We start from the raw sequence: 54,993 nt of genomic DNA, 5'->3' as shown, positions 1-54,993 counted from the left end.
CGCTGGTGCCAACCGGCTTCATCTTCGAGATCCCCGAGGGGTTCGAGGGCCAGGTGCGGCCGCGCTCCGGCCTTGCCTTCAAACACGGCATCACCTGCCTGAATTCGCCGGGCACCGTCGATAGCGACTATCGCGGCGAAGTGAAGGTACTGCTCGCCAATCTCGGCGACGAACCGTTCATTATCGAGCGCGGCATGCGCATCGCCCAGATGGTGATCGCGCCGGTGACCCAGGCGCGGGTGGCCGAGAGTGCCGCGGCAAGCGAGACAATGCGCGGCGCCGGCGGCTTCGGCTCTACCGGCGTGTGATGAATAAGCCCCCCGACAGCGCGGGCCTCACCTTCCGGCAGGATTACTTCGGCGACCCGGCCGGCTGGGCGGCCTTGGTCTGCCTGCTAGATGATATTTTCGGCATCGATATCGGCCCGCTGCTGCAACTCGGCGGACCCGATCCCACCAGCATGCCGTTCGGCTGGTTCGATGCCGAGGGCACACTTGCGGCCAATATCTCAGCCTTTGCGCTGCCCTTCGTCCTCAACGGCAGGATCGTCCATGCTGCCGGGCTGCAATCGGGTGCGGTGCGGCCACCATGGCGCGGCCGCGGGCTCTACCGCGACGTGACGGTGAAGGCGCTCGACTGGTGCGAGCGGCAGGGTTTTGAAGCCGTCATTCTCTACACCGACAAACCGTCGCTCTACCAAGCCTACGGTTTCCGCGCGATACCGCAGCATCGATATGAGGGAGCGGCACCAGACCCCTCGATTTTCGCCGGATCCTCCCGGCTGCTTGCGCCGAGCAATGCCGACGATCTCGCCCTGCTGCAATCGCTGCTGAAAGCACGAAGCCCGGTTTCGACGTCGCTCTCGGTGACCGTCAATGCGGCGATGTTTCTCATCAATACGCAGCTCGATGCCGATGTCCGCGTCAGCTTGCTGGAAGACCAGCAGGCTGCGATCGCCTGGAAGATGGATGCGGCGGGCCGCTTCAACCTTCTCGATGTCGTGGCGACGGAGATCCCGACGCTTGCCGCGATCCTCGGCGGGCTCGACATCGCCTCCGCCGCCGTCGAGGTGTTTTTCCGTCCCGACAAGCTCGGTTGGGCGGGTGCGCCGCAGCCGGTGGAAAGCGGCACAGTGCTGATGCTGCGTGGGCTCGGCGATGAGGCCCTGCACTTTCCGGCGATGCTGTCGCCGATGGCGGATTTCTAAAGCTCTTTGTTTTGATGCATGTCGTTATCCCGGAACCGCTGCACACTTCCGGGCGACATGCACTCGTTCGCCGACTTTACTTTTTCCGTGACAGCGGCGGCAGGCGGCGCTTGACGGGCGAGGCCTTGATCATCGCGGTGTTGGTTTCCGCCCGTTCGGCGACCCTGTCCAGCAGGCCGTCGAGCTCCGCCATCGAGCGGATGACCAGGCGAGCGACAAAACAATCCTCCCCGGTCACCTTGTCGCATTCGACGATTTCGGGAATTTCCTGGATGATGCGCTCGACGATGTGCAGCTGTCCCGGCAGCGGGCGCACGCGGACGATCGCCTGCAGGGGATAACCGACGGCGGCGGGGTCGAGATCGATGGTGAAGGCCTTGATGACGCCGCGCTCCTCCAGCCGCCGCAGACGCTCGGCAGCACTCGGCGAGGAGAGCCCCACCTGTTGCGCCAGTTCCTTCAGCGAAATACGTGCATTGCCGGCCAAGGCTTCGAGCATGGCCTGATCGGTATCGTCGAGCGATTGCGCATCATTAGCCATGGTGTCATCTTTTCCTATCATGATTAGGCAATAGCGATCATCTTCCTTCTTATCATTATATAATATTGCCGGCCACTTCAATATTCTGATGCCAACAATGGAGGCAATCATGAGCAGCGACATCAGAAGAGGCACGGCGGAAATGACGGCAGCGATGCTGATCTCGGGGACGATCGGCTGGTTCGTCGTGATGTCGGGCCAGCCGGTCAGCGGCGTGGTCTTCTGGCGCTGCCTGTTCGGCGCGCTCACTCTGCTCGTCATCTGCGGCGCCCTCGGGCTGCTGCGGCCCGGCATCCTCACGTTGCACACCTTCGGCATCGCCGTCTTCGGCGGCGTCGCCATCGTCTTGAACTGGCTGCTGCTGTTTGCCTCCTACTCGCATGCGACGATCTCGGTCGCCACGACCGTCTACAACACCCAGCCCTTCATGCTGCTGGTGCTCGGCGCGCTGTTTCTCGGCGAAAAGATCACCGCGACCAAGCTGTTCTGGCTGGTGCTCGCCTTCGCCGGCATGATAGCGATCGTTCAGGGGAAACCAGGTGGAAGCGGCGATGCGCTCGACGGCTACGGCCTCGGTATCCTGATGGCGCTGGGCGCGGCTTTCTTCTACGCGCTCGCAGCGCTTGCCGCGAAATGGCTGAAGGGCACGCCGCCGCATCTTATCGCGCTAATCCAGGTCGCGACCGGCATGCTGATGCTGGCGCCGATGACCGACTTTTCGCATCCACCCGCGGATGTGGGGACGTGGGCGATCCTTATCACCGTCGGCGTCGTTCATACCGGGCTGATGTATGTGCTGCTCTATGGCGCGATCCAGCGGCTGCCGACGCATCTCACCGGCGCCCTCTCTTTCCTCTATCCGATCGCGGCGATCCTCGTCGACCGGCTGGCCTTCGGCCACGCGCTGCAGCCGATGCAGATCGCGGGCGGCGCAATCATCCTGCTTGCCGCCGCCGGCATGAACCTCGGCTGGAGCCCAAGATGGCTGCGGCCGCGGGCGGTCCAGAGCTGAGAGCTGAGACCCAAAGCGCGTTCGCATGGAACCGCTGCACACTTCCTGATGAGATGCGTTGGCGCGCCAGCATCGATGGCCGGCACGCCGGTTTGCCGGTCTTACTTCTGGCGGCGCGTCGTTTCGAACAGGAACCAGGTACGGCGCTCACCCTCGTCGATCCAGTTCTCGATCAGGCTGGCGGTCGCGACATCATTATGCTCGTCGCAGAGACCATGCACCTCGCGTAGCAGCGAAACGAGCTGGCCATTGTCCTCGCGCAGTTCCGACAGCATGTCCTCGGCCGTGACGAAATCCGCGTCATTGTCGGTTATGCGCTGCTGGCGGGCGATCTGGCCGATGGAGCGCAGCGTCACGCCGCCGATCTTGCGGGCGCGCTCGGCAATGTCGTCGGTCATGGCGAAGATCTGCTCTGCCTGTTCGTCAAGCAGCAGGTGGTAGTCGCGGAAATGCGGGCCGGACATATGCCAGTGGAAGTTCTTGGTTTTCATATAAAGGGTGAAGACATCGGCAAGCAGCGCGGTCAGCGCCGCCGAAATATCGGTGACGGCATTGGTCGGCAGGGTGGAGGGCGTCTTGAGCGGCGAAAGTCTGCGGGTCTCGGCTGATGAAGAGGACATTCATTTTCTCCTTGGTGATGAAATCTCGACGGCGCCGCCGGTCTTTTCGGGAAGCGCAAAGGGTGCCGATGGCGCGCGTGCAGAGAGAGAACTAGCAAGGCCGGATCGCTTTCCAAGTGGCTTATCGTTCAGCAGACCTATTCCTTATGGTCATGGACCGATTAGCGCCGAAGCATTGATGACGGCGCAACACGCGCCTATAGAGAGCTCGCGCAATCCAGTGGATATCAACGATGAGCCTCGCAGCCCTGATCACCTATGCCGGAGCGCTGTTCATCGCAGCCGCCATCCCCGGACCGGGGATTACCGCGATCGTCGCCCGCGCGCTCGGCTCGAATTTCCGCGAGACCTTTTTCATGGGCCTCGGCCTGGTGCTTGGCGACATGACCTATCTCACCGCGGTCATTCTCGGCCTTGCCTTCGTGGCGCAGACCTTCACCGAAGTGTTCATCGTCATCAAGATCGGCGGCGCCTCCTATCTCGGCTACATCGCCTGGAAACTCTGGACGACGGGACTGCTGCCGCAGGACATCGCGGCGAAGAAATCCAGCAATATCGGCCTATCCTTCCTCTCCGGCCTGCTGGTGACGCTCGGCAATCCGAAGACGATGCTGTTTTATGTCGCCCTTGTGCCGACGCTGATCGATATCGGCAATATCGGGCTGCGTGACTATGCGATGCTGCTCGCAGTGACCTTCGTGGTGCTGATCACCGTGCTGGTGCCCTATATGCTGCTGGCCTCGCGGGCCCGCACGATGCTGAAGCGACCGCGCGCCCTGCAGGCGCTGAACCGGGTTGCCGCCGGCATCCTGGCAGGCACGGCAGCCTTCATCGCCACCCGGGCCGCCTGAAATAAACATTCGGCAAGAACCGGTTTTCAAAGGTTTTTTTCTCCGCGCCCTGCTCCCCCGGGGTGAACGCGGTCTGGCCTCTTCAGGTCTTTGACCCTATTCTCCTCCTCGATTTCAGAAGCAGGATTTCAAAGGGAGGCACTCATGTCGCACAAGCCCGGCCGCGGCCGCATCTATTCCTCGATCACCGAGACCATCGGCAACACGCCGCTCGTGCGCTTCGACAAGCTGGCGCGGGAAAAGGGCGTGGTGGCGAACCTGATCGGCAAGCTCGAATTCTTCAACCCGATCGCCTCGGTCAAGGACCGCATCGGCGTGGCGATGATCGAAGGCCTGGAAGCGCAGGGCAAGATCACGCCGGGGAAGACGGTGCTGATCGAACCGACCTCCGGCAACACCGGCATTGCGCTCGCCTTTGCCGCCGCCGCCAAGGGCTATCGGCTGATCCTGACCATGCCGGAAACCATGTCGGTCGAGCGCCGCAAGATGCTGGCGCTGCTCGGCGCCGAGCTGGTGCTGACCGAGGGACCGAAGGGCATGAAGGGCGCCATCGCCAAGGCGGAGGAACTGGCAGGGTCGCTTCCCGACGCGGTCATTCCGCAGCAGTTCGAAAATCCGGACAATCCCGAGATCCACCGCAAGACCACGGCCGAGGAAATCTGGAACGACACCGACGGCACGGTCGACATCCTCATCTCGGGCATCGGCACCGGCGGCACGATCACCGGCGTCGGCCAGGTGCTGAAGAGCCGCAAACCCGAGATCCAGATCATCGCCGTCGAGCCCGCCGATTCACCGATCCTCTCCGGCGGCAATCCCGGCCCGCACAAGATCCAGGGCATCGGCGCCGGCTTCGCCCCAAAAATCCTCGATACCGGCATCTATGACGAAGTGGTCACCGTCACCAACGACGAGGCCTTCGAACAGGCGCGCCTCGTCGCAAGGCTCGAAGGCGTGCCGGTCGGCATCTCCTCGGGCGCGGCGCTGGCCGCCGCCATCAAAGTCGGCAGCCGTCCGGAGAACGCCGGCAAGAACATCGTCATCATCATCCCGTCCTTCGCGGAGCGGTATCTGTCGACGGCGCTGTTTGAAGGGCTGGGTAGCTGAATAGCGAATAGCGCGAATAGCGCGAATAGCGAATAGCGAATAGCGAATAGCGAATAGCGAATAGCGAATAGCGAATAGGATGAAGGCCTGCTTGGTGACGGGCAAGGCACTTAACTATTCGCTATTCGCTACTTCCTATTCGCTTCTATCCTCACGCCGCCGCCGTCAACCTCTCCCCTGCAATGCGGTAAGAAATCGCTTCGGCGAGATGGAGGCGGCCGACCGTCGGTTTGCCGTCGAGGTCGGCGAGGGTGCGGGCGACCTTGAGGACGCGGTGGTAGCCACGGGCGGAGAATTTCATCTTTTCGGCGGCGTCGCGCAGCAGCTGCAGGCCGCCGGCATCGGGTTCGGCGAGTTTCTCGATCATTGCGGTGGAGCAGCGGGCATTGGTGCCGATGCCCTTTGCGCCGGCGGCCTCGAAGCGCTCCTGCTGGATCTCGCGGGCGCGGGCGACGCGGCGGGCGACGTCGGCGCTGGCCTCAGCGGCCATCGGCCGGATCAGATCAGCGGCGGAGACGGCCGGCACGTCGATGCGGATATCGATGCGGTCCATCAGCGGGCCGGAGATGCGGGCCTGATAATCGCTCATGCAGCGCGGGCCACGGGCGCAAGTATGGCCGGGCTCGCCGGCCATGCCGCATCGGCAGGGGTTCATCGCTGCGATCAGCTGGAATTTCGCCGGATAGGAGACGCGGTGATTGGCGCGGGCGATGACGCATTCGCCGCCTTCGAGCGGCTGGCGCAGCGCATCTAACGCCTGCGGGGTAAATTCGGGAAACTCGTCGAGGAAGAGCACACCGTGATGGGCAAGCGAGGCCTCGCCCGGCCGGGCGCGGATGCCGCCGCCGACGAGGGCGGCCATGGTGGCGGAATGGTGCGGCGTGCGAAAAGGCCGGCGGTCGGAAAGCTTGCCGCCGGAGAGCTGGCCGGCGATCGAATGGACCATCGAAACCTCGAGCAGCTCGGCGGGCGAGAGCGGCGGCAGGATCGACGGCAGTCTTGACGCCAGCATCGACTTGCCGGAACCGGGAGGGCCGACCATCAAGAGATTATGGCCGCCGGCGGCTGCTAGCTCGAGCGCCCGCTTGGCGCTTTCCTGGCCCTTGATCTCGGCAAGGTCCGGCAGGTTGGCGGCATTGGCGCGGATCGATGCCTCCGGTCGGGTGAGCACCTGCGTGCCGCGGAAATGATTGGCAAGGGCAATCAGGCTGCGGGGTGCGAGAATATTGACCTCGGCGCCGGCCCAGGCGGCTTCGGCGCCGCTTTCGGCCGGGCAGATCAGCCCCTTGCCGAGCCCATTGGCGCCGATCGCCGCCGGCAGCGCGCCCGATATGGCGGCAATCGTGCCGTCGAGGTTGAGTTCACCAACGACGACATACTCCGCCAGCGCATCGGCAGGGATGGCGCCGAGCGCCGCCATCAGCGCCAGCGCGATCGGCAGGTCGAAATGTGAGCCTTCTTTCGGCAGATCGGCCGGCGCCAGGTTGACGGTCACCCGCTTGGCCGGCAGCGCCAGGCCGGAGGCGTGAAGGGCGGCCTGCACACGTTCGCGGCTTTCGGCCACCGCCTTATCAGGCAGGCCGACGATCTGCATGCCGACTTTGCCGGGAGCGACCATGACCTGGACCTCGACCGGCACACCTTCGATGCCCTGAAATGCCACCGTACTGACACGCGCGACCATAAACCCATCCCCCTGCCCGCAAACTCTTATACCGCCCGCAACCCTTCCGGGCCAGCAGTTGCAATCTGGCATGGAAACAGGAATAAAACAAGAACACGATGGGAACATAGTCAGATGTAGACTGTGACCGGAGTTGTGCCCGGTCATAGCAGGCGCGGGTGGCTCGCGCGCCAAGCTTAGCCGCGCTTGCGCTCGATCGCATCCCAGAGCAGACTGGCGATATCGGCGCCGCCGAATTTCTTGACCTCGCGGATGCCTGTGGGCGAGGTGACGTTGATCTCGGTCATGTAATCGCCGATCACATCGATGCCAACGAGCAGGAAGCCGCGTTCTCTGAGCGCTGGGCCAATGCGGTCGCAGATTTCCTGTTCGCGCGGCGTCAGCTCAGTCGCCTCGGCGCGGCCGCCGACATGCATGTTGGAGCGGCTGTCATGTTCGGCCGGCACGCGGTTGATGGCGCCGGCAAATTCGCCGTCGACCAGGATGATGCGTTTGTCGCCCTTGCGCACGTCGGGCAGATATTGCTGGGCGATGAAGGGCTCGCGGAAAAGCTGGCCGAACATCTCAAGCAGCGACGATAGGTTGCGGTCGTCGCGGGTCGAATGGAAGACACCGGCGCCGCCATTGCCGTAGAGCGGCTTCAAGATGATGTCGCCCATCTCGTCGCGGAAGCGGCGGATTTCGGCGGCATCCTTGGTGATCAGCGTCTTCGGCATCAGGTCGGCGAATTCGGTAACGAAGATCTTCTCCGGCGAATTGCGCACCCAGGCCGGATCGTTGACGACCAGCGTCTTCGGGTGGATGCGCTCGAGCAGATGCGTCGAAGTGATATAGGCCATGTCGAAGGGCGGGTCCTGGCGCAGCAGCACGACATCCATGGTCGAAAGATCGACGCGCTCCGGCGCGCCGAGTTCAAAGTGATCGCCCTTGACATCGCGCAGCAGCATCGGCTCGACGCTGGCATAGAGCTTGCCGTCGCGAAAACTCAGGCGCTCGGGCGTATAATGGAATAGCCTGTAGCCGCGCACTTGCGCTTCCAGGCTCATGGCGAAGGTGGAGTCACCTGCAATATTGATGCCGGCGACATGGTCCATCTGGACCGCTACATTGGTGATCTTGGCCATTTCCGTCCCTCGCTGAATGCCGGACAGATGTAGGTCGGAGAGATATCAAACGCAACGGCCAATCAAGGGCTTCGCGTTTCGAGGATCCGCATCAGCCGGCCGCGATAGCTGTCGAGAATGACGGCAAGCACGATGACGGCGCCGATGACGATCGGCTTGATATTGTCGTCGGCGCCGAGAAGCTGCAATCCGGTCGACAGGACCTGCAGAATGCAGGCGCCGACCAGCGTGCCGATGATCGAGCCTTTGCCGCCCGAGAGGCTGGTGCCGCCGATGATGACGGCAGCGATGGCATTCAGCTCATAACCGATGCCGGCAACCGGGCTGCCGACATTGAGGCGGAGCAGATAGACCATGGCGGCGATGCCGGCGGTCAGCCCGGAAATGGTGAAGACCGCGATCTTGTATTTTTTCGGCTGATGTCCCGAGAGCCGAACGGCCTCTTCATTGGTGCCGATGGCGAAGACGAAACGGCCGAAGACGGTATAACGCAGCACGAACCAGCCGATGAGGACGACGACGACCGCAATCAAAAAGATCGATGGGAGTATGCCCCAGAAGATCAGGTTGCCGAAATCGACGAAAGGCTGCGGCAGGCCGGTGATAGTCGAATTGTCGCTGACGACGCGCGCCAGGCCGCTGGCGACGTTGAGCATGCCGAGCGTGACGATGAAGGAGGGAAGCTTCCACTTCTCGCAGATCCAGCCGTTGACGGCGCCAAGCACAGCGCCGGTGCCCATCGCGGCAAGACAAGCGAGAATAATCGCCTGCCATGGCGAAAACATCGGATTGATCATGATCGTTGCGCCGATCACCGTGCAAAGGGCAAGCAGCGAGCCGACCGAAAGATCGATGCCGCCGACCAGGATGACGAAGGTCATGCCCGCAGCAAGCACGGTGTTGATGGCAATCTGCACGAAGATCTTCAGGAAATTCTCCGGCGTCGCGAAATAGGGCGCGGTCGCCGAGAAAAACGCCAGGATCAGAATGAGGGCGATGGCGACGCCCGCCTCCTTCATCGAGATCCGGATAAGCTTGTCCCAGAAGCGCGCCTCTTTTGCCTCGGTCTGTTTTTCAATGTTGGCGGACACGACTGTACTCCTTGTAGGCGAGCGACAGGATCCTGCTCTCGTCAAATTGTTCGCGAGCGATTTCGCCGGATATTTTGCCGTCGGAGAAAACGATGATGCGATGGCAAATGCCGATCAGCTCCGGCAGATCCGAAGATACCACCAGCACACCTTTTCCTTCGGCGGCAAATTTCCACAACAGCTCATAAATCTCGGCCTTCGCACCGACGTCGATGCCGCGGGTCGGCTCATCGAAGATCAGCACCTTGGGGCCGCGGAACAGCCATTTGGCGATGACCACCTTTTGCTGATTGCCGCCGGAAAAGGTCCTGACGGCCTGATGGATGGAGGGCGTCTTGATCCGCAGCTCGCGCACCAGGCGCTGGGCGTGATCATCCTCCGCTTTGCCGCTGATCAGGCCGTTGCGGGAGATCTTGGCGAGATCGGTTATCGTGGAGTTTTGGGCGCAGCTCATGTCGAGCATCAGGCCCTGCATCTTGCGGTCTTCGGTTGCCAGGCACAGCCCGGCCGCAACGGCATCCTTCGGCGAATTGATTTCGACCAGCTCGCCATTCAGACGGATTTCGCCGGATGCCTTGACGTCGGCGCCGAAGAGAGCCCGAACCGCCTCGGTGCGGCCGCTGCCGACAAGGCCGGCAATGCCGACGATTTCGCCCTTGGCGACGGAAAAGGACAGTTCCGGGCTGTTGCGGTTCACCTTCAGGCCGGAAACGCCGAGCGCTTCGCCAGATACGATGCTGTCGCCTTTAAAAATGCCGTGATCGGAAAGCTTGCGCCCGACCATCAGCTCGACGATGTCAGGGATAGCCAATCCCGCCAGCGGACGGGTAATCACATGCTGGCCGTCGCGCAGCACCGTCACGTCGTCACCGACGTCGAAGATCTCCTCCAGCCGGTGTGAGATATAGAGCGTGGTGACGCCACGCCGCTTCAGGCGCTTCAGAATTTCGAAGAGGCGATCGACCTCCTTGGAGGTCAGAGTTGCCGTCGGTTCGTCGAGAACGAGAAGCTTGCTTTCGTAACAAAGCGCCTTGGCGATCTCGACCAGTTGCAGCTGCGCGACGCTGAGGCTGCCTGCCAGCGTCGTCGGGGCAACGTCGAGACCGACCTCTTCGAGGAGTTCGGCCGCCCTGGCGTTCATCGCCTTATAGTTCACCAGGCCATATCGGCGCGGCAGATGCTCAAACAAGAGATTTTCGGCAACCGTCAGGTTGGACAGCGGGTGCAGTTCTTGGTGAATGACGCGGATGCCGGCCTTGAACGCCTCCAGCGGCGAGGAGGGATGGTAAGGTTTGCCGTCAAATAGAATATGGCCGTCATCCGGCCTGAAGACGCCGCCGAGCAGATTGATCAGCGTCGACTTTCCGGCACCGTTCTCGCCCAGGAGAACGTGCCCCTTGCCGCGGCTGATCCGCATCGAGACATCCTTGAGGGCCACGACGCCGGGGAAGCGCTTGCCGATCCTTTCCAGTCTCAGGATATCGTCATCTGCTGCGTCTGACACGTCGACCTCATGCACGATTGGAGCAATTCCAGGAAAAGTGTGAAGCGGTTTTCCCAGGCAAAGCGCGAAGTGCTTTTGCCGGGAATTGCGTAAAAACAAAAAGCTAGAGCGGTTCTGCGCTTCCATCAAAAGCTGAAGCGCTCTAGGCGATCCTCCACGAAAGGCGCATCGGAGAGGCTCGAAACAAGCCTCTTCCGGAGCGATCAACGCGTCGATCGGTTGGTAGTCGTTGGCGCCGACAGCAAGCCGGCGCCTCTTTGCCTTGTCGTCGGTAATCCCGATTATTTCAGATCGGCTGCTGTGACGAGCTTGACGTCGGTCTTGACCCAGCCGGTGAATTTTTCGCCGGCAAGTTCCCGCATGCCATAGTCGATGCCCATGACCGCCATCTGCGCGCCGTACTGTTCGACGGTGGCGAGCATCTTGCCATCCTTGATCAGCGGCTGAACGGGCGGAATGTTGTCGAAGCCGACAACCTTGATCTTGCCGGCCTGGCCGGCCGCATCGAGAGCCTTGACGACGCCGAGGGCCATGGAGTCGTTGGCGGCCATGACGCCCTTGATATCCTTATATTTCGTCAGGAAATTGGTCATGACGGTGTTGGCTTCCTCCGTCTCCCAATGGGCGGTCTTGCTGTCAAGAAGCTCAAGCTTGCCGGTTTTGATGGAACCCATGAAGCCTTCCTTGCGCTCCTTGCCATTGTCGGCCTCGGGGTTGCCCTCGAGGATGACCACCTTGGCGCCGGGTCCGAGGTCCTTGGCAAGCGCATCGCCCGCAAGCTTTGCGCCTTCCTTGTTGTCTGGCCCGAAGAACGCCAGATCGATACCGGCTGCCTTCTTGGCACCGGCATCAAGCGGCACGTCGATGTTGATGACCTTGACGCCGGCCTTAACCGCCTTTGCCAGCGGCGTGGCCATTGCCTTTGAATCGGCCGGCGCCACAACGATGATATCGTATTTCTGGGTGACGAAGTTCTCGACGGCATCGACCTGCGAGGCGAAATCACGCTCGTCCTTCATGCCGACGGCCTTGAAGTCGAACTTGTCCTTGTTTTCGGCCGCATATTTGTCGGCGCCGGCCTTCATCTGCTTGAAGAACTCATTCGACAGGGATTTCATGATCAAGCCGACCTTCGGCTTCTCGGCCGCAAAGGCAGGCGACACGCTGCAGGACAGCGCCAGCACCAATGTGCCGGCGAGGCCGAGCTTCAGGGCCGCACGGCGCGGTGCATTGATCAAGACGGATTCACGCTTAGAATTGGACATTTTTTCCTCCCGAACGGCTCTGGGCTCAGCTCCATCTGAGTTGCCCGCGGCAAATGAACCGTTTCCAACACGCACTGGGTAACACGCCCCTAGGAATTGTCAAGATGACTTTGATGAGGCAAGCAGCTCAAAGAAGCGGCAATTTTCTTCCCTTTAGTGACGTGTATGATGAACCGGTTCCATTGAGTGATGCACTGCCTTCATGCTATGAGAGACGGCCATGATGAGTGACGCGCAGCCCTTTGACTGGGGCGGAAAAGACCATTAGCTGGAAGCCGCAGTCATGCGCCCTCGGGCGTCTTGCGAAGGCAAAGATGAAGGGCAACTGTTTCTGTCATGTCAAAGGTCGGGATTAGAGAGGTTGCCACGCTTGCGGGAGTTTCCACCGGCACCGTTTCGAGGGTTTTGAACGACCATCCCTCGGTGACCAAGGAGTTGCGGGCACGCGTCACCGGGATCATCAAAGACCTCGGCTATATGCCCGACCCGTCGGCGCGAAGCATGCGCAGCAAGGTCAGCCGCCTGATCGGCATCGTCATTCCGGATCTGACCAATCCGTTCTTCTCGGAACTCGTGCAATCGGCGGAACAAGCGGCGGCCAATCACGGCTACAATATCATCGTCATGACCTCCCTTGATCATGCCGCCAAGGAAGCCGATCGCATCCAGCAGCTGACGAGCCGTAAGGTCGACGGCATCATCCTCGTTCCGAGCAATGATTTCCATACGATCAAGCTGCCGAAGGGATTGCCGATCGTCGTCGTCGACCGTCTGATGCCAGGATATTCCGGCATTGCCGCCGATCACCGCAATGGCGTTCGCCTTGGCGTCGAGCATCTTGTCAAGCTTGGGCATCGCCGCATCGGCTTCATCTCAGGGCCTGGGCATTCCGTCCCCGCCAATGACCGCCTCATGGGTTATCTCGACGCATTGGAGCAGATGGACGGCGGCGCAAAAACGGCAGGGCCGCCCCTGATTGCCGAGGCGGCTTTCGACTATGAGAGCGGTCGTTCGGCGGGGAATTACCTTCTGGCCCGGGCCCGCAACGAGCGGCCGACGGCGATCTTTGCAAGTTCGGACCAGCAGGCAATCGGCTGCATGCGGGCCGCGCATGACCTGGGAATCCCGGTCCCTGCCGCCCTTTCCATCATGGGCTTCGACGGTATCCCGCTCGCCAGCATGACGACGCCGCGGCTGACGACGGTAAAGCAGCCGATTCAAGACGTGGCCGCGGCTGCGGTGGCCGTTCTTTTGAACAAGCAGACCGCGCCCGAACTCGACAATCCGATCCTGTTTGCATGCGAGGTTCTAAACGGGGAAACCACCGCCCCGCCCCAGCCGGATTAACGCACACCCGGCGGCCCTGCTCAGGCAGCGATGCCCTGGTTGCCGCTATTGCGCAGCATGTTGCGGAGGCGATAGGCGATCGCCAAGGGTTTCGGAAACGGCTTGCGCAGGAAGGCGACCTTGCGGACATAGTTGTCGATCCGCCAGCTCGCCCAGGTGCCGCCGGCAAAAAACGCGACGTCGCCGGCGCAAAGCGTTCGTTCGGTGCCGTCCTCGGCGGTGATATGGACCTCGCCTTCGAGGATCATCACGGTCTCGTCCCAACCGAAATACCAGCGGAATTCGCCGGCGGTGCAGTCCCAGATCGCCGTCAGCGAGGCCTCGTCATGGCCGCGCGAATGTTCGGCGGTGCGGGCCTGCGGATTGCCGCTGACGATCCAGTCCGGATTGATCGGCGAAGGCTTCAGCGGCAGCAGGTCGCTTGCATGCGCGACGAAAGATTTCCCCGCCGGCTTCGCCACGGCATAAGGCACCGAGCGCGCCGCCATGGCGACCGCACTTGCAAGCATCAGCTTCCAGGCCATGAACAACCCCCAATTGTTATCCCTACCGAGGGGGTAGCAGAGAGTCGTAAGAACCTGGTTCACGCGGGGACTAAAAGTTTAACGATTGGGACGGCGATCTTGAAAGGCGGGCTAAAGCCCTTTGTTTTTATGCATGTCGTTGTCCCGGAACCGCTGCACACTTCCGGGCGACATGCATTAGAAAGCGTCTTGAAAGTGCCGCGGCAGCCGGCCGGGCGTGACCGCGACGATATCATAGCGCTGGGAAAGACGGGCCTGATCCGCCTGGCGGGCGAGCCAGAGATCGCTTGCCGCTCGTATCCGTTTTTGGGCAGAGACAGAGACGGCGTCGACGGCTGCGGCTTCGCCATGGCGGGCCTTGACCTCGACGAAGACAGCGAGATCGCCTTTGCGGGCGATAATGTCGATCTCGCCGAACCGGGTGCGGTGGCGCAGCGCCAGGATGCGGTAACCCTTCAGCATCAGAAAGAGAGCGGCGACATATTCCGACATCAGCCCCCGGCGCAGCGCTTTTCTTCTTATGGCGGTGAGGTCGTTATCGCCCATCGGCGCCCTTCAGCTCCAGCAGGCGCTGGTAGAGCACCTTGCGCGGCAGGCCAGTGAGACGGGCCGCCTCGGTCGCCGCCTTGGCCGTCGGCATGGTCTTGACGAGATCGGCCAGCACGGCTTCGACATCGGCCTCCGGCGTTTCCACAGGCTCGGGCGGGCCGACGACGAGGACGATCTCGCCCTTGACGTTTTCCACCTGCTGATAATGCGCGGCAAGCTCACCAAGCGTGCCGCGGCGGAATTCCTCATAGGTCTTGGTCAGTTCACGGCAGACGGAGGCAGGCCGGGTGCTGCCCAGCACATCGGCGGCGGCCAGAAGCGTGGCGCCGATACGGTGCGGCGATTCAAAGAAGATCAGCGTTGCCGGGGCTGCGGCTAATTCGCCAAGACGATCGCGGCGGGCCTTGTCCTTGACCGGCAGGAAACCGGCAAACAAAAAGGCATCGTTCGGCAGGCCGGAGCCGACAAGGGCTGCAAGCGGTGCCGAGGCGCCGGGAATGGGGATGACGCGGTGACCTGCCGTGATCGCCTGCTGCGCCAGCCGATAGCCCGGGTCGGAGACCAGCGGCGTGCCGGCATCCGACACCAGCGCCACCGAGCGGCCGGCCTCCAGCGCCTGGATGAGCCGCGGGCCGGCCTCATCGGCATTGTATTCGTGATAGGCGAAGGGACGGTTCTGGATGCCATAGCGGTCAAGCAGAACGCGGGTGACGCGCGTATCCTCGCAGGCAAGCACATCGGCGCCGGCCAGCGTTTCCAGCGCGCGCAGGGTGATGTCGCCGAGATTGCCGATCGGCGTGGCGACCAGATAAAGCGCCGGTTCCAGCGGCCGCGCCGGCACCGCCAGATTGTGCAGGCGGAAGCTTCGCCGGTTGGCGGTCTGCTCTGTCGTTTCCTCATTCATGCCATTTGCTTTCGTCCCGCCGTCATCGCGCCTTTATGGGCGAGCGGCGCAGCTTCGGCAAGGGTTCGGATTTCTGTGCGCATTGCGCTGGAAAACCGCAAATGCAGGCGCCTGGCCCTGCATGCCTCTTGCAAACCGATGCTGAAGTCTGCCATTTTGCCCGTCCACTCCCCCGGCCCAGGCCGGGAAAGCATTCTTCGGGTGCTCGATGCGCCCGGACAGTCACGGTCGAAAGCGGTAGCATCCCATGCGTATTACTATTGAGCGGTCAAACCTGTTGAAATCGCTGAACCACGTGCACCGCGTGGTCGAACGTCGCAACACGATCCCGATCCTGTCCAACGTATTGCTGAAGGCCGATGGCCAGAACCTTGACATGAAGGCGACCGACCTCGACCTCGAGATTACCGAGGCGACGCCGGCAAGCGTCGAGCAGGCCGGCGCCACCACCGTTCCCGCCCATCTTCTCTACGATATCGTGCGCAAACTTTCCGACGGATCGGAAGTGCTGCTGGCGACCAGCGCCGACGGCGGCTCGATGACCGTGCAGTCCGGCCGCTCGAAATTCTCGCTGCAGTGCCTGCCGCAATCGGACTTCCCGGATCTGACCGCCGGCACCTTCACGCATTCCTTCAAGCTGAAGGCGGCCGATCTGAAAATGCTGATCGACCGCACGCAATTCGCGATCTCGACTGAGGAGACCCGCTATTATCTCAACGGCATTTTCTTCCATACGATCGAGAGCAAGGGCGACCTGAAGCTCAGGGCGGTCGCCACCGACGGCCACCGGCTGGCGCGCGCCGATGTCGATGCGCCCTCCGGCTCCGAAGGCATGCCCGGCATCATCATTCCGCGCAAGACGGTCGGCGAACTGCAGAAGCTGGTCGACAATCCTGAAGTGATGGTGACCGTCGAGGTCTCCGACGCCAAGATCCGCCTGACAATCGGCTCGATCGTCATGACCTCAAAACTGATCGACGGCACCTTCCCGGACTACCAGCGGGTCATCCCGACGGGCAACGACAAGGAAATGCGCGTCGACTGCACGACCTTCGCCCAGGCCGTCGACCGCGTCTCGACCATCTCGTCCGAACGCGGCCGCGCCGTGAAGCTGGCGCTTTCCGAGGGGCAGTTGACGCTGACCGTCAACAATCCGGATTCCGGCAGTGCGACCGAGGAAGTCGCCGTCGGCTACGACACGGATGCGATGGAAATCGGCTTCAATGCCAAATACCTGCTCGACATTACCGCGCAACTTTCCGGCGAAGAGGCGATCTTCCTGCTGGCCGATGCCGGCTCGCCGACGCTGATCCGCGATACGGCGGGCGACGATGCGCTCTACGTGCTGATGCCGATGCGCGTCTGACGGGAACGAAGGCCTCCCGTCTCCGTTTTTCCTCCTGTCGAAGCGGAGAATCCGATGATGACAAACACGGGAACGGTGCGCATCGGCGTATCCGGCTGGACCTATGCGCCCTGGCGCGGCCAATTCTACCCGGAGGATCTGCCGCAGAAGCAGGAGCTCTCCTACGCCGCCCGACACTTCCCGTCGATCGAGATCAACGGCACTTTCTACAGTCTGCAGCGTTCCGAAAGCTTCGGCCGCTGGCGCGATGAAACACCGGATGATTTCGTCTTCGCGGTCAAGGGGCCGCGCTTCATTACCCATATGCTGCGGCTGCGCGAGATCGAGACGGCGCTCGCCAATTTCCTTGCCTCCGGCCTGTTGCGGCTCGGCCCGAAGCTTGGGCCGATCCTCTGGCAATTTCCACCCACCATGGCCTTCGATGCCGATCTTTTCGAAAACTTCCTGGCGCTGCTGCCGCAGGACCGCGATGCGGCGACAGCACTTGCCAAGCGGCATGACGGGCATGTCAAGGGAAGGGCCTGGCTTCGAAGCGATGGCGATCAGCCGATCCGCCACGCGCTTGAAATCCGCCACGACAGCTTCCGCTCTGCCGCCTTCATCGAGATGCTTAGACGCCACAACGTCGCGCTCGTCTGCGCCGACACGGTGGAATGGCCGCTGCTGATGGATGTCACCGCCGATTTCATCTATTGCCGCCTGCATGGCTCCGAACAGCTCTATGTCAGCGGCTACGAGGACGAGGCCCTCGACCTCTGGGCAGACCGGATCCGCTCCTGGGCAACCGGCGGAGAACCGGAAAATGCGACGCGGGTGCTGGCGCCGCTTACGCCGCGCAACACGGTCCGCGACGTCTATCTCTATTTCGACAATACCGACAAGAAGCTGCGCGCGCCCATCGACGCCGATCATCTGAGCGAAAGGCTTGCCGATCTCATGCCGCGTTCGGCGCCGAAAGCCGCATGAGCTGTTGATGCCGATGTCCTTGTTGCGAAAATCCTTGTCCCGCGAGCGACAACCGGCATATTAAGGCATTCGATCAACGTGCGGATGGGTGGAGAATGCGCTTACGAGTCAAGGTGAAGGAACACCTCGGGAAGAGATTCGATGAGGAAATCCGTTTCTTCCGGGGCATGATGCAGGGGCCGAAGACGGTGGGCTCGATCGTGCCGACCTCCTCGATTACCGCCAAGCGCATGGCAAGCGTCATCGACATGCATTCCGGCCTGCCGGTGCTCGAACTCGGACCGGGCACGGGCGCCATCACCAAGGCTATCCTCGGCCGCGGTGTGAAGCCGGACAATCTGGTCGCGATCGAATATTCGACGGATTTCCACCAGCATCTGCAGCGCGCCTATCCCGGCGTACACTTCATCAACGGCGATGCCTTCGATCTTCAGGCAACGCTCGGCGAATTCGGCGACCGCACGTTCGATTGCGTCATCTCGTGCATTCCGCTTCTGAACTTCCCGATGGCGATGCGGGTGTCGCTGCTCGAAAGCCTGCTCGACCGCCTGCCTCCGGGCCGGCCGGTGGTGCAGATTTCCTATGGTGCGATCTCGCCGATCGCCGCCAATCCCGACCGCTACCATATTCAGCATTTCGACTTCGTCATGCGCAACATTCCGCCGGCGCAGCTCTGGATCTATCGGCGCGGCTGAGATGTTCGGGCTCTACATCACCCATCCGCAGGTCCGGATCGACGCCAACGTGCCGGTGCCGAAATGGGGGCTTTCCGATGTCGGCGCGGTGCGCGCCCGCAAGGCAGCGGAGAGCATCTGGGCGCGGCAGTTGCGGCGCATCGTCTCCAGCGACGAGACGAAGGCGATCGAGACAGCCGAAATTCTGGCAGAAGCCGCCGGCGTGACGATCGAGATCGTCCACGGCATGCACGAGAACGACCGTTCGGCCACCGGCTTCCTACCGCCGCCGCAATTCGAAGAGGCGGCCAACTGGTTCTTCGCCCATCCGGAAGAGAGCTTCAAAGGCTGGGAACGCGCCGTCGATGCGCAGCGCCGCATCGTCGAGGCGGTGAAGAGCGTTCTTGCCACACATGATGCGACAGCGCCGATCGCCTTCGTCGGCCATGGCGGCGTCGGCACGCTGCTCAAATGCCATCTGGCGGGCAAGCCGATCGGCCGCGACCGCGACCAGCCGGGCGGCGGTGGCAATCTCTATGCTTTCGGCCTTGCGGATCGGCTCCTATCATGCGACTGGACACCCATCGAAGACTGGCAGGGGTGACTTCAGATGGACGCACGCGAGCGGTTGATCGTCGGCCTGGATGTTCCAACGATCGACGAGGCGGAAAGACTGGTTTCAACGCTCGGCGACGACATTGTCTTCTATAAGATCGGCTATCAGCTGGTCTTTGCCGGCGGCCTCGAATTTGCCCGCGACCTTGCCGCAAGCGGCAAGAAGGTCTTTCTCGACATGAAGCTGCTCGACATCGACAACACGGTTGCGTCAGGCGTCGAGAACATCGCCAAGATGGGCATGTCGATGCTGACGCTGCACGCCTATCCGAAGGCGATGAAGGCGGCAGTCGAGGCAGCGGCCGGTTCCAGCCTCTGCCTGCTCGGCGTCACCGTGCTGACCTCGATGGATGCCGACGACCTTGCCGATGCCGGCTATAGCCAAGATCCGCACAGCCTGGTGCTGCGCCGCGCCGGACAGGCGCGAGTTGCCGGCATGGGCGGCATCGTCTGCTCAGCGGCGGAGGCGGCCGAGGTGCGCGAGATCGTCGGGCCCGACATGGCAATCGTCACCCCCGGCATTCGACCGACCGGCAGCGACCATGGCGACCAGAAGCGGGTGATGACGCCGTTCGACGCGCTGAAGGCGGGGGCGACGCATCTCGTCGTTGCCCGGCCGATCGTCAAGGCGCCCGATCCCCGGCAAGCGGCCCGCGCCGTCCTCAACGAAATGGTCGGCGCGCTCTGGCCGGCAAACCGCTGACAGAACCCAACACAAAAGGGAGAAGATCATGGCCAAGGGATACTGGATCGCCCGCGTCGATGTTCGCGATGCCGAGCGCTACATGGATTACGTGGCGGCGGCCAAGCCGGCCTTCGAAAAATACGGCGCGAATTTCCTGGCGCGCGGCGGCGCCTTCACCGAACTCGAGGGCAAGGCGCGGGTGCGCAACGTGGTGATCGAATTCCCCTCGCTGCAGCATGCGGTCGACTGCTATAATTCGCCGGAATACCAGATCGCCGCGAAAATCCGTCAGGAAGTGGCGGATGCGGAAATGGTCGTCGTCGAGGGCGTCTGACCCGGCTCGAATCCGCAAAAACTGAGGGCGCGATAGGCCTTCCCGTCGCGCCGGGATTGGGCTAAGACGGAGCCGATACAGCATCCCGCCAAGCCTTTCGAGGAGCCTGCCATGACCCTTGCCAACCTGCCGCCGCTCGTCACCGTATTCGGAGGGTCCGGCTTTGTGGGCAGGCACGTGGTCCGGGCACTCGCCAAGCGCGGTTATAATATCCGCGTCGCCGTGCGCCGTCCCGATCTCGCCAATTTCCTGCAGCCGCTCGGCAATGTCGGCCAGATCTCCTTCGTACAGGCGAACCTTCGCTATCGCAGTTCGATCGACCGCGCCGTCGACGGTGCGAGCCACGTCGTCAATTGCGTCGGCATTCTGCACGAGACCGGCCGCAACACCTTCGACGCCGTGCAGGAATTCGGCGCCCGCGCGGTTGCCGAAGCGGCGCGCGGCGCAGGCGCCACGCTGACCCATATTTCGGCGATCGGCGCCAATGTGAATTCGGATTCAGGTTATGGCCGCACCAAGGGCCGTGCCGAAACCGCCATCCTCTCCATCAAGCCGGATGCGGTGATCTTGCGTCCGTCGATCGTCTTCGGACCGGAGGACAGCTTCTTCAACAAGTTTGCCGATATGGCCCGTATGTCGCCCGTCCTGCCCTTGGTCGGCGGCGGCAAGACGAAATTCCAGCCGGTCTATGTCGAGGATATCGCCGAGGCCGTTGCCCGCGCCGTCGATGGCAAAGTCGCAGGCGGCAAGATCTATGAGCTTGGCGGGCCTGAGGTCTTGAGCTTCCGCGAATGTCTCGAGACAATGCTGAAGGTGACGTGCCGCAAGAACCCGCTGGTCTCCCTGCCCTTCAGCGTCGCTTCGCTGATCGGCAGCATCGCTTCGCTGATCCCCTTCGTGACGCCGCCGATCACCCCGGACCAGGTTCGCATGCTGAGATACGACAACATCGTCTCCGCAGCAGCCGAGGCGGAGAGCCGCACCCTGCAGGGCCTCGGCATCACGCCGACCATGGCAGCGTCGGTGCTCGACTCCTATCTCGTGCATTATCGGCCGCATGGCCAGTACACGGGCACTGGCAAGGCCGCCTGACCAATTTTTTGAACCTTCGGAACGACGCCGTTCGCGCATAACGCGGACGGCGTTTTGCTTTGCCGGCTCAAGCAAAGCTGGCACAAGTTTGAAATGGTGTTGTGCCGGCCATACCAAGTGCAGTTGCATAAAAGACGCATCGGGAATTTTGTGGAATTAACGCCAAATTTAGCAGGAACGTTTATTGCTATTTGCCATTCCACTGACTACCAAACCCGCGCGTCTTCCGACGGACTCAACGCCTGGGATCGCGTACGGCAATCACTGTGAAAGGCAATTCTCGATGGGCAAGTCAATCGCGCTCCTTTTTGCGTGTGCGGCGCTAATTATCCTGGCAGGCTCCTTTGTGGCGCCAGGTTCTGTCGCGGCGATAAAGGGTGATTGCTCGCCGGCCTACGGCGTCGATCCTTGCTCGACGGCTTCGATCAGCCATTGACGAAAAGGCCGCGCCTCGATGCCGGCCTCACAAAGACAAGCAGCGGCCGGAGCGTCTGAAGCAGGACGTTCCCAATAAACGCTCGGTCTTGCCGGCTTTAAAAGCAGCGGGCCTCTACTCTTTCAACATTGCTATCTGAAAAATCGGCTGCTTCCGGAAATCGGGGGCTTGATGGCCAAGCGCGCCGGGGCATTTGCATTCGCGCCTGGAGATCGCGCGAATGCAATGCGTTTTTAGGAATGTCTCAGGCGATCAGGCCGGTTGCCGCCATGCCAAGCAGCAAGACACCGAGAATGATGCGGTAGACGGCAAACAGCGTGAAGCGGTTGCTTCTGATATAGGCCAGCAGCCATTTGACGGCGACGAATGCGACGACCGTGGAAACAACGAAGGCGATGCCGAGCGCCGTCCAGTCCTCGTTTGCCGCGCCGCCATCCTTGAAAGTCTTCAGCAATTCATAGCCGCTCGCGGCATACATGGTGGGGATACCGACGAGAAAGGCGAATTCGGTCGCAGCGGCGCGGTTGCCGGTGCCGGCCAGCATGGCGACGAAAATCGTGGCGCCGGAGCGCGAGGTTCCCGGGAAGACGCCCGCAACGATCTGGGCGATGCCGACCAGGATGGCGACAAGCCAGGTGATCTCCTTATGGGGGGCTTTGCGCGCCGCGGCCCATTCGGCGAAGATCATCCAGATACCGCCGATGATAAGCGCCCAGGCGATCGGCGTTGCGGTCTCCGGCAGTTCAAAGCCGAGCTTCTTGACGATAAGTCCGAGAATTGCGGTGATGAGGAAGGCGGCGATCAGCTTGGCGGCGTAATCGCGGTTCTCCGGCACCCGCCAGCCCAGCAGCAGATCCAGCAGGCGACGCCAATAAATGATGGTGACGGCGAGGATAGCACCCGCCTGAATGACGATGTTGAACATGTCCGACCGGTGGCCGAGCCATTGCTCCGCAATGATGAGATGGCCGGTGCTCGAGATCGGCAGAAACTCGGTGATCCCCTCGATGACACCGAGAATGGCAGCATTGATATAGTCCATAAATTGTCTCCGGTTTAAAGGTCGGTCAGACTTGAGCCGCGCTTGAGCCTAGCTTCAGCCGATCAGGCGCGGCCGCTATCCTCATACGCAAGAAGCGTGTTTTGTCTTTCGTCAGTTGGCGTGAAAGCCGATTCGCTTGTATTGGCCGGGCCAAACTCCTATAGCTTCAACCAATGAGTCATGACTAGGGCGCTATAACCGAGCTGCCACACAGTCCTGTAACAGCAATCATAAAGCCCGAGTATCGATGCCCACGCTTTATCATCATCCCATGTCATCCGCATCCCGCTTCGTCCGGCTGATCCTGGCCGAATACGGCTATCAGGCCGATCTGATCGAGGAGCAGACATGGGAGAAGCGCCGGGATTTCCTGGCGCTCAACCCGGCCGGCACGCTGCCGGTCTATGTCGACGACAGCATGCGGGCGCTCTGCGGCGCGACCGTCATTTCCGAGTACCTGGACGAGACGCACGGCGTGTTGAAACGCGATCGGCGGCTGCTCGCCGAGGACCCGTTCCAGCGGGCGGAAATCCGCCGGCTGAGCGAATGGTTCATGCAGAAGATGGAAAACGACGTGACCAAGCCGCTCGCTCGCGAGCGTGTCTACAAGTTGCAGATGACCGCCGATCAGGGCGGCGGAGCGCCAGATTCGAAGGTTTTGCGCACGGCCCGCGCGAATATTCGCCAGCATATGCGCTATCTCACCTGGCTTGCCGGCTCGCGCCAGTGGCTGGCTGGCGAGCGGATGAGTTATGCCGACCTTGCCGCCGCGGCCTCGATTTCGATCCTCGACTATCTCGGCGAGATCGACTGGGCGGATGCGCCCCTCGTCAAGGACTGGTACCAGCGGCTGAAGTCGCGTCCCTCCTTCCGGCCGATGCTGACAGAACGGGTGCGCGGGCTGACGCCGGTTTCGCACTATGCCGACCTGGATTTCTGACGAGGGCTCTTCATGCCCGAAGCTGATAGAGATGACAAAGAGCGCCGCCGCCGCGACAATTTGACCGCGTTGGTGCGGGCGGAATCCGCCGCCAAGGGCTTCGATCTCTGTCGCATCACGCGGCCCGACGCGATCCCGCAAGCGAAGGAGCGCCTTGGCGAGTTCATCGATGCCGGGTGGCACGGGACGATGGCGTGGATGGCGGAGACGCGCGAACGGCGCGGCGATCCGCTGACACTCTGGAGCGAGGTGCGCTCCGTCGTCGTCTTCGGCCTCAATTACACCCCGGAGGAAGATCCGCGCGGCATTCTCGACAAGCCGGACAGAGCGGCGATCTCCGTCTATGCGCGCAACCGCGATTATCACGACATCATCAAGGGCCGGCTGAAGGAGATCGCCACGCGCTTTGCGGCACGCGCCGGCGCCGATGTGAAGGTGTTCGTCGATACCGCGCCTGTGATGGAAAAGCCGCTGGCGGCGGCAGCCGGCCTCGGCTGGCAGGGCAAACACACCAACCTCGTCAGCCGCATACACGGTTCGTGGCTGTTTCTCGGCACGATGTTCACCACGGCGGATCTTGCCGTCGATGCTGCGGAGACCGATCATTGCGGCTCCTGCCGCGCTTGTCTCGACGTCTGCCCGACGGCCGCCTTCCCGGCGCCTTACCAGATCGATGCGCGGCGCTGCATCTCCTATCTCACCATCGAGCACAAGGGGCCGATCGACCCCGATCTGCGGCCGCTGATCGGCAATCGCATCTATGGCTGCGACGACTGTCTGGCCGCCTGCCCCTGGAACAAGTTCGCAAGGTCCGCTTCCGAGATGAAGCTGAAGGCACGGGAAGATCTGCGCGAGCCGACGATCGCCTTTCTGCTGACGCTCGACGATGCCGGCTTCCGCATCTTCTTCAGCGGCTCGCCGGTGAAGCGGATCGGCCGCGACCGCTTTATCCGCAATGTGCTGATCGCCGCCGGCAATTCCGGCGAGACGGCGCTGGTCGGGCAATGTCGTTTACTCGCCGACGATGCCTCGCCGGTGGTGCGCGGGATGGCGGTCTGGGCGCTGTCGCGGCTGATGGAGGCTGGCGAATTTACGGGTTTTGCCACACGAAGGGCAGACGAGAGTGACGACGACGTGCTGAACGAATGGCGGCTGGCGGGAGTGAGCTGATGCATGTGATGATCTTTGGCTGCGGTTATTCCGGCACGGCGATCGCCAAGGCCTTCGCCGGCAACGGCGTGCGCATTTCCGGCACCACGCGCTCGGCCGACAAGGTGGAGGCGCTCCGGCAAAACGGCGTCGAAGCCTTCCTTTTCGATGGCGAGACCCTGGACGACCAGTTGCGCCGAGCCCTGGAGAGCGTCACCCATCTCGTGCAGTCGATCGCGCCGGGGAAGGGTGACCCGCTGCTGCGGCTGCTCGGCGAAGGCGGCGCAAGCCTGCCGCCCAGGCTCGAATGGATCGGCTATCTCTCCACGGTCGGCGTCTATGGCGATCACAAGGGCGCCTGGATCAACGAGGAAACCCCGTGTGTTCCGGTTTCCGGGCGGTCGAAGGAGCGGCTCGAGGCGGAAGAGGGCTGGCTGGCGATGGGCCGGGAGCGCGGCGTGCCGGCGGCGGTGCTCCGGCTTGCCGGCATCTATGGGCCGGGACGCAATGCCTTCTGCAATCTGGACAAGGGCACGGCCCGACGGCTGATCAAGAAGGACCAGGTGTTCAACCGTATCCGCGTCGAGGATATCGGTGCGGCGGCCCGCTTCCTGTCGGATGGTGGCCTCGGCGGCATCTATAATGTCACCGATGACCGGCCCGGCCCGCCGCAGGATGTGATCGTCGAGGCGGCGCGGCTGATGGGCGTCGAACCGCCACCGGAGCAGGCCTTCGAAACCGCCGAACTGTCACCGATGGCGCGCTCCTTCTACGGCGAGAACAAACGGGTTTCGAATGCGAAACTGAAGGCCGCCGGCTTCGAATTCTCCTTCCCGAACTATCCGATGTCGCTTGCGCAATTGTGGCAGGACGGACGTTGGCGGGGTTAGAACCGGCTGCTCGATGTGACCGACGTCATCGCCCAAAATGAGTAGGAAATTCCTACTTTCCGCATTTGGCGGGACGATTTTCGCCCTTTATTATAGTTAACGGCCTTTAAATTTGCGCAAATGTGGCAGCAAATATGGCAAAGTCGGAAAAAAATTTTTGCGATTTTTGTGAACGCCGGGATGTTAACCATTCTTCTGAAAAATTCGTTCGGATTTTAACTGATTTCATTGTGTTTTTTCTGTCGCAGTGATCGCCGCCCGTTTCCGAAATTCCCCCGTCGCGCTCACGAATGTTACAGATTGTAATATTCCGTGATCAACCGCGGCACTTTTTCGCCACTTTTTCACAGATTTAAGCCCCGCCGCCTGTTGAGGCGTTGCGTTCAATAGTTGAGGGATACTCTGTTTTGAAGAAAATACGTCGTTCTATTATCGCTGCCGTAACTATTGCAGCCTGCTCTTCCGTGCTTCCGGCGGAGAGTTTTGCTGGAGATGGTTGCGGCGGTGCTTCATGGTACGCACTTCACTCCAAAACTGCTTCCGGGGAACGTATGAACCCTGCCGTCTTGACTGCCGCACATCGTTCGCTTGCGTTCGGCACCAAGGTGAAGGTCACCAACCGCAACAATGGCCGCACCGTCGTCGTTCGCATTAACGATCGCGGTCCGTTCATCCGCGGCCGGGTGCTCGACCTGTCGCGCGCCGCCGCCCAGAATATCGGCATGGTGAGCTCCGGCACGGCGAAGGTCTGCTACCAGGTAATCAGCTAAGGCGTACTGCCGGACAACCAGCTGCGCCGTTAGCGGCGCTTGCTCTTGCCGTCAATCGCGGTTACCACGCGGTTGAGACTTGTGAACATTCCGCCCCGCGCCTGTCGCGCCCGTGCGGATCGGTCGCAGGCCATGGCAATTAGGAGACTTTGAATGCGTCTGGGCGGCCGCCTCGAAGGGGCGATTTCTGTGCTCGCGGATATCGATGCCCGCAAGCGGCCCGTCGCCGACGCGCTGAAGGACTGGGGCCTCGCGCATCGTTTCGCGGGCTCCGGCGATCGTGCCGCAATCGGCAACATCGTCTATGACGCCCTGCGCATGCGGCTTTCCCATGCCTGGCTGATGGATGACGACAGCGCTGCAGCCATTGCCCATGCCGTCATGTTCCGCCAATGGGGTTTCACACCCGACAGCCTTGCCGCCGAACTGGCGGACGACAAATTTGCGCCGGCGCCGCTGAACGCCGATGCCGCTGCGGCATTTGCCAGCCGCTCGCTCGACGATGCGCCGCCGCATATCCGCGGTGATATCCCCGAATGGGTCCAATCCTCCTTCGAACAAGCCTTCGGCGCCAGCTGGCTCGCCGAGGCACAGGCGCTTGCTGCCCGCCCGACGCTCGATCTGCGCGCCAACATCCTGAAGTCCTCCCGCGACAAGGCCGTCAAGGCGCTCGAACGAGCCGGCGCGCAGGCGGCGAAGATCGCTCGCTACGGCATCCGGATTGCCGCCGGCGAAGGCGCTTCGCGTCTACCCAACGTGACAGCCGAGCTTTCGTTCCAAAAGGGCTGGTTCGAAGTTCAGGACGAAGGATCGCAGATCGTCGCCGACCTGGTGCTCGCCCATGAGGGCGACCAGGTTCTCGACTATTGCGCCGGCGGCGGCGGCAAGACGCTCGCCATGGCGGCCGCCATGCAGAACAAGGGGCAGGTTCACGCCTATGACGCCGACCGCAAACGGCTGGCGCCGATCATCGAGCGGCTGAAGCGGGCGGGCACGCGCAATGTCCAGGTGCATGACGACGCTAGGGCGCTTTCCAGCCTTGCCGGGCGCTGCGACAAGGTGCTGGTCGACGCGCCCTGCACCGGCACCGGCACATGGCGCCGCCGCCCCGATACGAAATGGCGGCTGACGGCAAAGAACCTCGACGAACGCACCGCCCAGCAGCAGGATGCGCTGACGCAGGCAAGTGGCTTCGTCAAGCCAGGCGGCGAGCTGATCTACGTCACCTGCTCGGTGCTGCCCCAGGAAAACGAGGAACAGGTGCGCCGCTTTACGGCTGGCCATCCTGATTTCCAGATCGTCAGCGCCCTGCCCGCCTGGGATGCGCTCTTCGGGAAAGACGTCTCACGTCCGCACTCTTCCGACGGCCTGACGGTGACGCTGACGCCCGCCTCCACCGATACGGACGGCTTCTTCTTCTGCCGCATGCAGCGGAAGGGCTGAGGGCGGTTGCTGCCGCTTTTTCAAGCAGATGCGCTTGGAAGAGCGTGCCTGCGGCGGCTATCCAATCTTACAATCATTCCAAACTAGAGTGTTTGACACAAGTTTGCTTTTGGGCGAAGAGACGGAGCCCGATTACAGCGCCGCGCGTCTTATCAGACGCGCAAAGGACGCTGTAACAGTTTGAATCGGCGCATCGTGCTTTCCGAAAATCGATGCCGATTTTCGGGCCGATGCGCTAGACGGAATATCCGTCACAGGAGAGGATCATGAAGCTCAACACATTCCGCGCAGCCGTGCTAGCGATTGCCCCCGCCGCCCTGCTCGCCCTGCCCGCCCATGCCGAGACCGATGCTGCCGCCGTGGTCAAACACTATGCCGACGTCGGACATGCGAAATACGAAGACTCGCTGACGACCGCAAAGGCGCTCGATACCGCAATCGACGCTTTCCTGAAGGCGCCGACCGACGCGACGCTGAAGGGAGCCCGGGACGCCTGGATCAAGGCGCGCGTTCCCTATCAGCAGACGGAAGTCTATCGCTTCGGCAATCCGATTGTCGACGACTGGGAAGGCGAGGTCAACTCATGGCCGCTCGATGAAGGCCTGATCGATTATGTCGATCCCTCCTATGGCAGCGAGAGCGAGGAAAATTCGCTCTATGTGGCAAATGTCATTGCTAACAAGACGATCAAGATCGACGGCAAGGATGTCGACGCTTCCAAGCTGACGCCGGAATTCCTCTCCGGCACGCTCGCCGGGGCCGGCGGCATCGATGCCAATGTCGCGACCGGCTACCACGCCATCGAATTCCTGCTCTGGGGCCAGGATCTGAACGGCACGAGACCTGGCGCGGGCAACCGCCCGGCAACGGATTACGACCTGAAGAACTGCACGCACGGCAATTGCGACCGCCGCGCCGAATATCTGAAATCCGCCTCCACCCTGCTGGTGTCCGACCTGCAGGAAATGACCGACAACTGGAAGGCGGACGGCGCTGCGACGAAGAATGTCGAAGCCGACCCGAAGGCCGGTCTCGTCGCGATCCTGACGGGCATGGGTTCGCTTTCCTACGGCGAGCTGGCCGGCGAGCGCATGAAACTCGGCCTGCTGCTGCACGATCCGGAAGAAGAGCATGATTGCTTCTCGGACAATACCTACAACTCGCATCTGAACGACGCGATCGGCATCGCCGCCGCCTATACCGGCAACTATACCCGGGTCGACGGCACCAAGCTCAGCGGTCCATCGCTGCACGATCTAGTGGCCGCCAAGGACAAGGCGCTCGACGCCGAGATGGAAGACAAGCTCAACAAGACGCTCGATGCGATGAATGCCATGGCAAAGCGCGGCGAGACGGTCGAGAAATACGACCAGATGATCGGTGAGGGCAACAAGGAAGGCAATGCCGTCGTCCAGGCCGCCATCGCCGGGCTGATCGACCAGACGAAATCGGTGCAGCGCGTTATTGCCGCACTCGATCTCGGCACGGTTCAGCTTGAAGGTTCCGACAGCTTGGATAATCCTAACGCCGTCTTCAAATAAGCAAAAAGGCGGGCCGCTTCGATAACGGAGCGGCCCGAACCCTGAAATGTCGCATGCCCCGGCCCGCCGATTGATCGCCAGCGCAGTGCTCTGCGCCACGCTTGCCGGTTTTTCCGCAGCACTTGCCGCCGGTTTCGATCTGCCGGCGAAACGCATCGACCTTTCCGAAGCCGATCTCAAGCGCGTCGCCGACGTGACGCGGCCGACCAAGGATTTTTCGAAGGCCGAGCAATACGAAGCGATGCAGGCGGGTGCTACGACTTCGATCGACCCGGTCACCGAAGACAGCTTCTCGCATATTTCGGCCAACATCCCCTTCGAGGAAGAGCAGAATTTCAGGCTCGGCAATTCGCTCTTCCGCAAGCTCTGGGTTTCCGCTCCCTCCTCGACGCAGGCCTCCGATGGCCTTGGGCCGCTTTTCAACGCCCGCTCCTGCATCAGTTGCCATGTCAATGACGGCCGCGGCAAACCGCCGGAGGGTGGCCCAAGTGCTGTCTCGATGCTGCTGCGGCTTTCGCGAGCAGCCGCAACGCCGGACGAGGAAAAGGCGATCGCGGGAGCTGACGTCGTCAACTTCCCCGATCCGGTTTATGGCCATCAGCTGCAGGACTTTGCCGTTCCCGGCCTTGCTGCCGAAGGCCGGATGGCAATCAACTATGATGAAGAGAAGGTGACGCTCGGCGATGGCGAGACCGTATCGCTGCGCCGGCCGCATTATGCGGTGACGAACCTTGCCTATGGATCGCTCGATCAGGCGACGACAATTTCGCCGCGTGTCGCCTCGGCCATGATCGGCCTTGGGCTGATCGAGGCGATTCCCGAGGCCGATATCCTTGCCCATGCCGACCCAGACGATGCCGATGGCGACGGCATCTCCGGCAAGGCGGCGATGGTGCGCGACCACCGCAGCGGCGAGGTTACACTCGGCCGGTTCGGCTGGAAGGCGCAGAACGCCACGGTGCGCGACCAGAGTGCCGATGCCTTTGCCAGCGATATCGGCATCTCGACATCCGATCAGCCGAATGCGCAGGGCGATTGCACCAAGGCGGAAGAGAAATGCCTTGATATGCCGACCGGCGTACAGAAACGGCTGGGGGCGCAAGAGGCACCGGATCCCATTCTCGACCTGGTGACCTTCTATTCCGAAAACCTTGCCGTTCCGGCCCGCCGCAAGGCGAGCTTTCCCGAGACGCTGAAGGGCAAGCGGATCTTCTACGACAGCGGCTGCATTTCCTGCCATGTGCCGAAATTCGTCACCCGCAGGGATTCGCCCGACAAGGCGCAATCCTTCCAGCTGATCTGGCCCTATTCCGACTTTCTTCTGCACGATATGGGCGACGGGCTTGCCGACGGGCAGCAGGTCGGTCTTGCAAGCGGACGTGAATGGCGCACACCACCGCTATGGGGTATAGGACTGACCCGGACGGTCAGCGGACACAGCTTTTTCCTGCATGACGGCCGTGCGAGGGATCTCACCGAGGCGATCCTCTGGCATGGCGGCGAAGCTGAAAAGGCCCGCAACGCTTTCTCCTCCCGGTCAAAAGACGACAGGGCGGCCCTGATTACATTCCTGGAGTCACTTTGATGCGCCTTTGGCACCCCCTGCTCTGCCTCACTCTGATCGGCCTGGCCACATCGGCGGTCGCCCAGACCGCCGCCACCCCTCCGGCAGGGCTGAACGAGGATGCCGTTCCGGCGGTCATGCAGCGCGCCGTCGACGAAGTCATCCGCCCCGGTTATCGCAACATGCAGCAATCGGCCGCCCGGCTGACGACGGCGATGAAGGATCTCTGCGACGACGGCACGCAGCAGACGCTCGACAAGGCCAAATCCACATTTGACGACACCATCCGCTACTGGTCGATCATCGAGATCGTCCAGACCGGGCCTGTCATCCAGGACAATCTCTTCGAGCACATCCTGTTTTACCCCGACCGCAAGGGCGTCGGCCTGAAGCAGGTGCAGGCGCTGATCGCCAAGGCCGATCCGAAGGATGCGGCGGTCGATGCGATCGCCGGCAAGAGCGTTGCGCTGCAGGGCCTGACGGCGCTGGAATACGTGCTTTACGGCAATGGCGCCGACGATCTCGTCAAGCAGAAGGGCGGCTTCCGCTGCCTTTACGGCCAGGCGGTTGCCGGAAACATCCAGCGTGAGGCCGGCGAAGTCGTCGCCGCCTGGGAAAAGCCCGACGGCGTGCAGGCGAGCTGGAAACATCCAGGCCCGCAGAGCAACGATTTCATGGACAACAAGGAAGCGGTGACCGCGCTGCTCGGCATTCTCGTCCACGGCGCGGAGAATGTCCGCGACCAGCGGCTCGAACAGTTCTACAAGGGCAAGGACACCGCACCGCGCCCGCGCATGGCGATCTACTGGCGCTCGAAAAACACCTGGAAATCGATGGCCGCCAATCTGGAGGGACTGCGCACGCTCTGGCAGAAGGCCGGCATGGCCGAACTTCTGCCGCCGGACAAACAGCCGATCGCCGCCTCAATCGACGAGGATTTCAAATCGCTGCTCGACAGCGTGCCGAAACTCAATCCCGACATCGATGCCGCCTTAAGCGATGCGGAGAAGGCCAAGCTCGATACGCTGCTGGCCGAGAGCCGCGATCTGATCACCCGGATCAGCGACGAATATGGCGCCGCCATCGGCCTTTCGGCCGGCTTTTCCTTTTCGGACGGGGACTGAACCAATGATGCGAAGTGCTGCGATGAACCGACGCGATTTCGTCAAGGCGGCCGGGCTCGGCTTCCTCGCCACCCTGGCACCGAAATCGCTGATGGCCCTGGAGCGGGCGGACGCGGTCTATGCCTCGGGCATTCGTGCGGCCGACGGCTCCTTTGCCGTCGCGACTGTGACAGAGCGCGGCGAGGTCATCGATCAGGTCAAGCTTCCCGCCCGGGCTCACGGCATGGCCTTCAGTGCCGCCACCGGCAGGACCGTCGCCTTCGCCCGCCGGCCGGGCACCTATGCGATGATTTTCGATCCGCGAAATAAGGCCGAACCGATTGTCATCAGCTCGCGGGAAGACCGGCATTTCTACGGCCACGGCGCCTTCTCCGCCGATGGTCGTTTGCTCTACGCCAGCGAGAACGACTTCGACGGCAATCGCGGCATGATCGGCCTCTACGACGCCACCGACCGCTTCACCCGCATCGGCGAATTCGAGACCTACGGCATCGGCCCGCACGACATGACGGTCTCCGACGACGGACGTCTTCTGATCGTCGCCAATGGCGGCATCGAGACGCATCCGGATTTCGGCCGCACCAAGCTCAATCTCGGGGAGATGCAGCCGTCGCTGGTGCTGATCGATGCCGCGACCGGTGCTCTGGTCGAAAAACATGTGCTGCCGGCGGAATGGGCAGAACTCTCCACCCGCCACATCGATCTCGATGACAGGGGCCGCATCTGGTTTGCCTGCCAGTACGAGGGTCACCGCAAGGATTTGCCGCCGCTCGTCGGCCATTTCACCAAGGGCGAGGACCTTACCTTCATCGACCTGCCGGAGCAGACGACGCGCAGGCTCGCCAATTACGTCGGAGCGATTGCCGTCAATCGCAGTGAGGGCCTCGTCGGTATCACCTCGCCGAAGGGCGGCGCCTCGGTGACCCTCGACGCAAGGACGGGCAAGGTGCTCGCCGAAACCAGCATTCCGGATGCGGCCGGCATCGCGCCGGCAAAGAGCGGCTTTGCCGTCTCCTCCTATGATGGCGATTTCCTGTCGACCCGCAGCGACGTCGCCTGGGATCAGCACATCGTTCGGATCTGAACCAGCGACGTAGAGCGTGATCTCGCGCGAAAACCGCTCACACATCAGGGCGACATGCATCAACCGTCGCGCACATAGGCCTTCTGCTCGGCGCTGATGCTCGAGGCCGCGGCCCTTGCCGCCTCATGCAGCCATTCGTTTCCGCGTGTCTTGATATCCCGAAGGATCACGGCGACCGCTGCCGCATCGTTGGAATGGCAATTGGCGATCTCGAAGCCCATCAGCTCGAGCATCGTCGGCGAAAGCAGGATTTCGGGGTGCCGGTCGATTTCGATCTTGCAGCTGTTCGGCGAGATCCGGCGTACGAGGATGCGGCCGGAAACCCGGTAATGCGGATCGACGCACCGCATCCGCCCGTCGGCGATCTCGCCCGCATGGATCGCCACGTCCTGTGGTCTGTGGCGAAGCGACCAGGCGGACGGCAGCAGCGCCTTGGCCTCTCGCAGCACCGGTCCGCCCTGCCATTCGGCATAGGCGACGAAACGCGGCCGGCCGAGGCTGCCGGTGCCGCCGCTGCGTGGCTTCGCCACGAAGCTGCCTGAGCCGAGCGGCAGTGCATCTGCGAGCGCCTTGACATAGGCGGAGGGCGGAGGCTCGCTGCCGGGAAGCAGCATTTCATATTTCTCCCAGAATTCCCGACGTTCGGAATTCGGCAGCATCAGCGCCTTGCGCAGCCATTTGTGATCGCGCTCGAGGATGACGGGCAGCGGATTTTCAAGGCCCCTGCAATAGCCGCTCAGGATCAATTCGCCGATCATCCGAACCGAGGGACCATCGTCGCCGCGCGCCAGCACAGCGCTGGCCGCAAGGCGAACGAGATCCAGCGTATAAGGCATCACCGCCGCATCGTCGAAATCATTGACGCCCCAGACGAGCCGGCCCTCGCCATCACGCCAGGTGCCGAAATTCTCCAGATGGGTATCGCCGATCGCCAGCACCTCGGGCGCGCGGGCGAGTTCCGGGCAGATATCGAGGATAGTCTCGCACCAGCGCCAATAGGTGGCGCGCAGGAAGACGAAGCCGCCGCTTCGCATCTTCTCGTGCTTCTCCCGGAGATCGTCCGCGACGAGATCGGCCCCGAGTTCGCCGGCCAGCCAAGTCTCGAAATTCCGGACCGATTGCGATATCGTCGTCATGCGCCGGCGCTCCATCCTTTCGAGATCCGACGCGGAGAATACGCGCTGGGCGCGAAGCTGCAATCGTCTTCGCACCAGCTTGCATGGTGACGGAAAGGCGAACGGTGGCCCCGGCGACACGGCCGCAGCTTTCCATCGCCGCTGAGACCGATTTCAGCAATGTGCAGCTTGTCGAATCCGGCCCGCCATGCCACTTTCGCCGCTGCAAGAGGGGCAGCCATGAGCGAGACTGACAGGGGCGATTTCCGCGCGCGAATCCGCCGCAATTTTGCGCGGCAGGCGGCGATGGAGACGATCGGCGCAGAGCTGACGCGCGTCGAGCATGGCGTCGTCGAAATCGAGCTTCCCTTCGACGTCAAACTGACACAGCAGCACGGCATCCTGCACGCAGGCATCATTTCCGCAGCGCTCGATTCGGCTTGCGGTTTCGCCGCCTATAGCGTCATCGACCCCGAAGCTTCGATCCTGACGATCGAGTTCAAGGTCAATCTCATGTCGCCGGGGCGTGGCGATCGTTTCCTGTTTCGCGGGGAAATCACCAAACCCGGCTCCACCATCATCGTCGCAGACGGGCGAGGCTACGCAATCAGCGACGGGCCGGCGAAGCTCATCGCCTCGATGACAGGAACGATGATGGTGATCCGCGGTAGAGAAGGAATTACGGGATGAAGTTCGAGCTGAAGTCGGTCGCGGGAAAGTCCATGCTTTTCGTCATGGCGGCAGAGGCCGAATACGGCCCCTTCCTGCGTTCGCGCATCGAACCTCTGATGACCGGCGTCGGCCCTGTCGAGGCGGCGGTCGCGCTGACCAAGACGCTGGCGCGGCTGGATGCGGCCGACGACCTGCCCGATCTCGTCGTTTCCCTCGGCTCGGCCGGCTCGGCGAAACTGGAGCAGACGGAAATTTATCAGGTAACCTCGGTTTCTTATCGCGACATGGACGCCTCGCCGCTCGGCTTCGAAAAGGGCAGGACACCCTTTCTCGACCTGCCGGCGGTGCTCGAACTGCCGCTGCGCATCCCGGGCATTCCGGAAGCAAGCCTTTCCACCGGCGGCAACGTGATCTCAGGCGCGGCCTATACCGATATCGACGCCGACATGGTAGACATGGAAACCTTTGCGGTGCTGCGCGCCTGCCAGGGCTACAAGCTGCCGCTGATCGGCCTGCGCGGCATTTCCGACGGCGCGGTCGAACTGCAGCACATCTCGGGCTGGACCGAATATCTGCACATCGTCGACCGCAAGCTCTCCTACGGCGTCGACAGCCTGTTCACGGCGCTGGAGGACGGAGTTTTCTGGTTCTGAGCCCTAAAAGCCGCGCGTCTTTTCAGACGCGCGAGGGACAATCGGAACAATAAAAACCAATGCCGCCGATTTCCCGGATTGCAAGGCGAAGCGCTTTTCATTAAAGCCTCGCCATGACCCAGACAGCACATCCCGACTCCGTTCTCATCGTCGATTTCGGCAGCCAGGTGACCCAGCTCATCGCACGACGCGTGCGCGAGGCCGGCGTCTATTGCGAGATCGTTCCCTTTCAATCGGCCGAAGAGGGCTTCAAGCGCCTGCAGCCGAAGGCCGTGATCCTCTCCGGCAGCCCGGCTTCGACGGTGGACGAGGGATCGCCGCGAGCGCCTCAGATCATCTTCGACAGCGGCCTGCCGGTCTTTGGCATCTGCTATGGCCAGCAGACGATGTGCATGCAGCTCGGCGGCAAGGTCGAGAGCGGCCATCACCGCGAATTCGGCCGCGCCTTCCTGGAGGTAAACAAGGACTGCCAGCTGTTCGAGGGCCTCTGGTCCTCCGGTTCGCGCCACCAGGTGTGGATGAGCCATGGCGACCGCGTCACCGCGCTGCCTGAGGGTTTCGAGGTGGTCGCCACCTCCTCCAACGCGCCCTACGCCTTCATCGCTGACGAGAAGCGCAAATATTACGGCGTGCAGTTCCATCCCGAGGTCGTGCATACGCCCGACGGCGCCAAGCTGATTGGTAATTTCATCCACAACATCGCCGGCCTCAAGGGCGACTGGTCGATGTCGGCCTATCGCCAGAAGGCAGTCGATGAGATCCGCAAGCAGGTGGGCGGCAAGCGCGTCATCTGCGCCCTTTCGGGCGGCGTCGACAGCTCAGTCGCGGCGCTGTTGATCCACGAGGCGGTCGGCGACCAGCTGACCTGCATCCTCGTCGACCACGGCCTGATGCGCAAGGACGAGGCGGCCGGCGTCGTCGCCATGTTCCGCGAGCACTACAATTTGCATCTGCTGCATGTCGACGCTTCCGACCGTTTCATCGGCGAGCTCGAAGGCGTCAGCGACCCGGAAACCAAGCGCAAGATCATCGGCCGGCTGTTCATCGAGACCTTCGAGGAAGAGGCAAAGAAACTCGGCGGCGCCGATTTCCTCGGCCAGGGCACGCTCTATCCCGACGTGATCGAAAGCGTTTCCTTCACCGGCGGCCCGTCTGTGACGATCAAGTCGCACCACAATGTCGGCGGCCTGCCGGATCGCATGAAGATGCAGCTCGTCGAGCCGCTGCGCGAACTGTTCAAGGACGAGGTGCGGGCGCTCGGTCGCGAACTCGGCCTGCCCGACAGCTTCATCGGCCGCCACCCCTTCCCCGGCCCCGGCCTTGCGATCCGCTGCCCAGGCGGCATCAGCCGCGAAAAGCTGGAGATCCTGCGCGAGGCCGATGCGATCTATCTCGACGAAATCCGCAAGGCCGGCCTCTACGACGCCATCTGGCAGGCCTTCGCCGTGCTGCTTCCGGTCCAGACCGTCGGCGTCATGGGCGACGGACGTACCTACGAATTCGTCTGCGCGTTGCGCGCCGTCACCTCGGTCGACGGCATGACGGCGGACTTCTACCACTACGACATGGAATTCCTCGGCCGCGCCGCGACCCGCATCATCAACGAGGTGCGCGGCATCAACCGCGTGGTTTATGATGTGACATCGAAGCCGCCTGGCACGATCGAGTGGGAATGAAGGGCTGAGTTGATCCAACTCGCCCAGCCCGCTAAATTGCTTCGGGGAAACGGGACGACTTCTCCATGACAGCCAACAATCGTATTGTCCTCTCTAGCGACCACACGGCCATTCAGCTCCGACAGGCCATTGCCGCCCATATCGCGGCACATGGCTGGGTGGTGGTCGACATCGGACCGACGACGCCGGAAAGCACCCACTATCCCAAACACGGCGAGCGGCGGCGCGGCTCGTCGCCTCTGGTGATTGCCGGTTTGGCATCATCCTATGCGGCACCGGCCAGGGCATCATGATGGCAGCGAATAAGGTAAAGGGTATCCGTTGCGGCATCTGCGCCGACACGTTTTCAGCCCGCATGATCCGACAGCACAATGATGCCAACATGCTGTCGATTGGTGTGCGCGTGGTGGGCGAAGGGCTGGCGCTCGACATCGTAGATGCGTTCCTAACCGCCCAGTTCGAGGGCGGTCGGCATGCGACGCGGGTGGAAATGATTGGGGCGCTGGAGGAGTAGCGCCGTTCCTTGCGTCTTCTTTGGGAGAAGATGTCGAGTAGGCTCAGCGGCAGAGGAATGCCCGGGCCGGCGGCGACAGAAGGGCCGACGGCTACAAAACGATCGTGTGATGTCGGATCTTGTCGATCTGGTGCGTCCTTGGGTCAGCACCCAAGGAGGAGAGCGCCGTGAGAGACCTGATCCCGAAGATGTCCATATCGGTCGACGGCTTCATCAGTGACCTGGACGGCCGAAACACATGGATGTTCGGCTTCGATCGGGAGGCGAAGGCCTGGAGCATCGAGTTTATAGGGAATGCCGGCCTGCACATTATGGGCAGCCGCAGCTTCCTTTCCATGGCCCCCTTCTGGCCGACCTCCACCCTGGCGTTCGCGCCGCCGATGAACCAGATCCCCAAGGCCGTCTTCTCACGACAGGGGCCGGCGATCCTCACGAATGTCACGGCGGCGCTCGATGACATCAGCGCCAAGGGGACCGGACAGTCTGCGGAATTGCAGCCCGGCGCAAGCAGTTGGGCGGAGGCCTATGTGGCGAGCGGTGAGCTCTCGGAGGAAATCACCAAGTTGAAGGCCCAGGAGGGCAAGCCGATCATCGCCCACGGCGGCGTCAGCTTTGCCCGCAGTCTTGTCGCCCAGGGACTGGTCGATCAATTCGCCCTGCTTGTGATCCCCGTGGCGCTGGGCAAAGGCCTGCCGCTGTTCTGCGAACTCCCCGCCCCAGCGCCTCTCAAGCTGATGAGCTCGAAGGCTTTTCCCGGGGGCGCGGTGGCGCAGCTTCGGCACCTTCCACGTCTCTGCCGAGGACGCCCCAGCCACGGTCAAGGCTGCCATTCTTGCCGGCTACCGTCATATCGATACGGCCGAGGGCTATCAGAACGAGGCGGGCGTCGGCCAAGGCATCAAAGCCGGCCTCACCGCCGCGGGTCTTGCCCGAAAGGACATTTTCGTGACCACCAAGGTCTGGCCCGGCAATGCTGCCTGGGGTGATGCGCCGAAGACCTACGAAGGCATCATGGCGGCATTTGCAAAAAGCCTTGCCGCATTGGAGCTGGACTATCTCGACCTCTACCTCATCCATGCGCCATCCGGGGGCACCGAGCGGCTGAACGAATGGCGCGCCCTCGTCGACCTCAAGTCACAGGGCAAGATCAGAGCGATCGGCGTCAGCAATTTCACGGAGGCGCATATCGACGAGATCAAGGCTGCCGGTTTGCCTCTGCCGGCAGCCAACCAGATCGAGTTGCACCCCTGGTCGCAGAAGCCGGATCTGGTCGCTTATCTTGCCGACAATGGCGTCGCACCGATTGCCTACAGTTCCCTGGTGCCGCTCTCGACGTGGCGGGCGAAAGACGGTCAAGAAAGCGCCAAGACCGAGGAGATGAAAGCAGCGGGGGCCGAAGCGGCATCGCCTTTTAAGGCAATGGCGGCAAAATACGGCGTCACGGAAGCTCAGTTGTTGCTCCGCTGGGGCGTGCAGAAGGGCTTTGCGGTTCTTCCCAAAACCATGGACCCGGCACGCATGCGCGAGAATCTCGACATCTTCGTATTCGCTATCGACGCAAACGACATGCGCGCCATCGAAACGATGGACCTCGGTGACGGGGTGGCCTGGCCGAGCGGCGATCCGCGACACCTCGGATGATCTGAACGTAAGGCAGACCGCCAACACGGATGGCTGTTTGGCCGGTCAGGATCGTCGTCAGCAGTAACGGCCGAGGTTCACTCACCTCGGCCGGCTGTTTGTCATCCAGAGCATGATGCCGCAAAGTGTGCGCGGTTTTCTTATGACATCATGCTCTATTGCTTTGATTTAGATCGGGATTCAGATTCTAGGCCGATCAGGCCTAAAATTATCCTGATCTAAAGCGCGGCGCATCAAACTTGATTCATGCGCCGCGCTTTAGTCCTTTGTTTCTATGCATATCGTTATCCCAGAACCGCCGCACACTTCAGGGCGACATGCACTAGGGATGACGGCTGCGATGCCAAGCTCAGCGGCCGTAGGTGACCTCGACGGAGGCCTTGTCGAGCGTGTTTGCCCTGACATAGAAACCAACCATGGCGCCCGGCGCAGTATCGGGAAGCGGCAGCTTGTCAACCGAAAGCGCGTAGACGGTGAACTGGTAATGGTGCGGCGTGTCGCCGGCCGGCGGGCAGGCGCCGCCATACCCTGAGACACCAAAATCCGTGTGGCCTTCCACGGCGCCTGCGGGAAGCTTTTTGTCACCGCTGGCGCCGGTGGCGATCTCCGAGGCATCCGCGGGAATGTTGAACACCGACCAATGCCACCAGCCCGAACCCGTTGGAGCATCCGGATCGTAAGCCATGACGGCGAAGCTCTTGGTCGCCGGGGGAGCATCCGACCAGGCCAGTTCCGGCGAGATGTTCTTGCCGGCGCAGCCGAAGCTGTTGAAGACCTGCGCATCGGCCATGGACTTGCCTGAAGTCAGATCTTTCGAGGTGAGCTTCATTTCGGCATGGGCGGCGGCGGCGCCGAAGACGGACGCGGCGAGAAGGACTGCTATTATGGAACGCATGCTGTTTTCCTGCGGTTGATAATGCAGGAAAGCTATCGTCACGGAGCAGGTGCATCTGCCCCGCTATGCTCAACTTCTGCCCCGATCCGCTCAAAACGCTCAGATCCGCCCCGCACGTGGCGCGGATTGACGCCAAACCGCTCTTTGAACCGCGCCGAGAATTGCGACGGGGAATCGTAACCGACCTCAAGCGCAACCTGCGCCATCGGCAAGGTTGTGGTTTGAATGAGGCCCAGGGCGCGATTCATTCTTGTATCGCTCAAGATCTCGCTGAAACCGGTATTCTCGGCGGCCAGCTTACGCCTGAGCGTCGCCTCGCTCATGTTGAAGGCGCGCGCCGCCTGCCCCAGCGTCCAATCACGGGCCGTATCACCTTCAATCATCTGCCTCAGCCGATCCTCGAGCCGAGGGCTCTGGCATTGACCCAGCACCGCTCCGCAGAGCGCAAACCAGGTGACGAGTTCCATCAGACGAGCCTTGGCAATAACGCCGGGAAGCCGCGTCAGATTGCCGGGCTGACAGCAATAGTCAAACAATGCCGCTGCTTCCTCCGGCAGGTTTGAGGCGCCTGCCGGGATAGGCCGCGATGGAACGGCCACCGACTCCATGCTGCTATAGGCATCTTCGAAGAGCGGTCTGGGGACAGGAAGCGCCAGGGTCTGATATTTCTGTGGCGCCCTGGGAATATTCTCCATGGTCAACGGTCGATAGTCGGGCAGCAAGGCATATGCGCCTGCCTCGAGGCGCAAAGCCTTATCATCCGCCATGACGATCTTCGTTCCGGATTGCACCTGGATCAACAAGGGGCTCGTGCTGACGAGACGAGAAAAGCAGGCGCGTCCACCCTGACGGATCAGGGCCCTGGTCGGAATGGGAAAGACGTCGTCCAGCATAGGTTCTCCGGCAACAGGATGCCCCTCGCCCCTGATCCTTAGCGATGGGGAAATAGCAAAACCGCGTGACTGGGGCAACCTTGAGCCGGGGCCTATGCCGCAGGAGCCAGCCGCTCTCATCCTCGGGAAATTCGCTGGTATCGTACCGGGTTCGGGCAGGGCTCGACCATATCTAATGCCTAGCGGACTTCCTGATATGCTCCACCAGCGCCCGCAGCTTCAGCGGCTGCCTCTGGCGCCTGGGATAATAGAGATAGAAGCCCGGGAAGGGCGGGCAGAAATCTTCGAGCAGCGGCACGAGTTCGCCGCGTTCGATATAGGCCTCAAAGGTTTCCACCATGCCGAAGGTGATCCCGGCGCCGGCGCAGGCCATGCGGATCATCATCCCCATGTCGTTGGTGGTGACGGCGGGATCGACCGTGACGTCGAAGTCGCGATCATTTTCGGTGAACTCCCAGCGATAAGGCGCCGTATCGGGGCGAGGTCGCCAGCCGATGCAGGCGTGATCCTGCAGTTCGCTGGGATGGCGGGGATGGCCGCGGCGCTCAAGGTAGGCGGGGGATGCGGCCGCGGATTGGCGCTGCGGCTCGGAGACCGAGATCGCGATCATATCCTGCTCGATGACTTCGCCGAGCCGGACACCGGCGTCGAAGCCGGCCTCGACGATATCGAATTCGTCATCGGTGACGGTGATATCGAGTTTGATCTCAGGGCAGGCTTGCATGAACCCGGCCAACAAGGTGCCGGACAGAAAACTCTCGGCGATCGAGGAAACGGTGATCCTCAGCAGGCCGCTCGGGCGCGCCTGCATCTCCCGCACCGTCTGCATCGCATCCTTGACCTGCCGGACCGATGGGCGAACCGCCTCGAAGAACACGTCGCCGGCTTCGGTCAGGCTAACGCTGCGCGTCGTGCGCTGGACCAGCGCGACCCCAAGACGATCCTCCAGACGCTGCAGAGCCTGACTGACGGCGGAGCGGGTGACGCCAAGTCGCTCACCGGCCAGCCGGAAGTTCCGCGCTTCCGCCACGGCGAGAAAGACTGAAATGCCTTCGAGATCGTCGATCATTGGTTAGCAGTTCTAACCAAGGCATCCGGTATTGGCAACTTAATCAACTCGATTGCGCAGCCTATTTTTCTCTCGAGGTCAGGCAAGGCGGCCGTCATGCCAGCCCTCTATCGAAAGGAAAAACGATGCGAAGGATTTCCAAGAGCGCTGTTCTGCAAATTTTCGCCGTCACCACCCTGGCCGGCACGGCGATCGGCCCCGCGGATGCCGTCAACGACCGGCGATCCATACGTCAACAAACAAGCGAGAACACGATGCAGCAACATCCCTATGTCGGCATATGGGTGACGGATGATGGCCGTATCCGCCATGAACTCCTGCCCGACGGCCGTTACGACGAGGCCCGCGGCAACCGGGAGAGCGCCTATCGAGGCCGTTACGAAGTCACCGGAAGCCATATCGAATACTGGGACGACACCGGCTTCACGGCCGACGGCGATTTCGTCGACGGCGATACGCTCCATCATGGCGGCATGGTGCTCCGCCGCCAATAGACATCACTCGGGATAAGGCCGTTTCGGCCGGAAAGGATGACGATCATGTCTTCCACCACACCCATCTGGTTCATCACCGGCGCATCGTCCGGCCTCGGCCGGGCGCTTGCGGAGGCGGTTCTCGCCCGTGGCTGGCGCGCCGCCGTGACCGCGCGCAGACCAGAGACCCTCAGGGATCTCGCAGCTGAACACGGCAACCGCGCGCTTGCTCTCGCACTCGATGTGACGGACGGCCGCTCCGTCGCCGGCGCGGTTCATGACGCCGAGAGACATTTCGGCGCGATCGACGTGCTCGTCAACAATGCCGGCTACGGCTATCTCGCGGCGATCGAGGAGGGCGACGATGCGGAGATACGCGCCCAGTTCGAGACCAATGTCTTCGGATTGATCGATGTCACCAAGCAGGTTCTGCCGGGTATGCGGACACGCCGGCGAGGGTACATCTTCAATGTCTCCTCGCTCGGCGGTCTCGTCGCCTTCGCTGCCACCGGCTATTACCACGCCACCAAATTCGCGGTCGAGGCGCTGTCGGAATCGCTGTCTCATGAGGTCAAGCCGCTTGGCATCGATGTGACGATCGTCGAGCCCGGCGCTTTCCGCACGGACTGGGCCGGCCGGTCGATGGTCGAATCCAGCACCGTTATCGACGACTATGCCGAGACATCGGGCAAGCGGCGCCAGGCCACCCGCTCGGTCTCCGGCAAACAGCCGGGAGATCCGGTCCGTGCCGCAGCCGCCATCCTATCGGCCTTCGAGGCGGAGGAACCGCCGCTGCGTCTGCTGCTCGGCGCACCTGCCCTGAAGATCGCCCGCGAACGGCTCGACGCGCTGCGCGGAAACTTCGACGCCTGGGCGGAGACGACGCTCAGCGCCGATTTCCCCAGCTGACCACCAAGAAACACTCAATCGACAAAGGAGCTTGAAATGTCGACGATCGAAGGAAAAGTCATCGCCATTACCGGGGCCAGCAGCGGCATCGGAGAGGCTACTGCAAAGGTGCTGGCTGCCGCGGGCGCGCATCTCGTGATCGGCGCGGCCGCACCGAGCGGCTGGAGACACTCGCCGGCGAAATAGCAGCCAAGGGCGGCAGCGTGCGGCTGCGAAAGCTTGATGTCACCGACCGTTCCCAAGTGGAGGCCTTTGCGGGTTTTGCCAGGTCCGAATTCGGCCGGTTGGACGTTATCGTCAACAATGCCGGCGTCATGCCGCTCTCGCCGCTTGCGGCCCTCAAGGTCGACGAGTGGGACCGGATGGTCGACGTCAACATCAAGGGTGTGCTCTACGGCATCGCCGCTGCGCTTCCGATCATGAAGGCGCAGGGATCCGGACAGATCATCAACCTGGCTTCGATCGGCGGCCACGCCGTTTCCCCAACGGCCGCGGTCTATTGCGCGACGAAATTCGCGGTGCGGGCGATCTCGGACGGGTTGCGGCAGGAGACGGATCGCATCCGGGTGACGGTCATCTCCCCCGGCACCACGACATCGGAACTGGCCGGCACGATTACCGATCCGACCGCGCGGAACGCCATGAGGGTTTTCAGGGCGGTCACGATCAGCCCCGAGGCTATCGCCAATTCGATCCTCTATGCCGTCAGCCAGCCTGACGATGTCGATGTCAGCGAGATCATCGTCCGGCCAACGGCCAGCCCGCATTGAGCAGCCGGCATCCCGGCTGAGACCGCCCCGCCGCCTAAAACCCCAGCGATTGCTGGGCGGGCGGCGGCGGGCCGAGCTGGACGCCTTCAAGCTCCAGCATGCGGGTCTTCGATGACGAGCCGCCGGGAGCCGAGAAACCGCCGATTTTGCCACCGGCGGCCAGCACCCGATGGCAGGGGATGATCAATGCGACCGGGTTCTTCGCCATCGCCTGGCCGACGTCGCGCGCGACTTCCGGCCCGGCGCCAAGCTCTTTCGCCAGCGCGCCGTAGGTGGTCGTATGGCCCCAGCCGACACGCCTTGCCGCCGCGTAAATATCCTTGAAGAGGGCATCCTGCCCGGCAAGATCGAGTTCGACGTCGGAAAAATCCGTTTCCTCGCCCTGGAAATAGCGCTTCACGGCGGCGACCGTTTCGAGCACATCAGGCGTCGGCGCGCCGGGCTCGGCACCCGGCAGGCGGCGCAGTAAGAGCCGCTCGGTCGCTTCCGCGGTTTTCGTCGGCAGCTGGAAGCGGGCGATGCCGGCGTCGCTCCAGGCGATGCCGCAGAAACCAGCCGCGGTTTCGAAGATGAGATAGTGATGGATCGTCTGGGCCATGACACAGCCTCCGCGTTTTCGATTACCACCAAAATCGTACGGAACGGCCGCTGTTTCAACCCGATTCTTGCGCATCTCGTTCTTTTTTTGTTCTTGATATTCTACCTTGCCGGCGTATCTTTCACCTCTTTTTTGGAGCGCGAGGCGGTCATGACGACCTGACAGGCCATGAACCAGATTTCCTTCGATTTCGACCATGGTCAAAATCGACGCGGGCAGGCGGGTGAAAGCCGGAACGGCGGCCACAGGCTTTTCTTTGCGCTCCGCCCGCCTGCGATCGTCGAACGGCAAGCGGCTTCGATCGCCGACGACTATTGCAAGACCTTCTCCGTTTCCGCAAAGCCGCGGCTGACGACCCTGCATGTGAGCGTTATCGGCATCGGCGACTATGAAGTGTTGCCGGAGGACGTGATCTTTGCGGCCCGGCAGGCCGCCGCCACAGTCGAGGGCGCGCTGATCGCCGTCACCTTCGACAGGATCATGAGCTTCAAGCGGGAAGGCAAGGCGCGGCCTCTGGTGCTCTGCAGCAAAGACGGGCTGATGCCGCTCATGCGACTGCATGTCCAGCTTGGTGTCGGCCTGCACAATACCGGATTGCGTGACAATATCGATCGCAATTTCACGGCGCATATGACGCTGCTCTATGACCGCAAAGCAGTGCCGCCGACGAGCCTCGACCAACCGGTTTCGTGGACGGCGCGGGAATTCCTGCTCATTCACAGCGTTCTTGGAAAAACCGAACACCACATCATCGATCGCTGGCCGCTGCTTGGCTGACGGCAATGGCATCTCCGGACCAAGGCTTGCGCTTCCGCGATTTCCGCGCATAAAGCTGAACAACCGTCGGGATGGCAAACGGAGAACGAAGACAGCATGGATGTTTCAGAGATCATCATCCCAGGAGATACGCCGGGAACGGAGTGGCGGCTGCCGGTGCTGCGCTTTGCGGGCCACGATCCGAAGGCGCCGAAGATCTATATCCAGGCCGCACTGCATGCCGGGGAACTGCCGGGAACGGTGCTCCTGCATTTCCTCTGCGAGCGGCTGCGGCAGGCGGAAAGCGAAGGCGGGATCGTCGGCGACATCACCATCGTGCCGCAGGCCAATCCGATCGGTGCGGCGCAATCGCATTTCGGCGACCTGCAGGGTCGTTTCGACCTTGGCTCACGCACCAATTTCAACCGGGATTTTCCGCTGATCTCCCTTGCCGATCGGGCCACGCTGATCGAAGACCTCGATGATTATCCGGCTACCGACAGGCTGAAACGACAGCTCTTGCATATGGCGCTTGGCGCCGATCTCGTCCTCGACCTGCATTGCGACGACGAATCCCTGCAATATGCCTATATCGACGAAGCCTTCTGGCCGGAGGCGGCCGATCTTGCCGCTGCACTCGATATGGAGGCCGCGCTGCTTTCGGATGGCGAAAGCTCGGCCTTCGAAGAGGCGGTCGGTTTTGCCTGGAAATACGAGGTTCCCGGCGAGCGCCAATCGCGGCTGCCGGGCAGGCTTTCGGTCACCGTCGAGCTGCGCGGCAAACGCGACGTCGATCCGGTGCTGGCTGAGAAGGATGCGGAGGGGCTGTGGCGGTTCCTTGCGGCACGGGGGATCGTCGGTGAGGTGAAGGCTGAGGCAAGGGCGTTTTCCGGTCCGGCCGTGCCGCTCGACAATGTCGAGATCATTCGCGCTCCTGAAGGTGGGGCCGTGCTCTTGCATCGCGCCATCGGCGACAGGGTTGTGGAAGGCGAGCTCCTGGCGACGATTGTCACCCGCCCCGGTCAGCCGGGTGGCAGCATCGAACTCCGCGCCCCGCAAGACGGGTTGATCCTGACCCGAACGTCCGACCGGCTGGTACGGCGGCGCGGCGACCTGATGAAGATTGTCTGCGACAGTCCCAGCGACGCCTTGCGCAAGGCCGGCACGCTGGAGAATTGAGCCGAGCCGTATCCCGGCGAGCGCCGGGATAAAGTGTCGCGGGCGTTTGCGCCGGTCTTCTTGCATGGTATCTCGCAGCGATCACAGGGAATCGATCGGGCATGACCGTCACCATCTATGGTATCAAGAATTGCGACATGATGAAGAAGGCCCGCAGCTGGCTGGAAGAACACGGCGTTGCCTATGCGTTTCACGATTACAAGGCGCTCGGCATCGACCGTGCCCATCTTGATGCCTGGATCGATCAGGCCGGGCTCGATACCGTGCTCAACCGCGCCGGCACCACCTTCCGCAAACTGGCTGATGCAGAGCGGGAGAACCTCGGCCGGGAGAAGGCGATCCAACTGATGCTCGACCAGCCGTCGATGATCAAACGGCCGGTGCTGGAGGCCAGCGGCAAGTTGCTGATCGGCTTCAAGCCGGAGATTTACGCCGGTGCATTTGCAGGCTGAACGACAGGCAACAACTCCCGAGCTAGAGATGTCCAAGGCCACGCGCGCGACACAGGTTCTTTCCCAGGCAGGCGTCGCCTTCACGGTCCATGCCTATGACTACGACGCGGGCGCCGAGCGCGTCGGACTGCAGGCGGCGGAAGCCCTTGGCGAAGCGCCGCACCGGGTGCTGAAGACGTTGATGGCGGAGGTGGACGGCAGGCCGGTCTGCGTCGTCGTGCCGTCGGACCGCGAAGTCAGCATGAAGAAGCTTGCCAGCGCCTTTCACGGCAAATCGGCCAACATGATGAAGCCAACCGATGCCGAGCGGCTGACGGGCTATCATGTCGGCGGCATCAGCCCCTTCGGCCAGAAGAAATCCGTGCCGATGGCGATCGAGGAAACCGCCCTGGCCGAACCGCTCGTCTTTATCAATGGCGGCCAACGCGGACTGCAGGTGCGGCTCGATCCAAAGGATGCGTTGAAGGCCTTGAAAGCGGTCGGCGCGCCATTGATCGCCTGATCAAAGGAAACGAGCCAGTAAAGCTGTTATGGTATTTGCCTCGTTCTCGGCAAGCTTGCAGCCAATATGGGTTTCGATCGACCTGGCGTAGACCGCCCACATGCGCTCTCGCAGCTGCAGCCCGGCATCGGTGATCACGACCCAGCGGCCGCGCGCATCCTCGTCGAAGGTCTCGCGGCGGACCAAGCCCTCCCTTTCCAGCCGGTCGAACAGGCGGGAAAGATTATATTGGGCAAGCAGCGTCCGTTCTTCGATCTCATAGGGACGCAATCGCCCGCCCTTTGCCCTCGCCAGCTCCCAAAGCACGTCGTACCAGGAAAGCGTCGGCATTTTCGCCGCCTTGAAATCGGTTTCGATCGCCGCAAGCAGACGATCGCGGGCGTGCATGATGTGTATCCATGCGCTGGTCGCGGCTTCGCTCGGCGTCGGGGACTTGTCGGACATAGATGCAGTTACATTTAACTTGAACGCCGGCGCAATCGCTATTATATGCATTTGCATCTATCATCGTTATTGATATTTTCAGCCGCGGCGTGCGGCATCAGGAGAGCGCCATGAGCAAGCTTACATTGATCAGCCACCACCTCTGCCCCTATGTGCAGCGCGCCGCGATCGTGCTTCTCGAAAAGGGCGTGCCGTTCGAGCGCATCAACATCGATCTTGCCAACAAGCCGGACTGGTTCCTGAAAATCTCGCCGCTCGGCAAGGTGCCGCTGCTGCGGATCGAACAAAAGGATGGCAGCGAGGCGGTGCTGTTCGAAAGCAGCGTCATCTGCGAATATCTGGAGGAAACGCAGGTGGGAACTGCGCTGCATCCGGCCGATCCGCTGACCCGCGCCCGTCATCGCGGCTGGATGGAATTCGGCACGTCCGTGCTGTCCGATCTCTGGGGTTATGAAACGGCGCAGGATGAACTGCAGCTGGAGGCCAAGCGCAAGGCGCTCATCGCAAAATTCACGACGCTCGAGGGCGCGCTGGGCGACGGGGCCTATTTTCCCGGCAGTGGCTTCAGCCTCGTCGACGCCGTCTTCGCGCCTGTGTTTCGTTATTTCGATCTCTTCGACACGCTCGGCGACAGCGGCATTTTCGACGGGCTCGAGCGGGTAAAGCGCTGGCGCAAGGCGCTGTCAGAGCGCGCGAGTGTCCGAGCCGCCGTTGGCGAGGATTACCCCGAGCGACTGACGGATTTCCTCAACAAACACAACTCGATCCTGCTTAGGCAGCCTGCCGCCGCCTGAGCGCGCAAGTGGCCGGGTGTCGATCCGGCCGCTGGCAATTCGGTAGCGGCGCGCTTCATTTTCGCCGCAAACGGGTCTAAGTCTGCCAGCCTTGAGAACGTCGATGACAAAAGGCAGGTTGAACCATGACTTTCATGCCCCAGAGCCAGAACACCATTGATCCCGTCAAGCTGGAGAAGCTTGCGAAAGTTGCCGTCAAGGTCGGGCTGCAGCTGCAGAAGGGTCAGGATCTGGTGATTACCGCGCCGGTGGTGGCGCTGCCGCTCGTTCGCCTGATCACCAAACACGCCTATCAGGCCGGCGCCGGCCTGGTCACCGCCTTCTATTCCGACGAGGAAACGACGCTTTCGCGCTATCAGCATGGCAGCGACGAGAGCTTCGACCGCGCCTCCGGCTGGCTCTACGAGGGCATGGCCAAGGCCTATGCCAACGGGGCGGCCCGGCTGGCGATCGCCGGCGACAATCCTTTGCTGCTTTCCGAGCAGGATGCCGACAAGGTCGGCCGCGCCAATCGCGCCACATCAACCGCCTACAAGCCGGCGCTGGAAAAGATCTCGAATTTCGACATCAACTGGAACATCGTCTCCTATCCCAATCCATCCTGGGCCAAGGTGGTCTTCCCCGACGATCCCGAGCCGATCGCCATCGCCAAGCTCGCCAAGGCGATCTTTGCCGCCTCGCGCGTCGATGTCAGCGATCCGGTCGCCGCCTGGGCCGAGCACAATGCGAATCTCGCCAAGCGCTCCGCCTGGCTGAACGGCGAGCGCTTCGCCTCGCTGCATTTCCAGGGACCGGGCACCGACCTGATGGTCGGGCTTGCCGACGGGCATGAATGGCATGGAGGCGCGTCCACCGCCAAAAACGGCATTACCTGCAATCCCAACATCCCGACCGAGGAAGTCTTCACCACGCCGCATGCGCTACGCGTCGAAGGCCATGTTTCCAGCACCAAGCCACTTTCGCACCAGGGCACGCTGATCGACAATATCCAGGTGCGCTTCGAAGGCGGCCGCATCGTCGAGGCCAAGGCCTCGCGCGGTGAAAAGGTCTTGAACAAGGTGCTCGATACCGACGAGGGTGCGCGCCGGCTCGGCGAAGTGGCGCTGGTGCCGCATTCCTCGCCGATCTCGGCCAGCGGTATCCTGTTCTACAACACGCTGTTCGACGAGAACGCCTCGTGCCACATCGCGCTCGGCCAGTGCTATTCCAAGTGCTTCCTTGACGGCGCAACACTGAGCCAGGAGCAGATCAAGGCGCAGGGCGGCAATTCCAGCTTGATCCATATCGACTGGATGATCGGCTCTGATAAGGTCGATATCGACGGCGTCAAGCCCGATGGCTCGCGGGTTCCGGTGATGCGGCAGGGCGAATGGGCCTGACCGGCATCATTATGCGCTGACTGAGCCAGACGCTGGCAAGCACCGTGGCGAGGCCGGCGATCTGCGCCGGCGCCAGGCTCTGGCCGAGCGCCAGCCAGCCGAGTAGGGTCGCGACCAGCGGGCTCAGAAAGCCAAGCGAAGAGACTGCCGAGGGTTCGATGCGCGACAGGCCGCGAAACCACAGCAGATAGGTAAAGGCAGCGCCGATCAGGCCGAGATAGGCGATGCCGGCAATGTTTGCGAGGCTCGGTGCCGGCAGCGCCGGTTCGAGGCAAAGCGCAAAGGGCACCAGCAGGATGCCGCCTGCCGTCAATTGCCAGGCGGTGAAGGTGAGGTTCGAGACCGGCGGCGCCCAGCGCCGTGTCAGCACCGTGCCGAAGGCCATCGAGACGGCGCCGGCGAGACCGGCGGCGACCCCTACGGGATCGAGCCCCGCCGTCGGCGTCAACACCAGCAACCCGACGCCGGCCATGCCGGCAAGACCGGCCAACACGGCGAGCGGCCGGACCGGCTTGCCGAGAAAAAGCCGCGACAGCGCGATGACGATCAGCGGCTGCACCGCGCCGACCGTTGCGGCAACGCCGCCCGGCAGCCGGTAGGCGGAGACGAAGAGCATCGCCCAGAAGAACGAGAAGTTCAGCGCGCCGAGAACGAAGGTCCTTCCCCACTAGATGCCGGACGGCAGCTTTCTCACCAGCAGCAGAAGCAGCAGGCCGGCCGGCCGGCAGCGCCCGCAGCATCGCCACCGTCAGCGGATACCCCGCCGGCAGCAATGCGGTGGTGACGATGTAGGTGCTGCCCCAGATGGCGGGTGCAAGTGCGGTCATCGCAAGATCGGTGGCATAGCCAGAATTTATCTTCATCTCAAGAATCTCTATTTCAAGACAAATCCATCCTATCGGTTCTTATCTTGACGTCAAGATAATGAATGCTATCGGTGGATGATGAGCGAAGACGGCAAGATCGACCATGTCGACAAGATCCTGGCGCAATGGCGACGCGAGCGGCCGGATCTCGACGTCGAACCGATGGGCATCCTCGGGCGCCTGAAGCGCCTCGGCACCCATCTCGGCCGCGAGGTAGAGGCGGTGCTGCTGAAGCAGGGGCTTTCGTCCTCCGCCTTCGACGTGCTGGCGACGCTTCGCCGCGCCGGTGCGCCCCACCGGCTTTCGCCGGGCGAGCTCCTCGAGATGACCATGGTCAGCTCCGGCACGATGACGAACCGCATCGACCAGCTGGAAAAAGCGGGCCTCGTCGAGCGGATCCTCAATCCCGACGACCGCAGGAGCGTGCTCATCGCGCTGACGGAAAAGGGACTTGCGACGGTCGAGACCGCTGTCGACGCCCATGTCGCCAATCAGCACCGGCTGTCGAAAAACCTGAGCGCTGCCGAGAAGGCGGACCTCGACAGGCTGTTGCGGAAGCTGCTTGCGGATTTCGAGTAATTTTCGCACGCTTGCCGGTGATGATGAACACTGCGGTTATGCCATGCAGCATTCCGGGGCCTGCTTCGAAGGCTCAGAGATGGCGGCATTCGGGGAGAAATCCTGCCGCTCTTGCCGCATTGCTTCTGCAATCATATCGGCATCCTCATTGCTGATGCCGAACAGACCGAAACGGAGCTGATAACCCCAATTGGGGCCGACCTGCGTGAAGGCGAGCCGGCCGAGCAGCGGCCGGATCAAGGTTTCCTCCGCAGGCCGCCAATCGACATCCCGCCGCCAGGGCCTGAAACCGCTTTCCAACTCCACCTGGTAAGGCGCGCCATCGTGTGCCAGACCGATCGCGGTGAAAGCTTGCAGGCGGTCCTTGCCGCCAAAGACGACAGTGGGCGAGTAGTAGATCACACGATCCCCAGGCGTGATTCGCCTGAGGGGTGACGCCTTGCCGTGACAGACCTGCATGAAACCGGCTTGACGGCCGATGCGGACATGCTCTGCGGAAGCGACGGCGATCCAGGCATTGGCCATGGCTCAAACCGCCTCGGACACGGTATAGACCCGCAGGCGATGCCCATCGGGATCGGCCGCGACGAAGCTTCGGCCGAAGTCAAGATCGGTCGGCGCCATGACGATTTTGGCGCCCTTGGCCTGCCAATCGGCATGGGTCGCATCGACCTTGCCGGCCGTGGAAACCTTGAACCCTATCTCGCTGCCGCCGCCGGCTGCCGCCGGCGAGGGCTCCACACCGGCTTTGCCCCAGAGACCGAGCCCCAGGCCGGACGGCAAGATAAACATGGCGAAGGTTGCACTTGTCTCTACGGGCTCCTGCCCAAGCAGCGTGGTGTAGAAGCGGGCGCTGGTCGGGGCGTCGGTCACGTAGAGAAGAATGCTGTTTTTGTCGGTCATAAGGATCTCCTGTCGATGGTTGGACGTTATGACCTTATGAAATGATACTGCCAGAAACTGGCAGTATCATTTGTCTCCTTGCGATATTCCCTGACCCTCCCGCCACTGTTTCAGCAGTGCCTGCCTGCGCTTGGGATAGCGGGCGTCGAGCGCTTCCGCATGGGCAATTCGATCCGTGCGAAAAGAACGGAAATCCTGGCGGAGTTCGCACCAGCCGAGGAGCACACGCACCTGATCGAAAAAGGCCAGCGCAAACGGCCATACCACACGCTCCGACCCGACGCCGGCTCCATCGCGATAGGACAGGGAAAGCTTGCGTTCGGTGCGGATCGCCTTGCGCAGAAGGGCCGGATCGACGGAGTCGACAGGAATGCCGACGCCAGGTCCCACCAGAAGCGCAGAGGCGTCCAGCTCGTCACGCAGCTCGGTCGGCAACACGGCGGCGATCCGTGCCAGCGCATTTCGCGCCGCATCGCGCAGATGACCGTCGGCTCTGTCCGCCACCCACCGGGAGCCGAGCACAAGCGCTTCTATCTCTTCCGGCGGAAACATCAGCGGCGGCAGGAGAAATCCCGGTTTCAAGACATAACCAACGCCCGGCTCACCCTCGATCGCGGCGCCCTGGGCCTGAAGGCTGGCGATATCGCGATAAAGGGTGCGGATACTGACGCCGATTTCGTCGGCCAGCACCACGCCACTCACCGGCCGACGGTGGCGGCGCAGCACCTGGAGAAGATCGAGGAGGCGTTCTGAACGGGACATGCAGACAAACTATACATTCTTGCCACTGCCAGATAGTGGCAGGATCAGACTGCGCGTTTTGCTCAAATTGCTAGAAAAGACTTCCCTGCTTCGATGGATCGCCGGCTTCCGGCTTGGCAGGCCGCCTCTTCAGCGAGGTTGGCGGCATGCCGCCTTCGGTGGTCACCGCGCCGATGCGGCCGTCGGAAAATTCGATCGAGACCGCCGCACCTGCCGAAAGAGCTGTGGCCCCGGAGACCGGCCTGTCCTCGTCGTCGCGGATCACCGCGTAACCGCGCTTCAGCACATTCTTGTAGGAGAGCGACTGCAGCACGCGGTCCTGCGCCGCAAGCGCGGCTTTTGCCCGAATCAGCCGATGGGATGTCGCGGTATCGGCGTGCCTGACGAGATTGGCGAGATGGTCGCGGGCGCGGCCGGTCTGCGCCTGCAGGCGGGCGGGCAGTGTGGCGAAGACCGCCTCGGCACGGTCGACCCGCGATTTCGAACGGTCGATCAGCCGCTCGACCATGCGCTCGGCCCGCCCGATCCGCTCGTTCAGCGTCTGGCGGCGCTCGGCGATGCGGCCGGAGAGCAGATCAGGGCGCAAATGCGCGGCCACGCGCTCGAAGCCGCGACGCTTGTTGATGGTGTTGAGCTCCAGCCCGCGGCCGAGGCCGGCCGCCGCCTCGTCGAAACGCCGGCGCGGCAAGGCGAGAAGCTGATCGAGCGACGGCAATGCCCGCATCAGCGCCCGGACGGACTGGCGACGCTGATCCATCTGCCGGTTCATGCAGCCCTGCAGCCGCGCGGCAAGGGCGGCGGCCTGGGCCTCGAGCTCCGCCTTGACCGGCACCGCCATTTCCGCAGCCCCTGTCGGCGTCGGCGCACGGACATCGGCGGCATAGTCGATCAGCGTCCAGTCGGTCTCATGACCGACGGCCGAGATCAGCGGGATCCGGCTTTCGGCCGCAGCACGCACGACGATTTCGTCGTTAAAGCTCCAGAGATCTTCGAGGCTGCCGCCGCCGCGCGCGACGATCAGCACGTCGGGGCGGGGAATGGCGCCGGCCGGCTCCAGCGCGTTGAAGCCGCGAATGGCGTTCGCCACCTCCTCGCCGGACCCCTCGCCCTGAACCTTCACCGGCCAGACGAGGACATGCACGGGAAAACGATCGGAGATGCGGTGAAGAATATCGCGGATTACCGCACCGGTCGGCGAGGTGACGACGCCGATCACCCTTGGCATGAAGGGCAGCCGCTTCTTGCGGGCGGCATCGAACAGGCCCTCGGCGCCAAGCTTGCGCTTGCGCTCCTCGATCAGCGCCATCAGCGCGCCGGCGCCGGCCGGTTCCAGCGTCTCGATGACGATCTGATATTTCGAAGAGCCGGGAAAGGTGGTGACCTTGCCGGTGGCAATGACCTCCATGCCTTCTTCCGGGCGGAATTTCAGCCGCGAGAAGGTGCCCTTCCAGATG

The 54,993-nt window shown here is 62.4% G+C and carries 56 protein-coding genes and 4 pseudogenes (2 of these 60 running past the window's edge); 38 read left to right on the top strand and 22 right to left on the bottom strand.

Translation table 11 applies throughout. From position 1 onward, the window contains the following. Window positions 1-308, top strand: partial view of a dUTP diphosphatase gene (gene dut, locus HJB89_RS03790; RefSeq protein ID WP_207582604.1) — the 3' portion only. Its footprint begins 163 nt before the window's first position; 308 of the gene's 471 nt are visible here — the last part of the coding sequence; the start codon falls outside the window, past its left edge; its stop codon occupies window positions 306-308. Further along, window positions 308-1,207: a GNAT family N-acetyltransferase gene (locus tag HJB89_RS03785; RefSeq protein WP_221148972.1), complete on the top strand. Its 900-nt coding sequence runs from the start codon at window positions 308-310 to the stop codon at window positions 1,205-1,207. The genes dut and HJB89_RS03785 overlap by 1 nt, the downstream gene beginning before the upstream one ends. Window positions 1,208-1,283: 76 nt before the next feature. Here the strand turns inward: HJB89_RS03785 and HJB89_RS03780 are convergent, their stop codons facing one another. Further along, window positions 1,284-1,748: an Lrp/AsnC family transcriptional regulator gene (locus HJB89_RS03780; protein WP_221148968.1), complete on the bottom strand. Its 465-nt coding sequence runs from the start codon at window positions 1,746-1,748 to the stop codon at window positions 1,284-1,286. A 97-nt stretch (window positions 1,749-1,845) separates the two neighbouring features. Between HJB89_RS03780 and HJB89_RS03775 the strand changes: the two genes are divergently transcribed. Beyond that, on the top strand, window positions 1,846-2,760 hold the full coding sequence (locus tag HJB89_RS03775; protein WP_221148965.1) for a DMT family transporter: 915 nt from the start codon (window positions 1,846-1,848) through the stop codon (window positions 2,758-2,760). Window positions 2,761-2,861: 101 nt separating this feature from the next. On the opposite strand, the gene HJB89_RS03770 is transcribed toward HJB89_RS03775, so the two are convergent. After that, window positions 2,862-3,380: a Dps family protein gene (locus HJB89_RS03770; RefSeq protein ID WP_207582601.1), complete on the bottom strand. Its 519-nt coding sequence runs from the start codon at window positions 3,378-3,380 to the stop codon at window positions 2,862-2,864. Window positions 3,381-3,613: 233 nt separating this feature from the next. Between HJB89_RS03770 and HJB89_RS03765 the strand changes: the two genes are divergently transcribed. Continuing rightward, a complete protein-coding gene (locus tag HJB89_RS03765; RefSeq protein WP_221148962.1) occupies window positions 3,614-4,231 on the top strand; it encodes a LysE family translocator in 618 nt (205 codons plus the stop codon). A gap of 144 nt (window positions 4,232-4,375) precedes the next feature. Continuing rightward, the gene (cysK, locus tag HJB89_RS03760) at window positions 4,376-5,338 is read left to right on the top strand and encodes a cysteine synthase A (protein WP_221148961.1); all 963 of its coding nucleotides are present in this window, start codon (window positions 4,376-4,378) and stop codon (window positions 5,336-5,338) included. Between the two features lie 151 nt (window positions 5,339-5,489). Here cysK and HJB89_RS03755 read toward each other — a convergent pair whose 3' ends face one another. The 5 genes from HJB89_RS03755 to HJB89_RS03735 form a co-directional block, all read right to left on the bottom strand. Next, window positions 5,490-7,022: a YifB family Mg chelatase-like AAA ATPase gene (locus HJB89_RS03755; protein ID WP_221148960.1), complete on the bottom strand. Its 1,533-nt coding sequence runs from the start codon at window positions 7,020-7,022 to the stop codon at window positions 5,490-5,492. A gap of 176 nt (window positions 7,023-7,198) precedes the next feature. Next, a complete protein-coding gene (gene gshB, locus HJB89_RS03750) occupies window positions 7,199-8,146 on the bottom strand; it encodes a glutathione synthase (RefSeq protein WP_207582597.1) in 948 nt (315 codons plus the stop codon). Window positions 8,147-8,208: 62 nt separating this feature from the next. Continuing rightward, the gene (locus HJB89_RS03745) at window positions 8,209-9,237 is read right to left on the bottom strand and encodes an ABC transporter permease (protein ID WP_207582596.1); all 1,029 of its coding nucleotides are present in this window, start codon (window positions 9,235-9,237) and stop codon (window positions 8,209-8,211) included. Next, on the bottom strand, window positions 9,221-10,741 hold the full coding sequence (locus HJB89_RS03740) for a sugar ABC transporter ATP-binding protein (protein WP_207582595.1): 1,521 nt from the start codon (window positions 10,739-10,741) through the stop codon (window positions 9,221-9,223). The genes HJB89_RS03745 and HJB89_RS03740 overlap by 17 nt, the downstream gene beginning before the upstream one ends. 281 nt (window positions 10,742-11,022) lie before the next feature. Next, window positions 11,023-12,006, bottom strand: a complete 984-nt coding sequence (locus tag HJB89_RS03735) for a sugar ABC transporter substrate-binding protein (RefSeq protein ID WP_221116693.1) — start codon at window positions 12,004-12,006, stop codon at window positions 11,023-11,025. A gap of 336 nt (window positions 12,007-12,342) precedes the next feature. Between HJB89_RS03735 and HJB89_RS03730 the strand changes: the two genes are divergently transcribed. Continuing rightward, complete coding sequence (locus tag HJB89_RS03730) at window positions 12,343-13,353, top strand: LacI family DNA-binding transcriptional regulator (protein ID WP_221116692.1); 1,011 nt, start codon at window positions 12,343-12,345, stop codon at window positions 13,351-13,353. 20 nt (window positions 13,354-13,373) lie between these two features. Here HJB89_RS03730 and HJB89_RS03725 read toward each other — a convergent pair whose 3' ends face one another. From HJB89_RS03725 to rsmI, 3 genes are all read right to left on the bottom strand, one after another. Then, window positions 13,374-13,877 (bottom strand): cupin domain-containing protein, encoded by a 504-nt coding sequence (locus tag HJB89_RS03725; RefSeq protein ID WP_221116691.1) that lies wholly within the window; start codon window positions 13,875-13,877, stop codon window positions 13,374-13,376. 177 nt (window positions 13,878-14,054) lie between these two features. Next, complete coding sequence (locus HJB89_RS03720; RefSeq protein ID WP_207582591.1) at window positions 14,055-14,423, bottom strand: YraN family protein; 369 nt, start codon at window positions 14,421-14,423, stop codon at window positions 14,055-14,057. Next, a complete protein-coding gene (rsmI, locus tag HJB89_RS03715) occupies window positions 14,413-15,330 on the bottom strand; it encodes a 16S rRNA (cytidine(1402)-2'-O)-methyltransferase (RefSeq protein WP_221148959.1) in 918 nt (305 codons plus the stop codon). Before rsmI ends, HJB89_RS03720 begins: the two co-directional genes overlap by 11 nt. Before the next feature lie 247 nt (window positions 15,331-15,577). Between rsmI and dnaN the strand changes: the two genes are divergently transcribed. The 7 genes from dnaN to HJB89_RS03680 all read left to right on the top strand — a co-directional run bounded on the left by dnaN (window position 15,578) and on the right by HJB89_RS03680 (window position 21,062). Continuing rightward, entirely contained in the window at window positions 15,578-16,696 is a 1,119-nt protein-coding gene (gene dnaN, locus HJB89_RS03710; protein WP_207582589.1) for a DNA polymerase III subunit beta, read from the top strand. A 54-nt stretch (window positions 16,697-16,750) separates the two neighbouring features. Then, window positions 16,751-17,662, top strand: a complete 912-nt coding sequence (locus HJB89_RS03705) for a DUF72 domain-containing protein (RefSeq protein WP_221148958.1) — start codon at window positions 16,751-16,753, stop codon at window positions 17,660-17,662. A gap of 95 nt (window positions 17,663-17,757) precedes the next feature. Beyond that, complete coding sequence (gene pmtA, locus HJB89_RS03700) at window positions 17,758-18,357, top strand: phospholipid N-methyltransferase PmtA (protein WP_221148957.1); 600 nt, start codon at window positions 17,758-17,760, stop codon at window positions 18,355-18,357. A 1-nt stretch (window position 18,358) separates the two neighbouring features. Then, on the top strand, window positions 18,359-18,940 hold the full coding sequence (locus HJB89_RS03695; protein ID WP_221116688.1) for a histidine phosphatase family protein: 582 nt from the start codon (window positions 18,359-18,361) through the stop codon (window positions 18,938-18,940). A gap of 6 nt (window positions 18,941-18,946) precedes the next feature. Further along, on the top strand, window positions 18,947-19,654 hold the full coding sequence (pyrF, locus tag HJB89_RS03690) for an orotidine-5'-phosphate decarboxylase (protein WP_221116687.1): 708 nt from the start codon (window positions 18,947-18,949) through the stop codon (window positions 19,652-19,654). Between the two features lie 28 nt (window positions 19,655-19,682). After that, window positions 19,683-19,970 (top strand): DUF1330 domain-containing protein, encoded by a 288-nt coding sequence (locus HJB89_RS03685; protein WP_221116686.1) that lies wholly within the window; start codon window positions 19,683-19,685, stop codon window positions 19,968-19,970. Between the two features lie 111 nt (window positions 19,971-20,081). After that, on the top strand, window positions 20,082-21,062 hold the full coding sequence (locus tag HJB89_RS03680) for a complex I NDUFA9 subunit family protein (protein WP_221148956.1): 981 nt from the start codon (window positions 20,082-20,084) through the stop codon (window positions 21,060-21,062). Window positions 21,063-21,742: 680 nt separating this feature from the next. Here HJB89_RS03680 and HJB89_RS03675 read toward each other — a convergent pair. Next, window positions 21,743-22,540: an undecaprenyl-diphosphate phosphatase gene (locus tag HJB89_RS03675; RefSeq protein ID WP_207582582.1), complete on the bottom strand. Its 798-nt coding sequence runs from the start codon at window positions 22,538-22,540 to the stop codon at window positions 21,743-21,745. 247 nt (window positions 22,541-22,787) lie between these two features. On the opposite strand from HJB89_RS03675, the gene HJB89_RS03670 reads away from it, so the two are divergent. From HJB89_RS03670 to HJB89_RS03630, 9 genes are all read left to right on the top strand, one after another. Continuing rightward, window positions 22,788-23,480 carry a glutathione S-transferase family protein gene (locus HJB89_RS03670; protein WP_207582581.1) on the top strand — a complete coding sequence of 231 codons (693 nt, stop codon included), beginning with the start codon at window positions 22,788-22,790 and terminating at the stop codon, window positions 23,478-23,480. Between the two features lie 12 nt (window positions 23,481-23,492). After that, window positions 23,493-24,650 (top strand): tRNA epoxyqueuosine(34) reductase QueG, encoded by a 1,158-nt coding sequence (queG, locus tag HJB89_RS03665; RefSeq protein WP_221148955.1) that lies wholly within the window; start codon window positions 23,493-23,495, stop codon window positions 24,648-24,650. Beyond that, window positions 24,650-25,519, top strand: coding sequence for an SDR family oxidoreductase (locus HJB89_RS03660; RefSeq protein WP_221148954.1), 870 nt, complete (start codon window positions 24,650-24,652; stop codon window positions 25,517-25,519). The genes queG and HJB89_RS03660 overlap by 1 nt, the downstream gene beginning before the upstream one ends. Window positions 25,520-25,926: 407 nt before the next feature. Continuing rightward, window positions 25,927-26,289 (top strand): septal ring lytic transglycosylase RlpA family protein, encoded by a 363-nt coding sequence (locus HJB89_RS03655; protein ID WP_221116681.1) that lies wholly within the window; start codon window positions 25,927-25,929, stop codon window positions 26,287-26,289. 153 nt (window positions 26,290-26,442) lie between these two features. After that, window positions 26,443-27,732 (top strand): RsmB/NOP family class I SAM-dependent RNA methyltransferase, encoded by a 1,290-nt coding sequence (locus HJB89_RS03650; RefSeq protein WP_207582577.1) that lies wholly within the window; start codon window positions 26,443-26,445, stop codon window positions 27,730-27,732. Between the two features lie 266 nt (window positions 27,733-27,998). Next, complete coding sequence (locus HJB89_RS03645) at window positions 27,999-29,273, top strand: imelysin family protein (RefSeq protein ID WP_221148953.1); 1,275 nt, start codon at window positions 27,999-28,001, stop codon at window positions 29,271-29,273. A 46-nt stretch (window positions 29,274-29,319) separates the two neighbouring features. After that, complete coding sequence (locus HJB89_RS03640) at window positions 29,320-30,858, top strand: di-heme oxidoredictase family protein (protein WP_207582575.1); 1,539 nt, start codon at window positions 29,320-29,322, stop codon at window positions 30,856-30,858. Continuing rightward, the gene (locus tag HJB89_RS03635; RefSeq protein ID WP_207582574.1) at window positions 30,858-31,961 is read left to right on the top strand and encodes an imelysin family protein; all 1,104 of its coding nucleotides are present in this window, start codon (window positions 30,858-30,860) and stop codon (window positions 31,959-31,961) included. The genes HJB89_RS03640 and HJB89_RS03635 overlap by 1 nt, the downstream gene beginning before the upstream one ends. A gap of 4 nt (window positions 31,962-31,965) precedes the next feature. Further along, window positions 31,966-33,045, top strand: coding sequence for a DUF1513 domain-containing protein (locus HJB89_RS03630; protein WP_207582573.1), 1,080 nt, complete (start codon window positions 31,966-31,968; stop codon window positions 33,043-33,045). A gap of 59 nt (window positions 33,046-33,104) precedes the next feature. On the opposite strand, the gene HJB89_RS03625 is transcribed toward HJB89_RS03630, so the two are convergent. Beyond that, entirely contained in the window at window positions 33,105-34,181 is a 1,077-nt protein-coding gene (locus HJB89_RS03625; RefSeq protein WP_207582572.1) for a DUF2252 family protein, read from the bottom strand. 219 nt (window positions 34,182-34,400) lie between these two features. On the opposite strand from HJB89_RS03625, the gene HJB89_RS03620 reads away from it, so the two are divergent. From HJB89_RS03620 to HJB89_RS03595, 6 genes and pseudogenes are all read left to right on the top strand, one after another. Then, window positions 34,401-34,850, top strand: a complete 450-nt coding sequence (locus HJB89_RS03620; protein ID WP_003544704.1) for a PaaI family thioesterase — start codon at window positions 34,401-34,403, stop codon at window positions 34,848-34,850. Next, complete coding sequence (locus HJB89_RS03615; RefSeq protein WP_207582571.1) at window positions 34,847-35,485, top strand: 5'-methylthioadenosine/S-adenosylhomocysteine nucleosidase; 639 nt, start codon at window positions 34,847-34,849, stop codon at window positions 35,483-35,485. Before HJB89_RS03620 ends, HJB89_RS03615 begins: the two co-directional genes overlap by 4 nt. 113 nt (window positions 35,486-35,598) lie before the next feature. Further along, window positions 35,599-37,161: a glutamine-hydrolyzing GMP synthase gene (gene guaA / locus HJB89_RS03610; protein WP_221116679.1), complete on the top strand. Its 1,563-nt coding sequence runs from the start codon at window positions 35,599-35,601 to the stop codon at window positions 37,159-37,161. A 65-nt stretch (window positions 37,162-37,226) separates the two neighbouring features. Next, window positions 37,227-37,675: pseudogene (gene rpiB / locus HJB89_RS03605) on the top strand (ribose 5-phosphate isomerase B). Window positions 37,676-37,863: 188 nt separating this feature from the next. Next, window positions 37,864-38,379: pseudogene (locus HJB89_RS03600) on the top strand (dihydrofolate reductase family protein); the annotation flags it as partial. Window positions 38,380-38,503: 124 nt separating this feature from the next. Then, window positions 38,504-39,316 carry an aldo/keto reductase gene (locus tag HJB89_RS03595; RefSeq protein ID WP_221149025.1) on the top strand — a complete coding sequence of 271 codons (813 nt, stop codon included), beginning with the start codon at window positions 38,504-38,506 and terminating at the stop codon, window positions 39,314-39,316. A 349-nt stretch (window positions 39,317-39,665) separates the two neighbouring features. Here the strand turns inward: HJB89_RS03595 and HJB89_RS03590 are convergent, their stop codons facing one another. From HJB89_RS03590 to HJB89_RS03580, 3 genes are all read right to left on the bottom strand, one after another. Beyond that, the gene (locus HJB89_RS03590; RefSeq protein WP_221132394.1) at window positions 39,666-40,211 is read right to left on the bottom strand and encodes a YbhB/YbcL family Raf kinase inhibitor-like protein; all 546 of its coding nucleotides are present in this window, start codon (window positions 40,209-40,211) and stop codon (window positions 39,666-39,668) included. A 38-nt stretch (window positions 40,212-40,249) separates the two neighbouring features. Next, entirely contained in the window at window positions 40,250-41,104 is an 855-nt protein-coding gene (locus tag HJB89_RS03585; protein WP_221140690.1) for a helix-turn-helix domain-containing protein, read from the bottom strand. Between the two features lie 172 nt (window positions 41,105-41,276). Beyond that, on the bottom strand, window positions 41,277-42,173 hold the full coding sequence (locus HJB89_RS03580; protein WP_221148951.1) for a LysR family transcriptional regulator: 897 nt from the start codon (window positions 42,171-42,173) through the stop codon (window positions 41,277-41,279). Between the two features lie 125 nt (window positions 42,174-42,298). On the opposite strand from HJB89_RS03580, the gene HJB89_RS03575 reads away from it, so the two are divergent. The 3 genes and pseudogenes from HJB89_RS03575 (at window position 42,299) to HJB89_RS03565 (ending at window position 44,325) form a co-directional block, all read left to right on the top strand. Next, the gene (locus tag HJB89_RS03575; RefSeq protein WP_221116675.1) at window positions 42,299-42,667 is read left to right on the top strand and encodes an Atu4866 domain-containing protein; all 369 of its coding nucleotides are present in this window, start codon (window positions 42,299-42,301) and stop codon (window positions 42,665-42,667) included. A gap of 36 nt (window positions 42,668-42,703) precedes the next feature. Beyond that, complete coding sequence (locus tag HJB89_RS03570; protein WP_221148949.1) at window positions 42,704-43,555, top strand: oxidoreductase; 852 nt, start codon at window positions 42,704-42,706, stop codon at window positions 43,553-43,555. A gap of 36 nt (window positions 43,556-43,591) precedes the next feature. After that, window positions 43,592-44,325 (top strand): annotated as a pseudogene (locus tag HJB89_RS03565) (SDR family oxidoreductase). 34 nt (window positions 44,326-44,359) lie between these two features. Here HJB89_RS03565 and HJB89_RS03560 read toward each other — a convergent pair. Further along, complete coding sequence (locus tag HJB89_RS03560; protein ID WP_221148947.1) at window positions 44,360-44,923, bottom strand: methylated-DNA--[protein]-cysteine S-methyltransferase; 564 nt, start codon at window positions 44,921-44,923, stop codon at window positions 44,360-44,362. 168 nt (window positions 44,924-45,091) lie between these two features. On the opposite strand from HJB89_RS03560, the gene HJB89_RS03555 reads away from it, so the two are divergent. The 4 genes from HJB89_RS03555 (at window position 45,092) to ybaK (ending at window position 47,812) form a co-directional block, all read left to right on the top strand. Next, window positions 45,092-45,700 carry a 2'-5' RNA ligase family protein gene (locus HJB89_RS03555; RefSeq protein WP_221148945.1) on the top strand — a complete coding sequence of 203 codons (609 nt, stop codon included), beginning with the start codon at window positions 45,092-45,094 and terminating at the stop codon, window positions 45,698-45,700. Window positions 45,701-45,796: 96 nt separating this feature from the next. After that, window positions 45,797-46,858, top strand: coding sequence for a succinylglutamate desuccinylase/aspartoacylase family protein (locus tag HJB89_RS03550; protein ID WP_221148943.1), 1,062 nt, complete (start codon window positions 45,797-45,799; stop codon window positions 46,856-46,858). A gap of 101 nt (window positions 46,859-46,959) precedes the next feature. After that, window positions 46,960-47,310: an ArsC family reductase gene (locus tag HJB89_RS03545; protein WP_221148941.1), complete on the top strand. Its 351-nt coding sequence runs from the start codon at window positions 46,960-46,962 to the stop codon at window positions 47,308-47,310. A gap of 28 nt (window positions 47,311-47,338) precedes the next feature. After that, window positions 47,339-47,812: a Cys-tRNA(Pro) deacylase gene (ybaK, locus tag HJB89_RS03540; RefSeq protein ID WP_221148939.1), complete on the top strand. Its 474-nt coding sequence runs from the start codon at window positions 47,339-47,341 to the stop codon at window positions 47,810-47,812. On the opposite strand, the gene HJB89_RS03535 is transcribed toward ybaK, so the two are convergent. Next, the gene (locus HJB89_RS03535) at window positions 47,813-48,256 is read right to left on the bottom strand and encodes a MarR family winged helix-turn-helix transcriptional regulator (RefSeq protein ID WP_221148937.1); all 444 of its coding nucleotides are present in this window, start codon (window positions 48,254-48,256) and stop codon (window positions 47,813-47,815) included. It lies immediately after the preceding gene. 110 nt (window positions 48,257-48,366) lie between these two features. Between HJB89_RS03535 and HJB89_RS03530 the strand changes: the two genes are divergently transcribed. Together HJB89_RS03530 and HJB89_RS03525 are read left to right on the top strand one after the other, a co-directional pair. Then, window positions 48,367-49,050: a glutathione S-transferase family protein gene (locus tag HJB89_RS03530; RefSeq protein WP_221140689.1), complete on the top strand. Its 684-nt coding sequence runs from the start codon at window positions 48,367-48,369 to the stop codon at window positions 49,048-49,050. A 125-nt stretch (window positions 49,051-49,175) separates the two neighbouring features. Further along, window positions 49,176-50,429 (top strand): aminopeptidase, encoded by a 1,254-nt coding sequence (locus tag HJB89_RS03525; RefSeq protein ID WP_221132387.1) that lies wholly within the window; start codon window positions 49,176-49,178, stop codon window positions 50,427-50,429. Here the strand turns inward: HJB89_RS03525 and HJB89_RS03520 are convergent. Next, a pseudogene (locus HJB89_RS03520) lies at window positions 50,377-51,292 on the bottom strand (EamA family transporter). The gene HJB89_RS03525 and the pseudogene HJB89_RS03520 sit on opposite strands and share 53 nt — an antisense overlap. Window positions 51,293-51,373: 81 nt before the next feature. Here HJB89_RS03520 and HJB89_RS03515 point away from each other — a divergent pair. Further along, on the top strand, window positions 51,374-51,874 hold the full coding sequence (locus HJB89_RS03515; protein ID WP_207584238.1) for a MarR family winged helix-turn-helix transcriptional regulator: 501 nt from the start codon (window positions 51,374-51,376) through the stop codon (window positions 51,872-51,874). A 36-nt stretch (window positions 51,875-51,910) separates the two neighbouring features. Here the strand turns inward: HJB89_RS03515 and HJB89_RS03510 are convergent, their stop codons facing one another. From HJB89_RS03510 to xseA, 4 genes are all read right to left on the bottom strand, one after another. Further along, window positions 51,911-52,399: an EVE domain-containing protein gene (locus HJB89_RS03510; protein ID WP_221132386.1), complete on the bottom strand. Its 489-nt coding sequence runs from the start codon at window positions 52,397-52,399 to the stop codon at window positions 51,911-51,913. A gap of 3 nt (window positions 52,400-52,402) precedes the next feature. Further along, complete coding sequence (locus tag HJB89_RS03505; RefSeq protein ID WP_221148935.1) at window positions 52,403-52,777, bottom strand: VOC family protein; 375 nt, start codon at window positions 52,775-52,777, stop codon at window positions 52,403-52,405. Window positions 52,778-52,843: 66 nt separating this feature from the next. Then, a complete protein-coding gene (locus HJB89_RS03500) occupies window positions 52,844-53,539 on the bottom strand; it encodes a YafY family protein (protein WP_207582558.1) in 696 nt (231 codons plus the stop codon). A gap of 70 nt (window positions 53,540-53,609) precedes the next feature. Next, a protein-coding gene (gene xseA / locus HJB89_RS03495) for an exodeoxyribonuclease VII large subunit (protein ID WP_221132385.1) crosses the window boundary here: on the bottom strand, window positions 53,610-54,993 show its 3' portion. The gene runs 203 nt beyond the window's last position; the window shows 1,384 of its 1,587 coding nt (coding positions 204-1,587); its start codon lies beyond the right edge, outside the window; it ends in the stop codon at window positions 53,610-53,612.

Source organism: Rhizobium sp. NZLR8, from assembly GCF_019685025.1.
In the GTDB taxonomy this organism is placed as follows: Bacteria; Pseudomonadota; Alphaproteobacteria; order Rhizobiales; family Rhizobiaceae; genus Rhizobium.
Note: the sequence above shows the minus strand (reverse complement) of the source record. Positions and strands in the feature narration are given on the sequence as shown.

Coding starts and splice junctions, on each gene's coding strand:
- HJB89_RS03785 (WP_221148972.1), top strand. CDS start 308: ATGAATAAGCCCCCCGACAGCGCGGGCCTCACCTTCCGGCAGGATTAC.
- HJB89_RS03780 (WP_221148968.1), bottom strand. CDS start 1,748: ATGGCTAATGATGCGCAATCGCTCGACGATACCGATCAGGCCATGCTC.
- HJB89_RS03775 (WP_221148965.1), top strand. CDS start 1,846: ATGGAGGCAATCATGAGCAGCGACATCAGAAGAGGCACGGCGGAAATG.
- HJB89_RS03770 (WP_207582601.1), bottom strand. CDS start 3,380: ATGTCCTCTTCATCAGCCGAGACCCGCAGACTTTCGCCGCTCAAGACG.
- HJB89_RS03765 (WP_221148962.1), top strand. CDS start 3,614: ATGAGCCTCGCAGCCCTGATCACCTATGCCGGAGCGCTGTTCATCGCA.
- cysK (WP_221148961.1), top strand. CDS start 4,376: ATGTCGCACAAGCCCGGCCGCGGCCGCATCTATTCCTCGATCACCGAG.
- HJB89_RS03755 (WP_221148960.1), bottom strand. CDS start 7,022: ATGGTCGCGCGTGTCAGTACGGTGGCATTTCAGGGCATCGAAGGTGTG.
- gshB (WP_207582597.1), bottom strand. CDS start 8,146: ATGGCCAAGATCACCAATGTAGCGGTCCAGATGGACCATGTCGCCGGC.
- HJB89_RS03735 (WP_221116693.1), bottom strand. CDS start 12,006: ATGTCCAATTCTAAGCGTGAATCCGTCTTGATCAATGCACCGCGCCGT.
- HJB89_RS03730 (WP_221116692.1), top strand. CDS start 12,343: ATGTCAAAGGTCGGGATTAGAGAGGTTGCCACGCTTGCGGGAGTTTCC.
- HJB89_RS03725 (WP_221116691.1), bottom strand. CDS start 13,877: ATGGCCTGGAAGCTGATGCTTGCAAGTGCGGTCGCCATGGCGGCGCGC.
- HJB89_RS03720 (WP_207582591.1), bottom strand. CDS start 14,423: ATGGGCGATAACGACCTCACCGCCATAAGAAGAAAAGCGCTGCGCCGG.
- rsmI (WP_221148959.1), bottom strand. CDS start 15,330: ATGAATGAGGAAACGACAGAGCAGACCGCCAACCGGCGAAGCTTCCGC.
- dnaN (WP_207582589.1), top strand. CDS start 15,578: ATGCGTATTACTATTGAGCGGTCAAACCTGTTGAAATCGCTGAACCAC.
- HJB89_RS03705 (WP_221148958.1), top strand. CDS start 16,751: ATGATGACAAACACGGGAACGGTGCGCATCGGCGTATCCGGCTGGACC.
- pmtA (WP_221148957.1), top strand. CDS start 17,758: ATGCGCTTACGAGTCAAGGTGAAGGAACACCTCGGGAAGAGATTCGAT.
- HJB89_RS03695 (WP_221116688.1), top strand. CDS start 18,359: ATGTTCGGGCTCTACATCACCCATCCGCAGGTCCGGATCGACGCCAAC.
- pyrF (WP_221116687.1), top strand. CDS start 18,947: ATGGACGCACGCGAGCGGTTGATCGTCGGCCTGGATGTTCCAACGATC.
- HJB89_RS03685 (WP_221116686.1), top strand. CDS start 19,683: ATGGCCAAGGGATACTGGATCGCCCGCGTCGATGTTCGCGATGCCGAG.
- HJB89_RS03680 (WP_221148956.1), top strand. CDS start 20,082: ATGACCCTTGCCAACCTGCCGCCGCTCGTCACCGTATTCGGAGGGTCC.
- HJB89_RS03675 (WP_207582582.1), bottom strand. CDS start 22,540: ATGGACTATATCAATGCTGCCATTCTCGGTGTCATCGAGGGGATCACC.
- HJB89_RS03670 (WP_207582581.1), top strand. CDS start 22,788: ATGCCCACGCTTTATCATCATCCCATGTCATCCGCATCCCGCTTCGTC.
- queG (WP_221148955.1), top strand. CDS start 23,493: ATGCCCGAAGCTGATAGAGATGACAAAGAGCGCCGCCGCCGCGACAAT.
- HJB89_RS03660 (WP_221148954.1), top strand. CDS start 24,650: ATGCATGTGATGATCTTTGGCTGCGGTTATTCCGGCACGGCGATCGCC.
- HJB89_RS03650 (WP_207582577.1), top strand. CDS start 26,443: ATGCGTCTGGGCGGCCGCCTCGAAGGGGCGATTTCTGTGCTCGCGGAT.
- HJB89_RS03645 (WP_221148953.1), top strand. CDS start 27,999: ATGAAGCTCAACACATTCCGCGCAGCCGTGCTAGCGATTGCCCCCGCC.
- HJB89_RS03640 (WP_207582575.1), top strand. CDS start 29,320: ATGTCGCATGCCCCGGCCCGCCGATTGATCGCCAGCGCAGTGCTCTGC.
- HJB89_RS03635 (WP_207582574.1), top strand. CDS start 30,858: ATGCGCCTTTGGCACCCCCTGCTCTGCCTCACTCTGATCGGCCTGGCC.
- HJB89_RS03630 (WP_207582573.1), top strand. CDS start 31,966: ATGATGCGAAGTGCTGCGATGAACCGACGCGATTTCGTCAAGGCGGCC.
- HJB89_RS03625 (WP_207582572.1), bottom strand. CDS start 34,181: ATGACGACGATATCGCAATCGGTCCGGAATTTCGAGACTTGGCTGGCC.
- HJB89_RS03620 (WP_003544704.1), top strand. CDS start 34,401: ATGAGCGAGACTGACAGGGGCGATTTCCGCGCGCGAATCCGCCGCAAT.
- HJB89_RS03615 (WP_207582571.1), top strand. CDS start 34,847: ATGAAGTTCGAGCTGAAGTCGGTCGCGGGAAAGTCCATGCTTTTCGTC.
- guaA (WP_221116679.1), top strand. CDS start 35,599: ATGACCCAGACAGCACATCCCGACTCCGTTCTCATCGTCGATTTCGGC.
- HJB89_RS03590 (WP_221132394.1), bottom strand. CDS start 40,211: ATGCGTTCCATAATAGCAGTCCTTCTCGCCGCGTCCGTCTTCGGCGCC.
- HJB89_RS03585 (WP_221140690.1), bottom strand. CDS start 41,104: ATGCTGGACGACGTCTTTCCCATTCCGACCAGGGCCCTGATCCGTCAG.
- HJB89_RS03580 (WP_221148951.1), bottom strand. CDS start 42,173: ATGATCGACGATCTCGAAGGCATTTCAGTCTTTCTCGCCGTGGCGGAA.
- HJB89_RS03575 (WP_221116675.1), top strand. CDS start 42,299: ATGCGAAGGATTTCCAAGAGCGCTGTTCTGCAAATTTTCGCCGTCACC.
- HJB89_RS03570 (WP_221148949.1), top strand. CDS start 42,704: ATGACGATCATGTCTTCCACCACACCCATCTGGTTCATCACCGGCGCA.
- HJB89_RS03560 (WP_221148947.1), bottom strand. CDS start 44,923: ATGGCCCAGACGATCCATCACTATCTCATCTTCGAAACCGCGGCTGGT.
- HJB89_RS03555 (WP_221148945.1), top strand. CDS start 45,092: ATGAACCAGATTTCCTTCGATTTCGACCATGGTCAAAATCGACGCGGG.
- HJB89_RS03550 (WP_221148943.1), top strand. CDS start 45,797: ATGGATGTTTCAGAGATCATCATCCCAGGAGATACGCCGGGAACGGAG.
- HJB89_RS03545 (WP_221148941.1), top strand. CDS start 46,960: ATGACCGTCACCATCTATGGTATCAAGAATTGCGACATGATGAAGAAG.
- ybaK (WP_221148939.1), top strand. CDS start 47,339: ATGTCCAAGGCCACGCGCGCGACACAGGTTCTTTCCCAGGCAGGCGTC.
- HJB89_RS03535 (WP_221148937.1), bottom strand. CDS start 48,256: ATGTCCGACAAGTCCCCGACGCCGAGCGAAGCCGCGACCAGCGCATGG.
- HJB89_RS03530 (WP_221140689.1), top strand. CDS start 48,367: ATGAGCAAGCTTACATTGATCAGCCACCACCTCTGCCCCTATGTGCAG.
- HJB89_RS03525 (WP_221132387.1), top strand. CDS start 49,176: ATGACTTTCATGCCCCAGAGCCAGAACACCATTGATCCCGTCAAGCTG.
- HJB89_RS03515 (WP_207584238.1), top strand. CDS start 51,374: ATGAGCGAAGACGGCAAGATCGACCATGTCGACAAGATCCTGGCGCAA.
- HJB89_RS03510 (WP_221132386.1), bottom strand. CDS start 52,399: ATGGCCAATGCCTGGATCGCCGTCGCTTCCGCAGAGCATGTCCGCATC.
- HJB89_RS03505 (WP_221148935.1), bottom strand. CDS start 52,777: ATGACCGACAAAAACAGCATTCTTCTCTACGTGACCGACGCCCCGACC.
- HJB89_RS03500 (WP_207582558.1), bottom strand. CDS start 53,539: ATGTCCCGTTCAGAACGCCTCCTCGATCTTCTCCAGGTGCTGCGCCGC.